The sequence below is a fragment of the Marinobacter sp. genome (genome assembly GCF_035268745.1).
Classification (GTDB): domain Bacteria; phylum Pseudomonadota; class Gammaproteobacteria; order Pseudomonadales; family Oleiphilaceae; genus Marinobacter.
The window spans coordinates 1-48,695 of sequence record NZ_DATFKH010000029.1; the positions used below are offsets into that span (position 1 = coordinate 1).

41 protein-coding genes are annotated in these 48,695 nt (G+C 58.8%); 19 read left to right on the top strand and 22 right to left on the bottom strand.

Going from position 1 to position 48,695, the window contains the following annotated elements:
- Positions 1 to 625: 625 nt before the first annotated feature.
- Positions 626 to 1,342: a tRNA (guanosine(46)-N7)-methyltransferase TrmB gene (gene trmB / locus VJ956_RS01715; protein ID WP_324080957.1), complete on the bottom strand. Its 717-nt coding sequence runs from the start codon at positions 1,340 to 1,342 to the stop codon at positions 626 to 628.
- A 197-nt stretch (positions 1,343 to 1,539) separates the two neighbouring features.
- The gene (locus VJ956_RS01720) at positions 1,540 to 3,063 is read right to left on the bottom strand and encodes a YifB family Mg chelatase-like AAA ATPase (RefSeq protein WP_324080959.1); all 1,524 of its coding nucleotides are present in this window, start codon (positions 3,061 to 3,063) and stop codon (positions 1,540 to 1,542) included.
- 168 nt (positions 3,064 to 3,231) lie between these two features.
- Here VJ956_RS01720 and VJ956_RS01725 point away from each other — a divergent pair, with 168 nt between their 5' ends.
- Positions 3,232 to 4,524 carry a glycerophosphodiester phosphodiesterase family protein gene (locus VJ956_RS01725; RefSeq protein WP_324080961.1) on the top strand — a complete coding sequence of 431 codons (1,293 nt, stop codon included), beginning with the start codon at positions 3,232 to 3,234 and terminating at the stop codon, positions 4,522 to 4,524.
- Here VJ956_RS01725 and VJ956_RS01730 read toward each other — a convergent pair.
- Positions 4,521 to 4,793: an accessory factor UbiK family protein gene (locus VJ956_RS01730; RefSeq protein ID WP_324080963.1), complete on the bottom strand. Its 273-nt coding sequence runs from the start codon at positions 4,791 to 4,793 to the stop codon at positions 4,521 to 4,523. The genes VJ956_RS01725 and VJ956_RS01730 overlap by 4 nt on opposite strands.
- Positions 4,794 to 5,158: 365 nt before the next feature.
- On the opposite strand from VJ956_RS01730, the gene glnK reads away from it, so the two are divergent.
- Together glnK and VJ956_RS01740 are read left to right on the top strand one after the other, a co-directional pair.
- Complete coding sequence (glnK, locus tag VJ956_RS01735; protein ID WP_324080965.1) at positions 5,159 to 5,497, top strand: P-II family nitrogen regulator; 339 nt, start codon at positions 5,159 to 5,161, stop codon at positions 5,495 to 5,497.
- Between the two features lie 78 nt (positions 5,498 to 5,575).
- Positions 5,576 to 6,856: an ammonium transporter gene (locus VJ956_RS01740; RefSeq protein WP_324080967.1), complete on the top strand. Its 1,281-nt coding sequence runs from the start codon at positions 5,576 to 5,578 to the stop codon at positions 6,854 to 6,856.
- Positions 6,857 to 7,063: 207 nt separating this feature from the next.
- Here the strand turns inward: VJ956_RS01740 and speE are convergent, their stop codons facing one another.
- Complete coding sequence (speE, locus tag VJ956_RS01745) at positions 7,064 to 7,945, bottom strand: polyamine aminopropyltransferase (protein ID WP_324080969.1); 882 nt, start codon at positions 7,943 to 7,945, stop codon at positions 7,064 to 7,066.
- A 213-nt stretch (positions 7,946 to 8,158) separates the two neighbouring features.
- Here speE and speA point away from each other — a divergent pair, with 213 nt between their 5' ends.
- The 3 genes from speA (at position 8,159) to VJ956_RS01760 (ending at position 11,468) form a co-directional block, all read left to right on the top strand.
- Positions 8,159 to 10,069, top strand: a complete 1,911-nt coding sequence (gene speA, locus VJ956_RS01750) for a biosynthetic arginine decarboxylase (RefSeq protein ID WP_324080971.1) — start codon at positions 8,159 to 8,161, stop codon at positions 10,067 to 10,069.
- Between the two features lie 149 nt (positions 10,070 to 10,218).
- The gene (locus tag VJ956_RS01755) at positions 10,219 to 10,818 is read left to right on the top strand and encodes a sigma-70 family RNA polymerase sigma factor (protein WP_324080972.1); all 600 of its coding nucleotides are present in this window, start codon (positions 10,219 to 10,221) and stop codon (positions 10,816 to 10,818) included.
- Positions 10,815 to 11,468: a ChrR family anti-sigma-E factor gene (locus VJ956_RS01760; RefSeq protein WP_324080974.1), complete on the top strand. Its 654-nt coding sequence runs from the start codon at positions 10,815 to 10,817 to the stop codon at positions 11,466 to 11,468. Before VJ956_RS01755 ends, VJ956_RS01760 begins: the two co-directional genes overlap by 4 nt.
- Positions 11,469 to 11,553: 85 nt before the next feature.
- On the opposite strand, the gene VJ956_RS01765 is transcribed toward VJ956_RS01760, so the two are convergent.
- Positions 11,554 to 12,297, bottom strand: a complete 744-nt coding sequence (locus VJ956_RS01765; RefSeq protein WP_324080976.1) for an SDR family NAD(P)-dependent oxidoreductase — start codon at positions 12,295 to 12,297, stop codon at positions 11,554 to 11,556.
- Positions 12,298 to 12,447: 150 nt separating this feature from the next.
- Here VJ956_RS01765 and VJ956_RS01770 point away from each other — a divergent pair, with 150 nt between their 5' ends.
- From VJ956_RS01770 to VJ956_RS01780, 3 genes are all read left to right on the top strand, one after another.
- Positions 12,448 to 14,223 carry an acyl-CoA dehydrogenase C-terminal domain-containing protein gene (locus VJ956_RS01770; protein WP_324080978.1) on the top strand — a complete coding sequence of 592 codons (1,776 nt, stop codon included), beginning with the start codon at positions 12,448 to 12,450 and terminating at the stop codon, positions 14,221 to 14,223.
- Between the two features lie 141 nt (positions 14,224 to 14,364).
- Entirely contained in the window at positions 14,365 to 15,162 is a 798-nt protein-coding gene (gene tcdA / locus VJ956_RS01775; protein ID WP_324080981.1) for a tRNA cyclic N6-threonylcarbamoyladenosine(37) synthase TcdA, read from the top strand.
- 27 nt (positions 15,163 to 15,189) lie between these two features.
- Complete coding sequence (locus tag VJ956_RS01780; protein ID WP_324080983.1) at positions 15,190 to 17,103, top strand: sodium:proton antiporter; 1,914 nt, start codon at positions 15,190 to 15,192, stop codon at positions 17,101 to 17,103.
- Positions 17,104 to 17,111: 8 nt separating this feature from the next.
- Here the strand turns inward: VJ956_RS01780 and VJ956_RS01785 are convergent, their stop codons facing one another.
- Genes VJ956_RS01785 through VJ956_RS01800 form a run of 4 tightly spaced genes read right to left on the bottom strand, consistent with a single transcriptional unit; the run spans position 17,112 to position 20,505 of the window.
- The gene (locus tag VJ956_RS01785) at positions 17,112 to 18,101 is read right to left on the bottom strand and encodes an NADP-dependent oxidoreductase (protein ID WP_324080985.1); all 990 of its coding nucleotides are present in this window, start codon (positions 18,099 to 18,101) and stop codon (positions 17,112 to 17,114) included.
- Positions 18,102 to 18,132: 31 nt separating this feature from the next.
- Entirely contained in the window at positions 18,133 to 18,606 is a 474-nt protein-coding gene (locus VJ956_RS01790; protein WP_324080987.1) for an acyl-CoA thioesterase, read from the bottom strand.
- On the bottom strand, positions 18,599 to 19,690 hold the full coding sequence (locus VJ956_RS01795) for an SMP-30/gluconolactonase/LRE family protein (protein WP_324080990.1): 1,092 nt from the start codon (positions 19,688 to 19,690) through the stop codon (positions 18,599 to 18,601). Before VJ956_RS01795 ends, VJ956_RS01790 begins: the two co-directional genes overlap by 8 nt.
- Positions 19,691 to 19,710: 20 nt before the next feature.
- The gene (locus VJ956_RS01800) at positions 19,711 to 20,505 is read right to left on the bottom strand and encodes an alpha/beta fold hydrolase (protein WP_324080992.1); all 795 of its coding nucleotides are present in this window, start codon (positions 20,503 to 20,505) and stop codon (positions 19,711 to 19,713) included.
- Between the two features lie 338 nt (positions 20,506 to 20,843).
- On the opposite strand from VJ956_RS01800, the gene VJ956_RS01805 reads away from it, so the two are divergent.
- Positions 20,844 to 21,875 (top strand): AraC family transcriptional regulator, encoded by a 1,032-nt coding sequence (locus tag VJ956_RS01805; protein ID WP_414674359.1) that lies wholly within the window; start codon positions 20,844 to 20,846, stop codon positions 21,873 to 21,875.
- Positions 21,872 to 23,308, top strand: coding sequence for a cardiolipin synthase (cls, locus tag VJ956_RS01810; RefSeq protein ID WP_324080996.1), 1,437 nt, complete (start codon positions 21,872 to 21,874; stop codon positions 23,306 to 23,308). Before VJ956_RS01805 ends, cls begins: the two co-directional genes overlap by 4 nt.
- A 29-nt stretch (positions 23,309 to 23,337) precedes the next feature.
- Here cls and VJ956_RS01815 read toward each other — a convergent pair whose 3' ends face one another.
- Positions 23,338 to 25,533 (bottom strand): patatin-like phospholipase family protein, encoded by a 2,196-nt coding sequence (locus tag VJ956_RS01815; protein WP_324080998.1) that lies wholly within the window; start codon positions 25,531 to 25,533, stop codon positions 23,338 to 23,340.
- Between the two features lie 22 nt (positions 25,534 to 25,555).
- Positions 25,556 to 26,134: a hypothetical protein gene (locus VJ956_RS01820; RefSeq protein ID WP_324081000.1), complete on the bottom strand. Its 579-nt coding sequence runs from the start codon at positions 26,132 to 26,134 to the stop codon at positions 25,556 to 25,558.
- Positions 26,135 to 26,370: 236 nt separating this feature from the next.
- Here VJ956_RS01820 and VJ956_RS01825 point away from each other — a divergent pair, with 236 nt between their 5' ends.
- Complete coding sequence (locus VJ956_RS01825) at positions 26,371 to 26,733, top strand: hypothetical protein (protein WP_324081002.1); 363 nt, start codon at positions 26,371 to 26,373, stop codon at positions 26,731 to 26,733.
- A gap of 6 nt (positions 26,734 to 26,739) precedes the next feature.
- Here VJ956_RS01825 and VJ956_RS01830 read toward each other — a convergent pair whose 3' ends face one another.
- Complete coding sequence (locus tag VJ956_RS01830; RefSeq protein WP_324081003.1) at positions 26,740 to 29,544, bottom strand: ATP-binding protein; 2,805 nt, start codon at positions 29,542 to 29,544, stop codon at positions 26,740 to 26,742.
- A gap of 97 nt (positions 29,545 to 29,641) precedes the next feature.
- Here VJ956_RS01830 and VJ956_RS01835 point away from each other — a divergent pair, with 97 nt between their 5' ends.
- The gene (locus VJ956_RS01835) at positions 29,642 to 29,875 is read left to right on the top strand and encodes a DUF2789 domain-containing protein (protein ID WP_324081005.1); all 234 of its coding nucleotides are present in this window, start codon (positions 29,642 to 29,644) and stop codon (positions 29,873 to 29,875) included.
- Here VJ956_RS01835 and VJ956_RS01840 read toward each other — a convergent pair.
- The 8 genes from VJ956_RS01840 to argH all read right to left on the bottom strand — a co-directional run bounded on the left by VJ956_RS01840 (position 29,872) and on the right by argH (position 40,184).
- Complete coding sequence (locus tag VJ956_RS01840; RefSeq protein ID WP_324081007.1) at positions 29,872 to 31,560, bottom strand: diguanylate cyclase domain-containing protein; 1,689 nt, start codon at positions 31,558 to 31,560, stop codon at positions 29,872 to 29,874. The genes VJ956_RS01835 and VJ956_RS01840 overlap by 4 nt on opposite strands.
- Positions 31,561 to 31,575: 15 nt before the next feature.
- On the bottom strand, positions 31,576 to 32,568 hold the full coding sequence (xerC, locus tag VJ956_RS01845; protein WP_324081009.1) for a tyrosine recombinase XerC: 993 nt from the start codon (positions 32,566 to 32,568) through the stop codon (positions 31,576 to 31,578).
- A 2-nt stretch (positions 32,569 to 32,570) separates the two neighbouring features.
- Positions 32,571 to 33,338, bottom strand: a complete 768-nt coding sequence (locus VJ956_RS01850; RefSeq protein ID WP_324081011.1) for a DUF484 family protein — start codon at positions 33,336 to 33,338, stop codon at positions 32,571 to 32,573.
- Between the two features lie 28 nt (positions 33,339 to 33,366).
- The gene (gene dapF, locus VJ956_RS01855; RefSeq protein ID WP_324081013.1) at positions 33,367 to 34,323 is read right to left on the bottom strand and encodes a diaminopimelate epimerase; all 957 of its coding nucleotides are present in this window, start codon (positions 34,321 to 34,323) and stop codon (positions 33,367 to 33,369) included.
- A 14-nt stretch (positions 34,324 to 34,337) separates the two neighbouring features.
- Positions 34,338 to 35,588, bottom strand: a complete 1,251-nt coding sequence (gene lysA / locus VJ956_RS01860; protein WP_324081015.1) for a diaminopimelate decarboxylase — start codon at positions 35,586 to 35,588, stop codon at positions 34,338 to 34,340.
- 32 nt (positions 35,589 to 35,620) lie between these two features.
- Positions 35,621 to 35,782, bottom strand: a complete 162-nt coding sequence (gene lptM, locus VJ956_RS01865) for an LPS translocon maturation chaperone LptM (protein ID WP_324081017.1) — start codon at positions 35,780 to 35,782, stop codon at positions 35,621 to 35,623.
- Positions 35,783 to 35,914: 132 nt separating this feature from the next.
- On the bottom strand, positions 35,915 to 38,776 hold the full coding sequence (locus VJ956_RS01870) for a class I adenylate cyclase (protein ID WP_324081019.1): 2,862 nt from the start codon (positions 38,774 to 38,776) through the stop codon (positions 35,915 to 35,917).
- A gap of 16 nt (positions 38,777 to 38,792) precedes the next feature.
- A complete protein-coding gene (argH, locus tag VJ956_RS01875) occupies positions 38,793 to 40,184 on the bottom strand; it encodes an argininosuccinate lyase (protein WP_324081021.1) in 1,392 nt (463 codons plus the stop codon).
- Positions 40,185 to 40,231: 47 nt separating this feature from the next.
- Here argH and VJ956_RS01880 point away from each other — a divergent pair, with 47 nt between their 5' ends.
- The 6 genes from VJ956_RS01880 to VJ956_RS01905 all read left to right on the top strand — a co-directional run bounded on the left by VJ956_RS01880 (position 40,232) and on the right by VJ956_RS01905 (position 46,246).
- Positions 40,232 to 41,299: a sensor histidine kinase gene (locus VJ956_RS01880; protein ID WP_324081023.1), complete on the top strand. Its 1,068-nt coding sequence runs from the start codon at positions 40,232 to 40,234 to the stop codon at positions 41,297 to 41,299.
- Between the two features lie 8 nt (positions 41,300 to 41,307).
- Positions 41,308 to 42,066, top strand: coding sequence for a LytTR family DNA-binding domain-containing protein (locus VJ956_RS01885; protein ID WP_324081025.1), 759 nt, complete (start codon positions 41,308 to 41,310; stop codon positions 42,064 to 42,066).
- A gap of 81 nt (positions 42,067 to 42,147) precedes the next feature.
- Positions 42,148 to 43,089 carry a hydroxymethylbilane synthase gene (gene hemC / locus VJ956_RS01890; RefSeq protein ID WP_324081027.1) on the top strand — a complete coding sequence of 314 codons (942 nt, stop codon included), beginning with the start codon at positions 42,148 to 42,150 and terminating at the stop codon, positions 43,087 to 43,089.
- On the top strand, positions 43,070 to 43,891 hold the full coding sequence (locus VJ956_RS01895) for a uroporphyrinogen-III synthase (RefSeq protein ID WP_324081029.1): 822 nt from the start codon (positions 43,070 to 43,072) through the stop codon (positions 43,889 to 43,891). Before hemC ends, VJ956_RS01895 begins: the two co-directional genes overlap by 20 nt.
- Positions 43,878 to 45,011, top strand: a complete 1,134-nt coding sequence (locus VJ956_RS01900) for a uroporphyrinogen-III C-methyltransferase (RefSeq protein ID WP_324081031.1) — start codon at positions 43,878 to 43,880, stop codon at positions 45,009 to 45,011. The genes VJ956_RS01895 and VJ956_RS01900 overlap by 14 nt, the downstream gene beginning before the upstream one ends.
- Positions 45,008 to 46,246, top strand: a complete 1,239-nt coding sequence (locus tag VJ956_RS01905; RefSeq protein ID WP_324081033.1) for a heme biosynthesis HemY N-terminal domain-containing protein — start codon at positions 45,008 to 45,010, stop codon at positions 46,244 to 46,246. The genes VJ956_RS01900 and VJ956_RS01905 overlap by 4 nt, the downstream gene beginning before the upstream one ends.
- A gap of 5 nt (positions 46,247 to 46,251) precedes the next feature.
- On the opposite strand, the gene VJ956_RS01910 is transcribed toward VJ956_RS01905, so the two are convergent.
- Both VJ956_RS01910 and ubiD read right to left on the bottom strand, forming a co-directional pair.
- Positions 46,252 to 47,091, bottom strand: a complete 840-nt coding sequence (locus VJ956_RS01910) for an FAD-binding oxidoreductase (protein ID WP_414674358.1) — start codon at positions 47,089 to 47,091, stop codon at positions 46,252 to 46,254.
- 116 nt (positions 47,092 to 47,207) lie between these two features.
- Positions 47,208 to 48,695: 4-hydroxy-3-polyprenylbenzoate decarboxylase (ubiD, locus tag VJ956_RS01915; RefSeq protein ID WP_324081035.1), on the bottom strand; the 1,488-nt coding region annotated here is incomplete at its 5' end.

The window sequence follows — 48,695 nt, forward strand, 5'->3', positions numbered from 1 at the left end:
GAGAATCCGGAGGTGGTCGGGAACTTTATTGACGTGGAAATTCGGGAGGCCTTGCCTAATTCCTTGCGTGGTGTTCCTGTAAGTCTGGAGCTTTACTAAACCTCGGCCCAATTTGTCTTGGTTTTGGAGCATGGCGAGTGGTGGGTATACCGTTCCAAAAAACGCTACAAGCACATCCATGTGCGCTTGGGCTCCGCCATCCATGGCTCCGCACATTTTTGGAACGGTATACCCACCACTCTCCGTCGACCTGTTTCGGGCCTGCCGGAATGCCGCCTAAACGTAGGTTGGATCAAGCAAAGGGCAATCCAACAAAGCCAGAAGCATCCAACCGGCCTGACTACCGTCGGATTATGACTTCGTCTAATCCACCTACTTGTATTTGCACAGGCGGGCCTGCAAATAGTTAGACCAGGGCGATGGCCGGTAGGGCTTGCCAAAAACGTTGAGCGCCAGGGATGGCGCGATCGAGCCCTACAGGGGTGAAGCCGAGCGCTTATGAAGCGAAGCTTCATGCGACAGCTGAACGACAGCAATCTGTGATTGCTGGCTGGACCCCGCAGGGGTATCCATGGCGTGTACTGAATAGACGTGTCCGCCTAATTTCATCCAGCTTGGTATCTGACTAGTTGGTTCGGTAGAACAGCAGATCCCAGACCCCGTGGCCGAGGTTTTCCCCCCGTTTTTCGAATTTGGTCATGGGCCGCTCATCGGGGCGCGGCGCAAAAGCACCCGGCTCTACTGCGTTTTCGAAGCCTTCGGATTCACCCATGATTTCCATCATGTGCTCGGCGTAATTCTCCCAGTCCGTGGCCAGATGAAGAACCCCGCCCACCCGCAGTTTGTGGCGCAGTCGCTGAACGAAGTCGTGCTGAACCAGACGGCGTTTGTGGTGTTTTTTCTTGGGCCAGGGATCCGGGAAATACACCATCACCCGATCAAGTGCTGCATCGGGCAGGCAGAAATCCACCACATCATTGGCATCAATCGCATACACCCTGATGTTCTCCAGGCCGCGGTCCTCGACCTCTTTCAATAGCGCCCCCACCCCTGGCAGATGCACTTCCACTCCGATGAAGTCCTGTTCCGGCGATGCTTCCGCCATCTCCGCCAGTGACTGGCCCATACCAAAGCCGATTTCAAGATTCAGCATATTGTCGCGGCCGAATATTTCGCGGGGGTCAATCATGCCCTGCTCGCGGGTCAACCCGTATTTGGACCAGTTGCGATCATAGGCTTTTTTCTGACCCTCGGTCATCCGGCCCTGACGCAGCACAAAACTGCGCACTCCCTTGCGGGTGACAACCGGCGCATCGCCGGGATCGTTATTCTGTTCGCTCATCGGATATCCTCAACCGCCGTAATTAATAATGAGTAGGAAAGCAGGCGGACACGTCTATTCAGGACCGTATGCAGCAGGGATGCTGCATCCGAGCCTACATGGATGTATCTACGGCGTGTCTTGAATAGACGTGTCCGCCTGCTTTCATTCAGCTTAGTAAAGCTTGCTGAATTCATTTTACAGTAAGTTTATCAGATCTATACGGATGCCTGAGCATTGCGGGACTGCTGGCGATCCAGTTTGCGATAGCCCAACGCCTCCACCAGGTGGGTCTGGGTTACCGATTCCGCACCCTCGAGATCTGCCAGCGTCCGGGCAACCCTGAGAATCCGGTGCAGGGCACGGGCTGACAGGCCAAGCCGCTCCATGGCCCCGGTCAGCAGAGCCTGACTGGCCGGATCCAGGCTGCAATGACGGTCGAGTTCGGGGCCACTGAGCATGGCATTCACCACACCCCGGCTATGCTGTCGGTCACGGGCGCGACCCACCCGCCGGCGAACCGACTCACTGTTTTCACTGTTACTGGCGGACGTCATCAGCAGCTGCGGACTTTGTACCGGCACTTCGACATGCAGATCGAACCGGTCCAGCAGCGGGCCAGAAACCTTTGCGCGATAACGGAGCACCTGCGGTGGTGTGCACTGACATTCGATCGAGGGATGACCAAGATATCCGCAGGGGCATGGATTCATCGCCGCAATCACCTGAAACCTCGCCGGGAAAGTCACCTGCCGTGACGCCCGACTGATCGCGATTTCGCCGCTTTCCATGGGCTCCCGCAACACTTCAAGCACCTGGCGACCAAATTCCGGCAGTTCATCCAGAAACAGGACACCCCGATGAGCGAGGGAAATTTCACCCGGCCTGGGGCTGCCCCCGCCACCCACCATCGCCACCGCTGAGGCGGTATGATGGGGTGCGCGATAGGGCGGACAATGCCAGTAACCGTCGGGCATGGCCAGGCCGGCAACCGAATAGATGCTGGCGACATCGAGCATGGCCTCGTTGGTCAGGGGCGGAAGAATGCCGGGCAGGCGACTGGCAAGCATACTTTTGCCAGTGCCCGGTGGGCCAAACATCAACAGGTTATGCCCGCCGGCGGCAGCCACCTCCAGCGCCCGCCTTGGCACTTTCTGGCCCCGGACGTCAGCCAGGTCCGGGGCTTTGGCGGGTCCGCCATCAAATTCCAGGGTTGCTACCGGGCGAAGCCGTGCCCGTTCAGAAAGATGTTCACAAATAGCCAGCAAATGGTTGGCAGCAAACACATCGCCCTCGCTGGCCAGCGCAGCCTCATCGGCGTTGGCCAGCGGAATCAGCAACTGGCGTTGATCGCTGCGGGCAGCCAGAACGGCCGGGAGTACGCCCTTCAACGGGCGCAATGCGCCATCCAGGGATAATTCCCCAAGGCATTCCACTTTTTCAAGACTTTCAGGAGGAATCTGACCGGATGCGGCCAGAATGCCCAGAGCGATGGGCAGATCGAAACGCCCTCCCTCCTTTGGCAGGTCTGCCGGAGCAAGATTGATGGTTATTCGCTTGGCCGGGAATTCAAAACCGGAATTGAGCAGGGCACTACGCACCCGCTCCCGGCTTTCGCGTACCCCGGTTTCAGGCAGGCCGACGATTGCCAGCGCCGGCAGGCCGCCGGAAAGATGGACTTCCACCGTCACTGACGGCGCAGACACGCCAACACAGGCGCGGGTATGAACGATGGCTAACATGACAACCTTCCATGGTTTCAAAAAAAACTCAAGAGACTCTATTATGTATGGCTTAACTCGATGTGCAACCACTCGAGAAAACCCGGAGCTATTCCGTACCTCATCCTGCGTTACCCATGTGGTCAGATACCGGATGAGTAGTATCATTCATTTTACAAGGAGCCGGTGATGACGTTACAGCCAGTCCCGGGCATGCTGCTGTGCGCACTCACATTGATCTCTGCCGCCCTGGCTCAGGCCTCTCCCGGCAACGGCTCTGAAGAGCAGTGGGACACCCCCTCCCGTGACCGGTATCAGCAGGACCGGCAGGCGGCCTCGGTCCAGATCGGACCACGCCCTTTCTGGCTGGTGGCCGACATGGATGAGGGCGCACTGAAAGAACAGTTGCAATCATGCCAGACCGCCAGCTTCCGGACTTCGGACTTTTCCATCGGGCACCGCGGGGCGCCCCTGCAGTTTCCGGAACACACCCGCGAATCCTATGTGGCTGCAGCCCGAATGGGTGCCGGCATAGTCGAGTGCGATGTCACCTTCACCAAAGACCGTAAGCTGGTATGCCGGCATGCCCAGAATGACCTTCACACCACGACCAACATCGTTGCCATTCCCGAGCTGAACGCCAAATGCACCCAGCCGTTTGTGCCTGCCGACCCCGCCACCGGAACCCCGGCACAGGCACAATGCCGGACCAGCGATATCAGCCTGGCTGAATTCAAAAGCCTCAGCGGCAAAATGGATGCCTTCGAGCCGATGGCGACAACACCGGAAGAATACCTGGGTGGCACCGCTGCCTGGCGCACGGACCTCTACTCCAGCCGCGGCACACTGATGACCCATCGCGAGTATATCGAGCTGTTGAAGCCTCTCGGCGTGAAATTCAGCCCTGAACTGAAATCTCCGGTGGTAGCAATGCCATTCGAGGGTGACTATAGCCGCCAGGATTATGCGGCCCAGATGATCCGGGACTATATCAATGCAGGCGTCAAGCCGGAAAAGGTATGGCCCCAGTCCTTCAACCTGGACGATGTGCTGTTCTGGGTAAAGGAAATGCCCCGGTTTGGCCGTCAGGCCGTGTTGCTTGACCAGGCACAACCGACAGTGGGTAACTCTTCACTGGCCTACATGAAAGGTCTGAAAGCCCGGGGCGTGAACATTGTGGCACCGGCGCTCTGGAAATTGCTGGCGCTGGATGGTCAGGGCGAAATCGTTCCTTCTGCCTACGCCGACAACGCCCGCCTGGCGGGGCTCGGTCTGATTGCCTGGACAGTGGAACGCAGTGGCCCGCTGGCGGATGGCGGTGGCTGGTATTTCCAGACCATTACCGATGCCATCAACAGGGATGGCGATGTGCTCAGGGTGATTGATGTACTGGCACAGGATGTCGGGGTTATCGGAATCTTTTCGGACTGGCCTGCAACTACAACTTTCTATGCCAACTGCATGGGAATCACGATTCCCTAGCTCTCCTTGATAGACGTTGCAGAAGCCGCCTGTTTTTCCAGGGCGTCAACCCGCTTTTCAAGGGCTTCAACCTTCTCACGGGTTTTCATCAGCACCGCCTGCTGGGCGTCAAATTCCTCCCGCGTCACAAGTTCCAGGCGTGACATAACCGTCATCACGGTGGCCCGCGCCTGCGCCTCAAAATCATCACGGGCAGCCCGTGCCATATCGGGTACGAAATGGCCGAGCTGTCCCTGCAACTGGGCAAAGAAATCCTGGGGACCTTTCACATTGCACCTCACAATCATTTCCGCTTGAATGGTCAAAAGTGTATCACACCATGACCCCTGCCATACTGAGCCCGGTACACCCTATAATGGAGACTGAAGAGCATGGAAACACACATTGAGCCTGCGCACCATTTTGGTTCATTGGCCCATGCGCGGCACCATTATAGTGCGTCCAAACGATCCATTTTGGACCGGTCGATTGATATCTCTCTGAATTTTAGAGTTTTTTTTGCGTTGGCACACACGATGCTAAAAGCCTTGTACGCAATCCGCACAATTGGTGTGCGAGGTGGCAGCATCCCGAACTCAATCAACGGGACCCTGAGAATCCTGACTTTTGAGACGGCTTTACCAAGGAGAAACCCATGAAACTTGTGACAGCGATCATCAAGCCTTTCAAACTGGATGATGTCCGTGAGGCACTATCCGAGATTGGCGTTCAAGGAGTAACGGTCACTGAAGTCAAAGGCTTCGGTCGCCAGAAAGGCCATACAGAGCTCTACCGGGGCGCAGAATACGTCGTGGATTTCCTGCCAAAGGTCAAGATTGAGGTCGCCATCGGCGATAGCCTTCTGGACCAGGTTATCGAGTCCATCACCAAGGCCGCCAACACCGGCAAGATCGGTGACGGCAAGATCTTTGTGACTGAACTGGAACAGGCCGTCCGTATCCGGACCGGCGAGACCGGCGAAGAAGCCGTCTGAACCGGTAACACGATCAGACTCAGCCAACGCAAAAATTTTTTAATGCCAAAAGATTAGCCTCGTGCGGAGGGCTTACCAATGGAAAGTAATCTCAATCATATTTTTGAATTGCAATACGCAATGGATACGTTCTACTTCCTTATCTGCGGTGCCCTGGTCATGTGGATGGCGGCGGGTTTCGCAATGCTGGAAGCCGGACTTGTCCGCGCCAAGAACACCACTGAAATCCTGACCAAGAACGTCGCGCTGTTTGCCATCGCCTGTACCATGTACCTGGTCTGCGGTTACGACATCATGTACGGCGGCGGCCTGTTCCTGAGCGGCATCACGACCGTTTCCGGCATGGACGACGCAGCTGTTGCGGCCGTTCTGACGGCCTCCAATGATGCCGGTTTCGCTGACATGGGCGAGTACGCCGGTGCTTCTGACTTCTTCTTCCAGGTCGTGTTCGTGGCAACGGCCATGTCGATTGTCTCTGGTGCGGTTGCCGAACGCATGAAGCTCTGGGCTTTCCTGATCTTCGCGGTTGTGATGACCGGCTTCATCTATCCGATGGAAGGCGCCTGGACCTGGAACGGCGACTCTGTATTTGGGCTCTATGAGTTGAACTACAGTGACTACGCCGGTTCCGGCATCGTTCACATGGCAGGCGCTGCAGCGGCCCTGGCCGGTGTCATCCTGCTGGGTGCCCGTAAAGGCAAGTACGGTGCGAATGGCCAGATCAAGGCCTTCCCGGGCGCCAACCTGCCGCTGGCAACCCTCGGCATGTTCATCCTGTGGATGGGCTGGTTCGGCTTCAACGGCGGCTCTACCCTCAAGCTGGGTGGCATCGGTGTTGCCAACGAAGTGGCCAACGTGTTCCTGAACACCAACGCTGCCGCTTCCGGCGGCCTGATTGCGGCCCTGCTCGTTGCCCGCATCATGTTCGGCAAAGCCGACCTGACTATGGCCCTGAACGGTGCTCTGGCCGGCCTGGTTGCGATCACGGCTGATCCGGCAAGCCCGTCACCGCTACTGGCTACCATTGTCGGCGCCCTCGGCGGCGTGATCGTTGTGTTCTCGATCGTGTTCCTGGACAAGATCCGCATTGACGATCCGGTCGGCGCTATCTCGGTCCACGGCGTGGTGGGTATCTGGGGTATCTTCGCGGTACTGCTGTCCAACGACGGTGCGACCTTCATGGGTCAACTGGTCGGTACCCTGACCATCTTCGTCTGGGTGTTCGGCACCAGCCTGATTGTCTGGGGCATCATCAAGGCGATCATGGGTCTGCGTGTCAGCGACGAGATCGAGTACGAGGGTGTGGACGTTGCCGAGTGCGGCATGGAAGCCTACCCGGAGTTTCTCAGCGCCAAGTAATATGGGTTGAGATTCTGGACAAGAAGAGGGGCGCCTGCAGGCGCCCTTTTTTTGATCTGGAGTTTGTCGGCGAAGGAAAGGACGCTTTCCGGGATACGCTGTAAATACATCCCTGTACGCTCGACAAAAACATCCATGTTTTTGACGATCCCGGAAAGCGTCCTTCCCTTCGCCTTCGCTATCTCCCTGCATCCTATCCCGGATTACCTACCGCTCGCTGGACATCACCTCATCTTCCAGTACATCCACCATGAACTGCGGCATGGCAAGCGCTCCCCGGTGGATATCGGCATTGTAGTAGCGGGTTACAAACGGGCGCTGGTCGGCGTCTTCCTCCCGAAAGTAGATCACCGGCTTTTCCTTGCCAGCCATGGTGCAGCTCCACCAGCCGGTGGGGTAAACCGGTTGCGGAAATGGCAGGGTGCGGACGTGGTCGAAGCCCGCTTTTTTCATATCCTCGTGAATGTCCTTGATGATGGTGTTGGTGTGCAGCAGCGGGGATTCGCTTTGCTGCACGATAATGCCGCCATCCCGCAGTGCCAGCATGCAGTCGCGGTAAAAATCCAGGGCGAACAGACCCTCGGCCGGGCCCACCGGGTCGGTGCTGTCGATGATGATCAGGTCCAGGCTGTCCGGCACCACATCGCGCATCCACTGAATGCCGTCACCGAAGAAGAAATTGGCGCGGGGGTCGCTGTTGGATTCGCACAGTTCGGGGAAGTAAGCTTCCGACACGCGGGTGACACGCTCGTCTATTTCCACCTGCCAGGCGTCCTCTACGCCAGGGTGCTTGAGGACTTCTTTCAGTGTGCCGCAGTCACCACCACCGACAATGACAACTTTCTTCGGGTCGCGATGGGTAAACAGCGCCGGATGGGTCATCATTTCATGGTAAAGAAAGTTGTCACGACCGGTCAGCATCACACAACCGTCAATGACCATCAGGTTGCCGAAGGTTTCAGTCGCCCATACTTCCAGTTTCTGGAACCGGGTCTGCTCTTCGTGCAGTTTTTTCGTCACTTTCAGCGAAAATGCGGTGCCGTGGTCCTGAAATATCTCGGTAAACCAGCCGTCGTTCAGTTCTGCCATGATGTTTCTCCAAGGGCGATGAGCGCGCCTGGGCGATGCTCGTTTTGAATGATGGTTTGATCAACTGGTTATTGTAGGTGCCTGCTGCCGGTAGCTAAAGCTCCGGGCTGGCTAAATCTGCTGACCTGGCTTTCGGCAGCGTCGAGGAATCCCTACAATGAGCGCCAGTTTCCGGCGAATAACCGCCCGGGTCAAAGCACAGGTCGAGGCACTATGAGCGAATCCGGCAATGGCACAGCTTATGAGGTGTATAACATCGCCCACTGGAGCGACGGCTACATCGGCGTTTCCGCCACCGGCGACGTTCAGATTCGCCCGGACCGGGGCCACAGCCGCGAAAGCATCAGCCTGCCGGAGCTGGCGCAGTCATTGACCAGCCGGGGTATTCAGTTGCCGGTGCTGGTGCGCTTCACCGACATTCTTCACGACCGGGTCAATGCGCTTTGCGATGCCTTCAACGAGGTATCTGCACAACAGAACTATCGGGGGCGGTACACGGCGGTATACCCGATCAAGGTCAACCAGCAGCGCCGGGTCGTTGAAGAATTGCTGAACGCAGAACCGGCGGCGACCAATAAACAGATAGGCCTGGAGGCAGGCAGCAAACCCGAACTGATGGTCGTGCTGGCATTATCCCGCCAGCAGGGGTCGGTTATCGTCTGTAATGGTTATAAGGACCGCGAATACATCCGGCTGGCCCTGATTGGCCAGAAGCTGGGACATCAGGTGTATATTGTGGTTGAAAAGCAGTCGGAACTGCCGCTGATTCTCGAAGAAGCCAGGGACCTGGGTATTACCCCGCTGATTGGCGTGCGCGCAAGGCTGGCGACCATCGGCAAGGGCAACTGGCAGAACACCGGGGGCGAGAAATCCAAGTTCGGGCTGTCCGCCAGCCAGGTTCTGGCTGTGGTCAATACCCTGAAGGAAGCCGGCGCACTGGATTGCCTTCAGTTGCTGCACTTCCATCTGGGCTCACAGATCGCCAATATCCGTGACATTCAGACCGGCCTGCGTGAGTGCGCGCGCTTTTACAGCGAACTGCGTCATCTGGGCGCGCCTGTCCGCACCGTGGATATCGGCGGTGGCCTGGGAGTGGACTATGAGGGCACACGCTCCCGGAGCAGTTGCTCCATGAACTACAGCGTTCGGGAGTACGCCTATAATGTGGTTCATATCCTGCAATCCGAGTGTGACCGATCAGCTATTCCCCATCCTGATCTGATCAGCGAATCCGGGCGAGCACTCACCGCCCACCATGCCGTGCTGATTGCCAATGTAATTGACCGCGAGGTACCGGACCGACAGCAAACCAGACCGCTCAAGGCCAGTGCCCCCGAGCCGCTGCATGCTCTGCAGCGGGATCTGGACAATCTTCAGGAGCAAAGTTCTGGCCGGTCTCTGGCGGAAATCTATCACGACACCGTTCATGCCATGTCAGACGTACACGCCCAGTTCGCCCACGGCGTACTGTCGCTGACCGACCGGGCCCAGGCAGAAACACTTTACAAAGCCTGTTGCCGTGCGCTTCAGGAACAGCTGAACCCGGCCAACCGGGCACACCGGGAAATCATCGACGAGCTGGACGAGAAACTGGCCGAGAAGCTGTTTGTCAATTTCTCGCTGTTCCAGTCATTGCCGGACGTGTGGGGCATAAACCAGATCTTTCCGATCATGCCGATAAACGGCCTGCACCGACCGCTGAACCGGCGCGCGGTGATTCAGGACATCACCTGTGATTCCGACGGCCGTATTGACCGCTATGTCGACGGCCAGGGCATCGAAACCACCCTGCCGCTGCCCGCCGATGTGCCCGGTGAGCCCCTGCTGATGGGTTTTTTCATGACCGGCGCATATCAGGAAATACTCGGGGACATGCACAACCTGTTTGGCGATACCCATTCCGTGGATGTGCGCGGCAACAAAGGCGGTGGCTACATCATAAGCGATCCGATCAACGGCGACACAGTGGCCAAGGTGCTCCAGTACGTGAACTTTGAGCCCAACGCGCTGATGCAGGCCTATGAAAGCAAATTTGCAACCAGCGAATTCGATCAGGCTAGCCGGGAGAAGCTGCTGGCAGAGCTGACAAGCGGATTAAGCGGCTACACCTACCTGGAAGAATAACCACCTTTCAGGCCTTTCTCCATTTTTTGAATCTGAGCGATCCGACCGGACCATGCCATCGTAATAATAAGCGTCTGACAAATTCGGGACGAGCGCATAGAATGATAAACAAAACAGTTTCCAGTTATGCAACAGTCAAGGAGCGTCCGGTGTCCACACTGGATCAAAAGCCAGCACGGGCCGAGGGCAGAAAAGATCCCTGGAGCCAACTGCTGGAAAAAGTTGGTAAAAACCAGGATCGTGAAGCGTATCACGCGCTGTTTCAGCACTTTGGCCCGCAGATAAAGTATTACGCGATGGCCAACGGCATGGCAAACCACGCTGAAGAACTGGTTCAGGAAGTCTTCGTCTCGATATGGCGCCGGTCCTGTCTTTATGACTGGAAGAAGGCGGCCGCATCGACCTGGATATTTACCATTGCCCGGAATCAGCGTATCGATATGTTGCGCAAGATGCAGCGCACCAGTGCCGAGATGCCAGTAGAAACAGAAGATTTGTGGCAGATTCCCGGCGAGCATGAAAATGAACCGGTCACATCACTACACCGCCTGATGTCAGAGCGCCGGGTCCGCGACTCGCTCAGGCACCTGCCGGAAGAGCAGGTTACCGTCATCGCCAAGGTTTACATGGAAAGTAAGTCCCACCAGATGGTGGCGGATGAATTGAATATCCCGCTTGGCACCGTCAAGAGCCGGGTTCGTCTGGCGCTGAACAAGTTGAAAGTGATTCTGCAGGACCAAAACGTATGAAACCGCATCACCCCGATACAACGACTCTGATGGAGTTCAGTGCTGGCAACCTGAGCGACCCGCACGCCCTGTGTATCAGGCTGCATCTTGATAAATGCGCTGAGTGTTGCAGCCGGGTTGAAACCCTCGACAGCCTGGGTGCCGTGCTTATGGAGAGCCAGCCCAAATCTGAACTGTCTGCTGATATGTTTGATTCGATTCTGTCGCGCATAGACAGCGACGAAATCATCGAAGGCGGTTCTGTCGGTGCGGCAGCAAAAGGCAGCGAACGGATCAGCCCGCTTGCAAAGCTTCTGGGCGACGATCTGAACAGCCTGCCCTGGAAGCGCCAGTTAGGTGATGTGAGTGTTCTGGATATAACGGATCGTTTCCCCGGACAGCAGGAACAGGTTGTGTTGCAGAAATTGGCAGCTGGCGGCAAGGCGCCATCCCACACCCACCGTGGTGAGGAGACAACGATTGTTCTGCAGGGCGCGTTTGCCGATCAGAAAGGCGTCTTTAACCAGTGGGATTTTGTGGTCCTGAACCAGGAAGATGATCACAAACCCGTGGCAGTGGGTTGCGAAGACTGCATAACGCTCTCGGTGCTTAGCGCTCCGGTCAAATTGACAGGCATGTTCGGTCGCATGCTCAATCCCTTTATTCGCTGAGCGGTACTGCCCCCAACCCTCATTGCCTGTCAGTCAGGCTGGCTTTCCGGCCGGGAATTTCCCGGCCTTTTTTTTGAATGCACTGTTACCAGGGAATCTGCGAGCCATCCCAGCTCAGAAACTGGCCGTTGCTATCTTCGGTCAGTCCTTCGAGCACGGTTGCGATGTTTTCCGCCGTTTCTGCTGGCTGATGCACTTTTAACTGCGCCAGGGATCGTGAGAAAGGTTCGCTCAGCGGTGACAGGGTGGTACCCGGATGGACAGCAACACAGGCCAGGGGCCGGCATTTCCGGGGTAATTCAACAGACAGATTCCGCACCAGCATGTTCAGCGCCGCCTTTGAACTGCGATAGGCGTACCAGCCTCCGAAGCCGTTATCCTCGATCGAACCCACTTTTGCGGAAACAGCCGCCACGATCTTGAAACGCCGATGCCGGAGCCAGGGTGCTATTGCCCGCATCAATATCGCGAAACCCGTCGCGTTGACGGCGAAAGCATGGGCAAGCGCTTCCGCATTCAGGTCCTCGAGTCGCTTCTCGGGCTGAATTCCCGCGCCATGCAGGAAACCCGCTGCATAAATCACCAGGTCCAGCCCCTTCTCCGCTGCCAGTACCCGTGCAATTTCAGACCCTGTCTCGCCGGGGTCAGTTGAGGAGGCCGCATCCCATGGGACCAGAGACACCCGGTCAGCCACAGCCGGATCAAAGCTGACAGCCGCCGGATCGCGGCAGAGTCCGATTATCTGCAGTTGCTGGTCCCGGCCCAGATAGTGCTCTGCCAAAGCATGGCCGATGGCGCCCGATATTCCGGCAATCAGAATGTGCTTCATGTTCTGTTCTCCTGCTTCAGGGTCTGTGTGCAATACGAAAAACTTCCCAGTCGGACTTTTTTCCGGTGAACCAGCAAATTCAAACGATCGTATGAATGAAGTAAATTCCGGGTCTGTTTTACCCGACCGATGGTTTGAGGAGAAATTTTTATGCAGTACCGGGCTCCGGCTAATGATCTCAGCTTTCTGCTGTTCGACGTGCTGGGCGTCGACAAGCTCCACGAACTGGAACAGTACACCGATGCGACACCCGACCTGATCACCGCGGTGATTGAAGAAGCCGGAAAACTAGCCTCAGAAGTCATCCAGCCTACCAACAAGGTGGGTGACCGCCAGGGTTGCCATTACAACCCCGAAAACCACGAGGTAACAACACCTGACGGGTTCAAAGAGGCCTACGCCAGATTTGTGGAAGGAGGCTGGACCGCGCTCGACGCACCGGTCCAGTTTGGCGGTCAGGGCCTGCCCCATACCCTGAAGTTCGTGGTGGATGAAATGATGTGCTCCACCAACCTGTCGCTGGGCATGTATCCCGGCCTGACCCACGGGGCTATCACCACTCTGCACGCCCACGGCTCGGACCAACTTAAAGAGATCTACCTGGAAAAACTGATCTCCGGCGAATGGACCGGCACCATGTGCCTGACCGAGCCCCAGTGCGGCACGGATCTGGGCATGATCCGCACCAGAGCCACGCCGAACGACGATGGCTCCTACGCAATTGAAGGTACCAAGATCTGGATCACCGGTGGCGAGCACGACCTGGTCGACAACATTGTGCATCTGGTTCTGGCCAAACTGCCGGGCGCTCCGGACACCACCAAAGGCATCTCGCTGTTTGTGGTACCCAAGGTGCTGCCCGCCAGCGGCGAGCGCAACCAGGCTTTCTGTGGCGGCCTTGAGCACAAGATGGGCATCAAGGGCTCCGCGACCTGCGTGATGAATTTCGAAGGGGCCAGGGGCTGGCTGGTGGGCGAACCCAATGACGGCATGCGCGCCATGTTCACCATGATGAATGAAGCCCGTCTGATGGTGGGCATGCAGGGCCTGGGTGTGGCGGAGATGGCCTACCAGGAAAGCCTCGGCTTCGCCCGGGAACGCCTGCAGAGCCGTTCCCTGAGCGGCCCCAGGAACCCTGACGGCCCGGCCGACCCGATCATCGTTCATCCGGACGTTCGCCGCATGCTGATGCGCCAGAAAGTACTGAACGAGGGCATGCGTGCCCTGGCTCTGTTCACCGGTCAGCAGCTTGACCTGGCCGTGGCCCACCCGGACGCAGCCGTGCGCGAATCCTCGGACGATCTGGTGCAGTTGCTGACACCCGTGGTCAAGGCGTTCCTGACCGACGAAGGCTACAACAATGCCAACATCGGCCTGCAGGTCCTGGGAGGCTCCGGCTTCACCACCGACTGGCCGCTGGAACAGCTGGTTCGCGACGGTCGTATCGCCCGGATCTATGAAGGTACCAACGGTATTCAGGCCATGGATCTGGTTGGTCGCAAGCTGGGACTGAAAGGCGGTCAACTGGTTAGCACCCTTTTCGGCGAACTGACCGGCTTTCTGCAAGACAACCCGGATGCGCCGCACTGCGAACAGCTCAGGGGCGCAGTGGCAACGCTGGAGTCCGCCACCACCTGGATTGCCCGCAATGCCCCCAACGATCCGGAGCAGGCCGGCGCCGCAGCGTCGCCCTATCTGCGGCTGATGGCGCTGACGGTTATCGCCTACCTCTGGTCCCGCATGGCGGGCGTGGCTCAGTCGCGGCTCGACGGGGGCGAGGGCAACAGGCCACTGCTGGAGGCCAAAGTGATTTCCGCACGCTTCTATTTCGAGAAGATCCTGCCGGAAATCGGGCAGCTGCAGCATGATATCGAAACCGGCAAGGATTCGATGATGGATCCTGGCGACGACCACTGGGCGGCATAGCTTTCCGGATCAGGCACCTGCCTTCAGGCCGCGGCTTTACGCGGCCTTTTTTGTGGCTGGCTTTTTGTATAGCCGGAAAGCCGGGGTACAATCCTTCCCCGCCGGGACCTTCACCAGGCCCGCAAACATCGGAGGGGCACAGTGACCGACAATGATTACCAGTTCCGCTTTGGCGGCATTGAACGCCTGTATGGCCGCACAGCGCTGGAGGCCTTTCGCGGCGCGCACATTGCCATTATCGGCCTGGGCGGCGTCGGTTCCTGGGCAGCGGAGGCCCTGGCCCGCACCGGTATTGGCACCATCACGCTGATTGATATGGACGACGTGTGTGTGTCCAACACCAACCGTCAGCTTCACGCGCTGAATGACCAGTATGGCCAGACCAAGACTGACGCCATGGCGGCAAGGTTGCGTGCCATCAACCCGCAGGCGGATATCCGCGTGCATTTCGGCTTTGTGACGCCGAACAACGTGACGGAACTGGTCAGTGGTGAACTGTCCGGGGTGATCGATGCCATTGACAGTGTCAGGGCCAAGGCGGCACTGGTAGCCCATTGCAAACGCCAGAAGATTCCGCTGGTCTGCGCCGGTGGCGCCGGTGGCCAGATGGACCCGACCCGGATCAAGGTCAGCGATCTCAGCCGCACCACCCAGGACCCGCTGCTGGCCAAGGTACGCAACCTCCTGCGGCGGGAGTATGGCTTTTCCCGCAACCCGGGTCGGCGCTTCGGTATTGAGGCCGTGTACTCCCTGGAACAGCTGACGTATCCTGCCGGAGACGGTGAAGTCTGTTTGCAGAAGCCGGCCACCGATGGCCCGGTCAGGCTGGATTGTGCCACCGGGTTCGGAGCAGCCAGCCCGGTTACCGCCAGCTTCGGCTTTTTTGCCGCCTCCAGACTTATTGGTCGCCTCGCCCGCAAAGCCAGCACCACACCCTGATCCTAACCAGAGGAAACTGACCTCATCATGACCGTCAGTACAGTCTTTCTGCTAGCGTGCATCGGTATTATTTCGCTCTTCTGCCAGTGGCTGGCCTGGCGGGTCCGGATGCCTGCCATCCTGTTTCTGCTGGCAGGCGGTATCGCAGCCGGCCCCCTGACCGGGCTGCTCGACCCTGAAGCGGTGTTTGGTGATCTGCTGTTCCCGCTGATTTCACTGTCGGTCGCCATCATTCTTTTTGAGGGCAGCCTGACCCTGCATTTCAGCGATATCGCCGGTCACGGCAAGATGGTGCGCAACCTGATTCCGGTCGGCTCGGTCGTGACCTGCATTATCGGTACGCTTTCGGCCCGTTGGGTTCTGGACGTGTCCTGGGAGGTGGCTCTGCTGTTCGGGGCCATCTCTATTGTCACCGGCCCCACCGTTATTGCGCCCCTGCTGCGCTCGGTTCGGCCAAAACCGAAACTCGCCAATATCCTGCGCTGGGAAGGCATCATTATTGACCCGGTGGGCGCCCTGCTGGCGGTTCTGGTTTTTGAGGGTATTGTGTCCTGGGGCCAGGGCAACGTGTTCGGCCATTCCCTGTGGATCTTTGCCAAAACCCTGACTGTCGGCTTTGTCATCGGCGCCGTTGCCGGGTGGCTCAACGGTATTGCGCTGCGCAGACACCTGGTTCCGCAATATCTGCACAATGCAGGCACCCTCACTTTCATGCTGGGGGTCTACGCGCTGTCCAATGAGCTGGCCCATGAATCCGGGCTGCTGACCGTCACGGTCATGGGTATGTGGATGGCAAACATGAAACAGGTACCTATCGATAACATTCTGGAATTCAAGGAATCCCTCAGTGTACTGCTGATTTCCGCGCTGTTTATCATTCTGGCGGCCCGCGTCGAGTTCGGGGCCATCGCCGAGCTTGGCTGGGGTCTGGTGTTTGTGCTGGCGCTACTGATGCTGGTCGCAAGGCCCGCCAGCATCTTTCTGTCGGCCATTGGCACCTCGCTGAACTGGCGAGACAAGCTGTTTCTGAGCTGGATCGCCCCCCGGGGCATTGTGGCGGCCGCCGTATCTGCGCTGTTTGCGTTCCAGCTGCAGAAAATGGGCTATGCCAGCGCAGGCGCCCTGGTGCCGCTGATTTTCATGTTGATCATCGCTACCGTGACCATCCAGAGCCTGACCGCAAGGCCTCTGGCCCGGCTATTGCAGGTGGCAGAACCTTCCGCCTATGGCTTCCTGATTCTCGGCGCCAACCCTATTGCCCGGAAAATCGGGATCGCCCTGAAAAACCTGAAAGTGCCGGTCACCCTGACAGATACAAACTATGAGAACGTCAAACTGGCAAGAATGGAAAATCTGCAGGTGTATTTTGGCAATCCGGTATCGGAACATGCCTCGACCCATCTGGATTTGACCGGCATTGGCAATCTTCTGGTAATTTCGCCCTACAAACATATGAATTCACTGGCCACCTACCATTTCCTGGACTGGTTTGGCGCCGCCAACGTGTTCACTCTGTCCGATGGCGATCAGGAACAGACCGCGCGGCTGCGCTCGGCCGAAAAAATCCACATGACCCGTGGCCTTTTCAACGGCATCAGCTATGCCAAGCTGGCCAGCCTGGCGGCGAAAAATTACACCATCAAAACCACCCAGCTGAGCGACGAGTTCACCTTCAGCGATTTCCAGGCAAAGTACCAACAGCAGGCCCATGTCCTGTTTGTGCTGGATAGCCGGGACCGGATTTCACCGGTGAAAGACCTGGAGGATCTCAAGCTGGGCGAGGACTGGACGCTCATCAGCCTGGTACCGCCGCGGCTGAACAGGGAAAAGGCAAGGAAAGAGGAGGCTGAGGCTGCCCCATTGCAGGCCAACCCGTCAGAACCTGTGCCCACGGCGTCAGAACCCGGGGAGCCCGGGCCCGGAAAACCGGCCAGAGCCTGACAGGATTGTCAGCGGGTACGACAATCCAGCACCAGTTTGCCCCGAACGTGCCCGCCTTCGAGGGTCTGGTGTGCCTCTTGCACCTGATCAAGGGGGAAGGTCTGGTCGATGTGGATCCGCACATCACCATCCTCGATGAGCTCGGCAATTTCCTCCAGATGAAATACATCCGGCCGCACCGTCATGCCATGCGCCCTCAGGCCCATGGTTTCGGCCCGGGTAATAATCTCATCCGCTGTTACCGTCGGAATGGTAACCAGCACACCGCGCTCACTCAGAGTGTGCAATGAACGTTTACCAACATCGCCGCCGATAAGATCCAGAACCACATCCAGCCCGAAACACTCTTCCTCGACCCGCATGGTGTGATAATCGATCACTTCGTGAACTCCCAGCCCGGCCAGAAAATCCCGGTTGGAACCAGAGGCCGTCGCAATCACATGAGCGCCGCGCTCCAGCGCGAACTGTACCGCAAGATGGCCGACACCACCGGCACCGGCGTGAATCAACACCTTCTGTCCGGATTCCAGTTCGGCTACTTCAAACAGCGCCTGCCAGGCCGTCAACCCTGCCAGCGGCAAGGCTCCGGCAGCAACCAGGTCAAGCTCTTCCGGTACAATGGCAAGGTCGTCGGCGGGCGCAACGACATACTCCGAGTACCCGCCACCTCCCGCCGGAAAACCCACCATGCCCATCACCCGGTCACCAGCGGCAAGCGTTGTCACGTTTTTCCCGACGGCCACAACCTCACCTGACACATCATAGCCCGGAGTCCAGGGCAGATCATTTTCAATCTGGCGAGCGGCAAACCCCAGGCCTTTGCGGGTTTTCCAGTCAATGGGATTGAGCCCGGCACCGGCAACCCGCACGAGAACATCGTCTGCGGCGGGCTCAGGGATCTCCGCGTGTTCCAACCGCAGCACCTCGGCTTCACCAAACCGGTCGTAGGCGACGCGGCGCATGGTCGTTCCCGTTCTCCAATCCGTGCTGTTCTGCATAATGTTCTCCGGTTTCAGATTCGTGGGGTAATTACCGTTCATCAAGGCCGCGGCCACCCGCAACCAGGACACTGCCGAGAATACGCCTGAATTCTGCGGGCATGCGGGACGGACGCTGGGTTTCAAGATCAACGCAGGCATGGGTGGACAGCGCCCGCACCAGGGTTTTGCCATCCGATTTACGGATTAACTGGAACTGGCGTGCCGACCGGAAACGACCATCAAAGCCGGTCAGCCAGGTTCCCAGTTCAAGAATGTCACCGGCATTGGCCGCGGCCAGGTAATCAATCTCTGTGCGGGTAATGGCCATGGCTTTGCCGGTCTCTTCGTGCAATGCCCAGGTCATGCCCAGGCTTTCAATGTGGGCCCAGCTTACTTCCTCCAGCCAGCGCAGGTATACCACGTTATTGGCATGTCCCAGCCGGTCAGTCTGCTCCGGCGCAACCCTGATCTCCTGGCTGAAAGGCGCTGGCAGATCCCAGTTCAAGGTGGACTGATCAGTCATTTTCCGGCTCCTTCAGCCCCGGAACCGAGGCAAGAGCCATGCGTCCGATCCGGTCATTGTGCAGAGAGCCAAAATACAGCAGACCGCCATGGGGATTGGCCGAGGTGATTTCCCCAAGGTGGCTGCCATCGGGGTCATGGAGACTGGTCAGCACTTCGCCGCGATCATTGAAGGCTATAACCAGTCCATAGTCTTCGGGCCCGGGCTTCAGGGCATCCGGCACCTTCGCCACAATGTCTTTCAGCCAGGGCCGGGGGTGGATGAAATCAACCTTGAAATTCCGCACTGTAAAAAAAGCTACCCAGTAACGTCCGGCGTCGTCGGCAGCAAGGTTATCAGGGAATCCGGGCAGATTTTCGGCGAACACTTCGGCGGCTCCGGATTCGGGGCCACTGATCCAGTATCGGATGATCCGGTATTTCCAGGTTTCGGTCATCAGCAGATAGTCGCCCTCAGGTGATACCGCCACCCCGTTGGCGAAATACAGGTCGCGCATCAGCACCTCGGTTTTGCCGGTAGCCGGATCGTGGCGCAGCAGACGGCCATGGGGCCGCATTTCCAGCAGATCCAGAAGGTAGTCATGCTGATGAAAACGGGAACTCGCGTCGGTGAAATAGATGCGTCCATCCGGGGCAATGTCCACGTCGTCAGTAAACCCGAACGGCAGGCCTTCGGCTTCCCGGGCAAGCACGGTCAGGGTTCGGTCAGGAGCGATGGATAGCAGACCTTTCCCGGCATCTGCGACAATCAGGTTGCCGCCCTGGTCAAATACCATCCCCAGCGGCCGACCATCGGTCTGCAGCCAGTTTTCGACCCGGCCGTCGGGCCAGACCCGGACGATCCAGCCGTCCTGAGTGCCGGTATAGAGCACGCCGTCTGAATCCACTGTGGTGTCTTCAGGGCCGTAAACCTCACCCTGGGCCAGCAGATCTGCCGATTTCAATCGCTCATTGGGGGCCAGCCTGCCAGTCATGGCAACAGGCTCCGGTGGTTTCCATGCGGCACTGTCGATCGTTGGCTCTGCCAGTAAAAAACCGCCGATGCCCACGAACATCACCAACAATAAACCTGAAAGCCACCTCATTGCACTTCTCTTTTTATTTATCAGTGTCCAGTCAGAAAGCGGCGGCAGAGCGCGATAAAGTCTTCCGGCTTTTCGGCATGCAACCAGTGGCCGGCGCCTTCGATAATCTCCAGCTCGGCGTTGGGAAACAACTGGTCGATAGTATCCCGGTGCTTGGTCTGAATATAGGGTGAGTCAGCACCTTTGACGAACAGCACCGGCCCCCGGTAAGGCTCTTCGCCTTCCGGTGCGGCAGACAGATGTGCGTAGCAGCGGTCTATTACCGGTAGATTGAGCCGCCAGCGATAACGGGCTCCGGAATCATCTTTCTCATCAGCCGGGACCGGCATCAGGTTTTTCAACAGAAACTGCCGCACACCTGCTTCCTCAACGTAATCGGACAACACCCGGTCAGCCTCCTGGCGGGATTTGATTGCCGCCGTATCAAGCGCTTTCAGGCCGTCCAGAACCGAATCCTGACGGGGACGATAGGTCACCGGCGAAATATCCGCAACGATAATCGCGCTGATACGTTCAGGCGCTGTGAGTGCAAGCTGCATGGCAACCTTCCCGCCCATCGAATGCCCCAGGATCGCCGCCGTATCAAGACCCTGTGCGTCCATGTAGGCCAGAACGTCCGCCGCCATTGCCGGATAGGTCATGGTGTCGGTATGAGGGGATTTGCCGTGGTTGCGCTGATCCAGGGAGTGAATCTGCCAGTTGTCCTGGAGCCCCCGGGCGACCACGCCAAGATTGTCCAGGGAACCAAATACCCCGTGCAGCAGGATCAGCGGCTCACCCTCTCCCTTGATCTGATGATTAAGCTCAACGCTCATAACTCTTTTCTCCCATAAACCGTCTCCCCGGCCGGGACAAATACGGGGACACGAAAAGGCCGGGCGAACCCGGCCGATAAAATGTCAGGTAAAATAATGACCCACAATAATAAGTGCTGTTCAGAGACTCCGCCAGTGCAACAATGTCGGTCCGTTATGGTCTACAAATCCCGACTCCCCTGCAACACTCCCTCACGGATGAAGCCGGATTGCTTGCTTCGCGGTTTTTAATGCTACCTTTAGGGAGCCTGAAAGATTGTGACAGCCAGAGTGAAAACTTCCTCATCAACAGAAAGGTCATTGTGAGCGCCGAGCAAACCAATACCAGCACATCGCCAATGATCGCCGCCTCCAGCACCCTGGCGCTGGTGCATTATCTCCGGTGCCAGGGTGTTCTGAATCCCGGGGCCGTCGAGCGGATCACCGGCTACTCGGCAGAGGCGCTCTCCGCCCCGGATCTCAGAATTCCCGCCGACCAGCATTACCATCTGTGGGAGTACGCCGAGACGGTCACCGGTGATCCGGCCGTGGGTCTTCATGTTGGTCAAACCGTTGCCCCTGACCGCATGGGTCTGGTGGGCCACGTGTTCTTCAACTGTGACACTCTGGGCGAGGCGGTCACCCAGTACACCAGATTGCATCGACTGATCAACGAGTCAGTCAGGCTGAGTTTCGAGCAGGACGGTGACCTGGCCATTCTGACCTGGCAGGCTGATACCCCGGGGCATTATTGTCGTCAGGACATGGACCGCACCATCGCGTCGGTGCTGAGTCGTACCCGGCACTTTATTCATCCTGACATAACCGCAGCATGGGTCGAAATTGGCCATGCCAGACCTGATTACGCGCAGGAATATCGGGACCTGTTCGGCGGGCCGGTATGGTTCGGATGCGAGCAGACCCGGATTGCCTTTGAGCGCCGTCATTTGAACCATCCCATCCCCCACCGCAACCCCGTGGTGTATTCCTCCGTTCTGAATCAGGTCAATGCTCTGCTGACCCGGCTTCAGAGTCGCCGCACCTTCGGCCGCAAAATCCGCCGCCTGATATCCCGGCAGATGTCCACAGAACGCATCGACGCCGACACTCTGGCAAAACAGTGCCACATGAGCCGCCAGACCCTTTACCGGCGACTGAAAAAAGAAGGTCTGGGTTTTCATGATCTGGTGGAAGAGGTGCGCAAAGACAAGGCAATGCGCTATGTCGCTTCTGACCATTACGCGCTGGGAGAAATCGCGTTTCTGCTCGGGTTCTCGGAACTGAGCGCCTTCAGCAGAGCTTTCAAACGCTGGACCGGAATTGCCCCCGCCCAGTACCGGGCCCGACAGCTGGTCGGATATGCCAGCGCAAAGCAGGACGCGGCACCATGAGCCCGCCGGACCCGTCCTGGATCGTCTATGGGCTCATCGCCCTCTACGCGCTCGCAGCTGCCTGCATTTACCGGATACTGCTCACTTACCGCACGCCACAGGGCGCAATCGCCTGGATACTTGCCCTGATCGGTCTGCCCTACATTGCCGTGCCGTTGTTCCTGCTGTTCGGAAGAAACCGGTTTGGCGGCTATCTGAAGACCAGGCGGCCGGGCATGGCGACCCTCAATAATGCGCTCTGCCAGTTCGAGCAGCAAGGCACCGTCATTGATCAGCCCGGGCAGGCAAAGGACAGCAGCGATCTCCGGGTGCTGTGCCGACTCGGCCGCCAACCCTTTACCCGCGGCAACCTGTGCGATCTGCTGAAAGATGGTGAAGCGACCTTTGAGGCTCTGTTCGAAGCCATGGAAAACGCCCGGCACTATATCCTGCTGGAGTTCTACATCGTGCGTTCGGACAAGGTGGGCGGGCGTATCAAATCGATCCTTGAGCGCAAGCTGGCACAGGGAGTCGAGGTCTGGTTTCTTTACGACGACCTCGGCAGCGTCTGGCTGCCGCGCAAATACCTGAAGGACCTGGCGGCAGCGGGCGCCCACGTTGCCTCTTTCGGTGACGGCAACCTTCGGCGAATGAGGCTACAGGCCAATTTCCGCAACCATCGCAAGCTGCTGGTCTGCGATGGCGAGGTGGGTTTTGTCGGCGGCATCAACCTCGGCGATGAATACCTGGCCACCGCCGGCAGCCGGGAACCCTGGCGCGACACTCACTGCCGGATCCGCGGCCCTGCAGCTCAGGGACTGCAACTGGCCTGGTTGCAGGACTGGAACTGGGCCAGCACCGAGACTCCGGAACTTGACTGGGAGCCACCGGCATCCTCCCACGGCGATGAGGAGGTACTGATTCTGCCCATGGGGCCTGCCGACATCTACGAAACCGGTGCGCTGTTTTTTCTCAACTGCATCAACAACGCCCGCTCGCGAATCTGGATCGCCTCGCCCTACTTTGTGCCGGACTTCCAGATTCTGAATGCCCTGCAACTGGCCGCACTCCGGGGCGTGGATGTTCGCATCATCATCCCCGAAAAGTCCGACAGCCGGATCATCGGGCTGGCGGCATACTCCTATCTGGTTCAGGCCTCGGCTGCGGGGATCTCAATATACCGCTACCAACCCGGCTTCATGCACCAGAAAACGGTGCTGGTGGATAGCCGTTACGCGGCGGTCGGCACCGCCAACCTGGACAATCGCTCAATGCGGCTGAATTTCGAGATCATGGCCATCAATACCTCAATGACGTTTGTGGACCGGATTGCGCAGATGCTGAACAACGACCTGGAGAACTGCCGCCTGATGACCGAAAGCGACTATCGGGACAGGTCCATTCCGTTTCGTCTGACCTGCCGCGCCATTCGCCTGATGGGTCCGCTGCTGTAGTGCCCAGGCGCGCCCGGTCCTGAAATCTGTCAGTCAAACAACTGGGTGAAGGAAAAGCCGACATTGAGATAGGCGCTCCAGTTATCCTTGTTGTTATAGGCCACAGACAGCTGGATCGGGCCAATGATGGTTTCCAGACCGGCAAACAGACTTCCGGAATAAAGCAGATTCTGCCAGCGGGCATCCCCCAGTGACGACCAGGCGTTGCCCGCTTCAGCCCCGACACCGGCAAACCAGGGCGCAAAAGGGCCGCCAAAGGCCTGGCGGGCAAACACACTGACCAGAGCAGCATCCTCACCGGCAACTTCACCCTGGCTGAAGGCCGACAGGCGCTGAAATCCCCCGAGAACCACCGAATTTTCAATACCCGCCACGCCACCGATCACGGCGTTGGCAAAGGCCAGTCCGGTTACGGTGGTTTTATTCCAGGTCTCTGCCCCCACCGCCATCACGCGGATCGAGTCAAAATCCCGGTCCGAACCCAGGTCCGGGCGTTCCAGACGTCCCCGGATTCCCGCAAAAACACCGGCCTCGGGCAGAAACGCATCGTCGAGCGAGTCATGCTCGAAGACCAGGCTCAGATTGCCTCTGTCAATGTACTCCTGGGGCACAATCTGAGCACCCAACTGTTCTTCCACCGTGGCGTATCCCCGCCGGTAGGTCAGGCGCACCTGCTTGTTGATACCCGGCTCGGTGCCTAACGAAAGGTCAATCTCGCTGGTGGACAGATCGATACCCGAGATCCGGACCCCTTCACCATCAAAGGCACTGAACGTTTCCCGCCGATACTCCGCTCCTATCGTCAGAAACCGCTGGTAGCCATAGTCCAGCGGCTGATACCACTCAGTGCGCAGCCAGGGTTTGGTTCCCAGCTGCAGGCCGGTATTCCATTCCGCGCCCAGGGTATTCAGCTCGGTCATGCGCAGCGACACGGCCAGGTTGAAATCGGTCCTGTTCTCGAAGTTGTCCTCATAGTTCAGCCCGAAAGCAAGATAGTTCGGGCCCCAGCTTTTCCGTCGGGCCCGGACCAGCAGCCCGGCACCATCTTCAGGAAGCGGTTCCAGAGAGTAGGACACGGTTTCGTAGTATCCCAGACCATAGATGCGCTTCAGATCCTGCTCAAGCCCGGCGCTGTCCAGCGGCTCGCCCAACTGCTGTCCGATCCGGGAGCGAATGAAATCAGAGGCCAGAGCATTGTCCGCAGCTACCCGAATGCGGCTGATAACAGAAGGCCCCGCCGAACGTTGTTCGAGCCTCTGGCGGTAGGCTTTCCAGTCGTCTTCGCTGACCGCAAGATCTTTGAGCCTGACCGCATGCCGGCGGGTTTCAGTAGCGCCCAGCTCAAAAAAGGGCGCGGCCTGATAGAAATCAGCCGACGACAGCTCGCCCAGATCCGGACGGATCAGCAGGTCCCGATCCCCCAGCAGATCCAGTTGGCGTTCGGTATTGCGGCGGGTAAGCAGTGTTGTGAGCTGTCCGATAACCGTGAGTGCATCCCGAATGTCTTCCTTGTCCATCAGGGGCTCGGTGATGTCCACCGCTATCACTATGTCGGCACCCATCTGCCGGGCTACAGACACTGGCAGATTGTTGGCAATACCGCCATCAATCAACAGCTTCCCGTCTTTGGACACGGGTGCATAAACACCGGGGACGCTCATGCTGGCGCGAATGGCCTCAGACAGATGGCCATGGCCGATGACCACAGTGTTGCCGGTTTCCAGATCGGTGGCCACTGCTCGAAAGGGAATCGGAAGCTGATCGAAGTCCTCCACCAGCGCCGCATCGCGGGTCAGTTCATTGAGGATAAACCCGAGGTTCTGGCCGGCGACAATGCCGCCACCCATCAGCAGACCCTGGGCACTGATACCGATACCGGGGGTGGCCGGAAAGCGCCAGTCCTCCTGCTTGCGGCGCACCGGTTTGTAAACCCGACCGGGGTCATCCCGAAAACTGGACAACCAGTCCAGATTGATAAAGCGGTTTTCGATGGACTCAACGCTCATGCCTGAAGCATAAAGCGCACCCACCGCCGAACCGGCACTGGTGCCGACGATAATATCCACCGGCACCCTGATCTCTTCCAGCACTCGCAGCACACCGACATGGGCAAGCCCTTTGGCACCGCCACCACTGAGGACCAGCGCCACCCGGGGTCGTTCCGCCGCTACTGCCAGCCCGGTTACCAGTATTGTCAGCAAGGCAAGAATCCGGAAACGGCGCATCAGCATCCTTATCTGCCGGCGTTCAGTCTTTATGGTCTGACTGGTCCTGTTCCACCAGTGACAGCCCGGAAGTATCCGGCTGGACAGGAGTCGGCGTATTGCGGGGTTCCACAAGTTCAGTGCCCGGCGGGGCGAGGGTCCATTCGTCCAGATGCTCGAACATGGGAGTTTTGACTTCTTTGTGTTGTTCGAGGGTGATGCCCACCGGGTCCAGCGTCAGGTCGGATCCGGCAAGAATGCTGTCCACCCTTTCCCCGGCCAGATTCGGCCTGTCGCCTGGTTCAACTTTTACCGAACCGCCGGATTCCGGAGCTGAAGGCGGCTTTGACACCGGAGGTCTGTTCTGGGGCTCAGGCTCTGTTTTCGGTTCAACAGTCCCTTCCATGAGTTCCACGTAGGCGACCATGCCATGCTTGTGCAGCACACCACGGTATTTTTCCGCCTGAGCCTGTTCCAGCCGGTTGCGGATCACCACGGGCTGACCACTGAACATTCTGGTAACCTGCTCGGCGCTGGCCTTGAACAGGGTTCTGGCGCTGTTTCGGGCCGTTTCCGGATCAGTACCGGGAGTGCACTCGCCTTTAAAAACCAACTGGAACATGATCCTGCCTCCGACCTTGCCTTGATAGTCCCATCATAGTTGAATCGAAGGGCCTGCGGGAACCTTGTCAAATCACGGGGAACACGGAGCAAAATGTTAAAATTTGAAAAACATGGCGATTTTTTGAACAGATTTGCTGGTAGTCCGGGTTAATCATTAGTAACCTTTGCTTACACGGTGTTACCAGAATCATTTATCTGACTGAAACTCGGTCGCTCACCACGGGCATGACAGCCATGAAACCTATTCGCCTGATCATCGCTTCTGCGCTTTTACTGCTGGTCAGCACCGGGACGGCCACTGCCAGCAATCTCGACCTGCTGCTGAGCGGACTGTTCCCGGCCCACCAGGCAACCTACATCGGTTACGAAAGTGTCGAGCGCGAGGCGATCCCGGTATCGTCCGCGATTGAGCGCAAATACCTGATCGTTGATTTCCGCCTGAACGACGAGCCGGACACCGAACAAATGCAGGCCAGCGTCCACAAGGTCTGTATGGCCATGCTGAAAAACCGGGACCTGATCCGCGATCTGACAGAACAGGGCTATGACATGGTGTCAGTGGCCTTCGACCGCCGGTCCCAGTTCGACTGCCTGTAAACCACCTTACTCTGACCTGCCCAGCAAGCGGGGAAATGCCGCCAGCGAACTGTTCACCGCGTCCAGCTTGAACGCTTCCACGTCCGCCAGCAGGTCCTCCCCATAACGGGTAACCGACGGTGAACGAAGACGCCGCCCCCATTCGGTCACCCGACGGGCGAAATCCTTCATCTGTTCCGGGTCACCGCTGTCCCGGACTGACTGCCATTCGTCGCCAAAATCCTTGTCCAGTTGTTCCCGCAGCCAGCTCCGCTCATGCATGCTCAGGGTCTGAGCCAGTAAACGGTCGGACTCCCGGGGCTGGCCGTCGTCTTCGGCCTTGTCACTGGTCACTTCCACGTCCGGCAGGCGGACGGTGAAACTGGAACCGACACCCGGTTCGCTTTCGACCTCAAGCTCGCCCCCCATCATTTCCACCAGCTTGCGGCTGATTGCCAGGCCCAGGCCGGTGCCACCATAGCGGCGATTGCTCTGGCCGTCCTGCTGCTCGAAGGCGTCGAATATCTGGTCCTGCTGATCTTCAGGAATGCCAATGCCGGTGTCATGTACGATCACCACAAGTTGTGACCGGAACCCTCGCGCCCCGGCGTCGCCAGTATCATTGCCTGACCCCGTACCAGCGCCTGGCAGAGGGGTCGCCGTTGCCCGCACCGTCACACCACCCTCGTGGGTGAATTTGATGGCATTGCCCACCAGATTGAACAGCACCTGACGCAGACGGGTTTCATCCAGCCTCATGGCAGCAGGCATTCGCGAATCCACACTGACTTCCAGGGATATACCCTGCTCCGTCGCCCGCAGATCGAAGATATGCCGCACATCGCTGAGCAGCCGGCGCATGGACACTGCGGAATAGTCCAGGCGCATCTTGCCGGCTTCGATCCGGGACAGGTCCAGAATGTCATTAATCAGCATCAGCAGGCTGCGGCTGCCGGCGCGAATGGCGTTCAGGTAGTTGCGCTGCTGCGGATCCCTGACGCTATTGCTCAGCAGATCACTGTAACCGATCACCGCATTCATGGGGGTGCGGATCTCATGGGACATGTTGGCAAGAAACTCGCTTTTGGCACGACTGGCAGCTTCCGCCTGCCGGGCCAGCCGTTCTGCATCCTGTTTGGCGGAGCGCAGTTCATCTTCGCTGCGGCGCAGTGCCGTCTCCGACCGGATGCGCTCATCCACTTCCCGGGACAGCTTGCGGTTCCAGTACAGAAAAATCAGCACAACCAGTAACGCAATCAGCAGTATGCGCCTGACCACGGTATAGTCGGTCTCCTGTTCTATATCGAGGTGGATCCAGCGATTGTAGATGGCCTCGGTCTCATTGGAGTCCAGACTGCTCAGGGCTTTATTGAGGATGCCCAGTAACTCCGGCTGATCCTTTCTGACCGCGAAACGCAGTTCATACTGGTAAGGGGTGATACTGGTAATGCGAAGATTTGACAGGCCCAGGCGGGCGACGGTGTAACTGACCGCCGGGATATGGGTGACCATGACATCAAGGTCGCCATTCGACAGCGCCAGAAGGCCCTGCTCTACGGAGCTGACCGGATAGAGGTCAAGATCCGGATGGTTGATCAACAGGTAATCATGACCCGCCTGGCGTTTTACTACGCCCACCCTTTCGTCCCGCAATTGCCGCAATTCACCGATAAATCGCCCGTCGTCACGAATGACCAGTGCCACAGGCACGGTCAGGTAGGCGCGGCTGAAGAGGAAGTCTTGTTCCAGTCGCGGCGTCCGGGTGACCGCTGGCAGTATATCCACCGCTCCCTCACTGAGCTGGTTTTCCGGCACCTGGCCGGTTTCCAGCAGCCGGTGACTGAAACGGTAGGACAACTGCTCTTCCAGGCGGGCAACCAGGTCCGGTACCAATCCTTTGGGCTCGCTATCCTCGGAAAACTCGAACGGTGGCCAGTCCGGACGGAGAGCCATCTGCAGATTGGGATTGCGACTGAGAAACTCCGCTTCCTGCTCCGACAGCCGGAGGCTGCTGTCCTCCGTCTCCGGCAAGCTGGACTGGAGCCAGAGCTGGCGCAGAGCCTGATGCTCGCTGCGGGTAATGGCCAGAACGGCCTGATTCAAAACCCGGAACAAGCTTTCCTCATCGGGTGCCACTTCAAGGACCACATCCACTGAATACTGGTCCATCAGACGCGCCAACCGTATCCCGCTTACCATCGCAGAACGCAGATAATCAGATACCACGGAAACCGGCCCGAGGAAGGCATCGGCCTGTCCCGACAGCACCATGCTGACCGCTTCCCCCAGGGTATCAACCGGCACCGGCGTGAAGCTCTGCACCGCGTCCAGCAGTCTGTTCTGATTGACATCCCGGGCCACCACCGCGACCCGGGTACTTTCAAGATCCGCCAGCTCAAGTATTCCGGTATCACCGGAGGCAACAAACAGGCCATAGGTAAGTGACATCAACGATGCGGAAACCAGTGGCTCCCCGTCCTTTGAACTGCGGGAAAGACGGGTACTCAGCCTGGCATCAATCACCCCCTCCGCCAGCCACTGGTCCAGTTGGGCTTCATCGCCGGTAACAACTTCAATAGCCACACCAAGTTTGGTGGAAACGGTGTTCAGGTAATCGATAAAAACGCCGGCCAACTCGCCTTCACCGGTATCGAAGGCTAGCGGAACCTGATCACTGGGCACACCCACCTGAAGCGGTTTGCGGGCCTCAAGCCAGCGAAGGTCATCACTGGCAAGCACCGGGGCCGGCGGGGGCTGGGGTGGCTCTGCCTTTGCCGGGGCGGTGGCCACCAGGCACGCGAGACACAACAGAAAACGCAACGCCGCCTTCACTGGATATCCTCATGAGTTAGACTAGAGTTCGTGATATCGCTTGAAAAACAATACCGACAAAATTCACTGATTGCATTCAAGGAGTAGCCTGACTGTTATGGATACCGAAAAGCACACAATGACAGCACTGTTTGAACAGCTCGGCCTGCCAGCGGATGACGCCAGCATTGACAGTTTCATCGCAAAACATTCACCACTGCCAGCGGAAGTGGCGCTGCAGGATGCCCCTTTCTGGGGAGAAAGCCAGTCCACTTTCCTGGAAGAGGGCCTGGAGGAAGACTCTGACTGGGCCGAGATAATCGACGAACTGGACGCCCGGATGCGCCACTAACCCTGATGATCGCTGGCACAGATCTGGTCGCGGCCCGAATTTTTCGCCTGGTATAGGGCCCTGTCTGCCCGGTCGAACACCGAGTCGCTCTGATCATCCGGCTCGAATCCGGCAACACCCGCTGAAAAAGTGACGAAGACCGGCTCGCCGCGAAAATGAAACGGCAGTTTCCTGATGTGACTCCGCAGATCATCCAGTACTTCTTTTGCAACTTCTGGCGAAGTCTCGGGCAACAGTACCACAAACTCCTCGCCACCAAACCGGGCGATGAAATCGGTCTGGCGCAGCCGGTCCTGCAATGCCTTCGCCACCAGTTGCAGAACCCGGTCACCGGCTTTGTGGCCGTAGGAATCGTTAAACCGCTTGAAAAAATCGATATCCAGCAGCGCAAGGCTCAATGGATTGCCATAACGGTGCCAGCGCTGCAGCTCCAGGTCCAGCCGCTCCCGCAAGGCTTCCCGGTTCGGTAGCTGGGTAAGTACATCGGTCGTGGCGCGGCTACGCTGCTCGCGGAGTTCGGCTTTTACCAGCTCTTCCTGCGCCTCCATGGCCGCCATTTTGTGCTGCATGGTTTCCAGCTGCTCGGACAGGAATTTTTCCCGTTCCGACTCCTTCGCTCTGAACCGGGCCACGGCCTCGCGGAGAGATTTGAGATGCCCGGAGACAGAGGCCTTGAGCCCCTGAAAATCCTCACTGTCATCAACCCTTTGCCCGAAGGCTTCCAGCTCCCGCTGAATTTCAAGCTCCAGCTCCGCGGAGGCACCAAGACGCCCTGCCTGGGCGTGTTCCTGTTCAGCGAAATATTTCCTGAGGGTATCCAGACGTTCATCCAGCTTGCGCAGGAAAGCCTCGAATTCGCGCTGGCTGCGGCTGACAGCGGCAATCACCAGGTCAGCAACGCCGCTCAGACCTTCTTTCAGCTCATCCCAGTCGTCACTGGCCAGCAGGGTTTTCTGAAGCCGCCGCGCCCTGGCCTCGGACTCCGGTTCCAGCGACACCTGTTCCAGCACCTGCTCCAGCAACTGACTCACCCGGCGGGCGATTCTAAGCCGCTGATCGACTTCTTCCCCGCCCGGGGTTTCCAGTTCCACCGGCAGATCGCCGCCAGTGTCATCCGGTGCGGGAGGCACTGAGTCATCCTGAGGCCCATCATCAGCAGGCTTGCCAAAAAGTTTGCCGAACAATCCCGTTTGTGAAGGCTGGCGGGCTCCCGGGCCAGAGCCCCCTTCAAGACCTGCATGCAGGATACTGGCAAACTCGACCAGCCATTCAGTGCATAGCTGCCGCAGGGAATCAGTCTTCCTGAGCCGTTTTTTCAGATCACGCAACCGGTGTTTGAAAGGTTGAAACGCCTCGTAATCATGGAGCTCTGCCAGCAACTTCCCAAGCGTGTCCCGGAGTTGACTGTCAGATTCTGACTTGAGATCGTCCAGTGTCGATACCTTGCCACCAATACTATCCTGCAGATCCTCCCATACCCGGGCATCAAAGCGGCCCTTGCGGATTTCCTCCCGCACCCTCACCAGCAGCTTATCCAGGTCAGGGCTCTGTCCCTCTGCGGCCAGGCTTGTGCGCACCAGCATACGCTGGAGCAGATTTTTCTCTGCTTCCCAGTGCATCTCCTGCATTTCGGAGGTTTCAAGTTCCTTCAAGTATTTGTCCTTCCAGGACGGCTCCGGCGACATCTGGTTCTCCTGATGTTACAAGTCCACTGAGGTGGATTTGTCCCCTGACTTACACTCCCGGCGGGCACGGGGATGGCTCTGGTCGTAAACTCTGGCCAGATGTTGAAAATCAAGATGAGTATAGACCTGGGTGGTGCTGATGTCCGCATGACCGAGCAATTCCTGCACCGCCCGCAGATCACCGCTGGACTCCAGCATGTGGCTGGCAAAAGAGTGACGCAAAAGATGTGGGTAAAATTTCTGGTCGGCGCCGTTCTTCACTCCCCAGCGGCGAAGGCGGGACTGGATGCTGCGGTTACTGAGGCGCTCGCCCCGGCGGCTGACGTAAAGCGCCGGTTCATTCTCATCCGCCAGCGCAGAGCGGACATCCAGCCATCGGCTCAGTGCGCCCAGAGCCCGTCGCCCCACCGGCAGAATCCGCTCCTTGCCGCCCTTGCCCAGTACCCGGACTTCTCCGCCCCGGCAATCAATCGATTCCAGATTCAGAGCAGCCAGTTCCGCCAGCCGCAGCCCCGAGGAATACATCAGTTCGAACATGCTCAGGTCCCGCGTTTCCAGGGGGTCCTCGGGATTTGCATCAAGCAGATGGCTAAGCTGATCAACGTCGGCGACGCGCGGCAGGCGGCGGCCGGCTTTTGGCGCCCGCACGTCCAGCCCCGGATTGTCATTGGCGAGGTGTTCCCGCAACAGATAATCATAGAACCGCCGGATCGCTGACAGATGACGGGCAATGCTGCGACCGCCAAGGCCGGAGCGGCTGAGCACGGCCACATAGCGGCGCAGGTCGTGGGAGCCCAGTTCCCGCCAGGAGCTGCGGGCCTGGGGCCCGGCCACCCAGGCGCCGAAACGCCGGAGATCGTCTTCGTAATTGCTGCAGGTATGAGGGGAGTGGCGTTTTTCAGCGGCAAGGTAGCGAATAAAGCTCTGGAGCGGCTGTTCAAGCGCGGTAGCCAGACCCTTTGCATGGCCGGGCTGTGGCTTACCAGACTCAGTGCCGGGCTCCGTCATGGTCAGCGGGATTCCGCAACCGGACCGTCAACGGATCCCGTAACCGTATGGCGCTGAAGGATCGGCGGCAGCAAACGGCTGAGTGTGTCGCTGATGTAGCCGAGGAACAGTGAGCCCATGCTCTGATCAAAATAACCGGCTTCACAACTGCCGACCGCAAACACCCCAACCAGCTCGTCACCCGCCTCTGTCACCCCGGAGGCTCGTAACGGCATCAGTGCCACGGAGGCAATAGGTTCGCTCCGGTCGGGAAACAGGAAGCTGCGTTCACTTTCACGGAACTGGCCACAGACCGCGCGGTCGCCGTCAAGCAGACCGCCCAGGCGCTCTCTGGCCTGATCCGGCGAAACCACGTGAAGCGCACCATGGTCACTGCCGGGCAATGGCTTGTCAGTAAACAGAATGACCGAAGCGGCATCCAGACCAAAATCTCCGCGGATGCTGTCATCCACGGCTGCCGCCATATCGTTGAGGTTGCGGGCCTCTATCACCTGCATCAACAGGCGCTTGCTCTTTTCGAACAGGCGATCGTTGTGGCGGGCAATGGATACCAGTTCTACCAGTTCCTGGCGCAGGGTATCGCGCTGCTCACGGAACAGGTGAACCTGGCGCTCTACCAGCGAGATAGCTCTGCCACTGTCGTGGGGCAGGGTGAGGCTGCGCAGCAGCTCATCCTGATCAACGAAGAAATCAGGGTTGTCGCGAAGGTAATCGGCAACCATTTCCCTGCTGAGTTCACCGGCCTTCTGGCGGGCCGCTTGATCTGTCATGCTTGTCTCCTGACGGTCAGGCTGATGATCAGTGCCTTGAGCTGGCCGGGTGGTGGCCGCGTTGTTGCCTGCCCGGTGCAGGCCTGTTATCACCCTGAGCGCTATTTCTGCGGCGCCCTGGCGCTGAATCCACGGGTAGCCTAAGCTGGCCCTCAAACACGCTGTTGGCGAACCCTTCCATCATAACAGGCGTGCCCTCGCCCCGCCATTCGATGACCAGATGACCGCCCCGCAGCTCGACATCCACCCGGGCATCAAGCAGCCCCCGCAGGTGCCCGGCAACCACGGCGGCACAGGCTCCGCTGCCACAGGCCAGGGTTTCACCGGCCCCGCGCTCGAATACCCGCAGCCGCACATGACCACGATCCAGAATCTGCAGAAATCCGATGTTTGCCCGTGCCGGAAACCGCGGATGATTTTCCAGCTTTGGTCCCAACTCGGTCACCGGCGCCGTATCGACGTCATCCACCAGCAGAACGCCGTGGGGGTTGCCCATGGATATCGCACTTAGCTCAGCGGTTTCAGAGCCCACTGCCACAGTGTAGACCTCCTGACGCCGGTCTGCGGCAAAAGGAATCGCTGGCGGATTCAGCTCGGGAACGCCCATATCAACGGTAATCAGGCCGCCTTTCCCGACCCGTAGTTCAATCACGCCCTTGGCGGTCTGTACGCGGATGACTTTCTTGTTGGTCAGGCGCTGGTCACGGACAAAACGGGCAAAGCAACGAGCGCCATTACCGCATTGCTCCACCTCGGAGCCATCGCTGTTGAAAATGCGATAGCGGAAATCCACGTCCGGCAGCCCGGGCGGCTCCACAACAAGCAGTTGGTCAAAGCCGATGCCAAAATTGCGGTTTGCCAGTTCACGGATCACGTCGGCAGACAGCCGGAAGGGCTGACTGATGGCGTCAACCACCATGAAATCATTGCCCAGCCCGTGCATCTTGGTGAAGTTCAGCAGGGAGCCACGTCTTACCTGATTCATATCCGGCTCTCCACTCAATGGGGCAGGCAGCTTTCAGGTTCAAGCTGCTCCTCGATAGTTTCACGCCGGCGCACCAGGTGCACCTGACTGCCGTCCACCATCAGTTCCGGCGGGCGGTTACGGGTGTTGTAGTTGGAGCTCATCACGAAACCATAGGCGCCTGCAGAGCGAACAGCCAACAGGTCACCGGCCCGCAATCGCAAGGGCCGATCCTTGCCCAGAAAATCACCGGTTTCACAGACCGGTCCCACCAGGTCCCACGATTTCTCGTCGACGTCATTACGTGGATGGACAGGAATGATGGACTGCCAGGCACCGTAAAGCGCCGGGCGGATCAGGTCGTTCATGGCCGCGTCGATAATGGCAAAGTTCCGGTGTTCCGTGCATTTAAGGAACTCCACCCGGGTCAGCAGGATGCCGGCATTGGCGGCAATGGAGCGCCCGGGTTCCATAATCAGCTCCAGGTTACGCTGGCCCAGGCGCTCAGACAGCACCCTCACGTAATCGGACGGCTGCGGCGGATATTCCTGATCATAGGTAACGCCAAGACCGCCGCCCATGTCCAGATGGCGGATCATGATCTGCTTTTCCGCCAGCGCATCAATCAGCACCAGTACCCGGTCAAGGGCATCCAGAAACGGGGCCACGGTGGTGAGCTGGGAACCGATGTGGCAATCCACACCCTGAATATCCAGATTCGGCAATGTCGCTGCACGCTGATATACGGCGGGCGCTTCCGCGATATCGATGCCGAACTTGTTGTCCTTGAGACCGGTGGAAATATAGGGATGAGTGCCCGCATCCACGTCCGGATTCACCCGCAGTGAGACCGGCGCTTTGACACCCAGCTCGCCGGCCACCTCATTCAGGCGATCCAGCTCGGTATCGGATTCCACATTGAAACAGCGAACCCCCGCTGTCAGCGCCCGCTGCAACTCCCAGCGCTGCTTGCCGACACCGGAGAACACCACCTTTGCGGGGTCACCGCCGGCCCGGATAACCCGCTCGAGTTCACCGGCGGAAACAATATCGAAACCGGCACCGAGGCGCGCCAGCACGTTAAGCACGGCCAGATTACTGTTGGCCTTCACCGCATAGCACACCAGATGTGGCCGTCCTGCCAGGGCGTCATCATAGGCCCGGTAGTGGCGCTCCAGTGTGGCCCGGGAATAGACGTAGGCGGGCGTTCCGAACCGGTCTGCGATATCAGCGACGGGCAGATCTTCGGCATGGAGTTCGCCATCGCGGTAGTTGAAATAATCCATCGATCTCTCTGGTTGCTTGCGCTCGCTGTCTGTTAACGCTCGTCGTCAGGCTTTGATGTCTGAGCGGCGCTGACAGCCTCTGTTTCGGTATTGCTCTGAGCGGGGGCGTCCCGGTAAAGCGAACCTTTCTGACCACAACCAGCGGCAAGGCCGGCCAGAACCAGAAGCAACACTAAAATCCGTTCCGGTTTCATGTCTGCAGCCCCTCGTGAGTCTCTTCGCGGGCAGTATACCTGAACGGGGCCCTGTCCGACGAGATGCCTGTGTTCGGTCTGGCTGATTCATTAACCTGCGGCAGGACGGGAAACCCGGGAGTCTCTGACGGTTCAGTCCGCCAGGAAACGGTTCAGGGATTCTTCCAGCGCGATCCGGTAATACAGGTACTGAATGGTCTGGATATCCTGCTGGTAAATCTGCGGATCCAGGTCATGAGGCAGGTGAACGTCGGTAAGATAAACCGGATAGACAGCCTGCCCCCGGCGCAGGGAACGAATGTAATGGGCCACCGCCGGAATCAGCTGGTCGCCGTATTCCTGGACAGTGAATTCCCGGTCGGCACAGAAAATATCAAACCGCACCCGCACGTCACCCTCCTTGACGCCCACGGCCTGGACCTCGAGTCCCGGCAGGGTTATCCCCTGGCGATCGGTATCAGGCCGGCGCTCCACTTGCCACTCACCATCCATCAAAGTTAATTCATAACATTTTATGCCGGTGGGCCAGGCCAGATTATCAAGCTGTCTCAGCTGTTTGCGTTCCAGCAGGTTTTCCAGGAAGCGCAGCAGCGGTACCAGCAGGTTACGCCGGGAGCTGTAGCTTTGCTGCCATGCCAGCACGCCCCCCAGCTCGTCCACCACCCAGAGCTGTGCAACGTCGCCGGCGACACCGTAAAACACCTGCACACTGCCGGGCTCGGAAGCATGACACACCACCTTGAGCCGCGGATTATCGGCCATGGCATACTGATCGAACACCACCGGCAGATAGCTTTCCTGGGGCCGGGCAAGACACTCAAGAAGGGCTGTATGACTCTCCAGAGCAATGAATCCGGGCTCCGTGCCATTAAAACTGAGCACAAAATAGCGCCGGTCCATCTCGATGATGTACCGCAAAGGATGGGGACCGTCACCGCCGACAAAGAACGAACGCATCACCTCACTGAACAGCTCCTGCACCCTCCGGGCAATCGCAACTCCGTGGCCGGCGCTATGGCATTGCACCCTGATCTCCGGCAACTGATCGGGGGCAGCGGCTGCAGATGCCAGAATATTCTTCAGACACTGGATCAGCGTGTCACCGGCGGCGTAATGCTGCAGGCTGACTTCATGCCAGCTGTTGTAGGTGACCTGATCAATCGTCATCACCAGGTTCTCACGGCCACCGCTGAACCCCAGGGAGTCGTGCCGGGCACTGAGCTTGTGCAGTCCCCGCTCGGTCAGGTGAGATTGTGGGTCCACCCCGACATTGACAAACAGGAGGTGGCGTAAAGGCCGTGCACCCCGGGACAGAGCGTCGCTGGATACCGGGTCCACCGGCATTGGCAAGGATCCCGCCAGCGCAGTGAGCATGTCCTGAAGCTCTGCCATCGAGGCGTTGCTGGGACCCCCACGGACATTCAGGCGGGTACTGCGCGTCAACAACCCGTTGCAGAAGCACCACACCATCAATTCGGTGAGGCTCCCGGACCGGCGGATCACCGGCTGCCACAAAGCATCCGAGGGTTCCTCGAGATCCCGGTACAGCATCCAGCCCTGTAACGCGGAATTGTCCCCCTGTTCTGCCTGGTGGTGGAACGACAGATTCTCTTCGGCCAGAGAGGGTGCCAGCCCGGGGTTGATCAGTTCAATCTTGCCTGCCTTGCGCTGAAATGCGGCATAGAGTTTTCGCCCCAACAGATTCATGTCCCTGTGGCTGATTGCCGCCGTGGTGCCCTGCTCACGTGCCAGTCGGGACAGCAGCCGGTAGCTGTGAGTCAGCTCGGCCACCACCTGCCGGCGCAGGATCATCACATCCTCTGCACGCCATCGGGCGCGATTGTCCAGGTTGCTCAGCTCGGACTTCGACCACTGCCATCGTGTCACCAGGGAATCCAGCAGCTTTGCCCGCCAGCCCGCGCCGGCCGGATTAATCCGGGTCAGTGGCAGGCCGGACTTCAGGTACAGGCTCTGGCGAACCAGATTCAACCGGTCACCGGCGTCATTGTCAGTAAGCCACTGCTCCAGCCTTTCATACAACAGCAGATAAGGATCCAGCCGGTCAGCATCGGTGATGCCGGCAAAAACCGCCTGCTTGAATACTTTTGACAGCAACGGGCGATCCTCTGCCAGCGCATAGCATTCGATCAGCAGCAGCTTGAGGATCGTTTTCCAGGGTGCGTCGATGCCCTTGTAGAGCTGCCAGACACCGGCGCCGAGAAACTCTTCCCGGGGTATCGAGGGCACCGCTCCGAAATCAATATACTCTTCGGAGCGGACAAACCGGCATTCAATGAGTTGCCGGGTGCGATCGGCGTAACGATGTTCATCCTCCGGCGGTACCAGCCACCATAGCGGATAACGACCTCCCAGGTAGATGCCGGTGCGGTAAAATTCATCCAGCAGCAGATAGTGCTGGGCACTGCCGCAATTTTCCCCGGTAACTTCCGCTCGTTGACGCCTCTCGCGAAAGTCATCCGCGGAAAACACGAAGACATGGAGCTCGACCCCGAGGCTATGGGCCCACTCTCCCAGCCGGTTTGCCTTGCGCTCCAGACAGGCAATGCCGTGATCGCCCAGATCCGGGCGATGACACAGCCAGATATCCAGGTCGGCGGCAACCGAATGACCAAGAGTGCCCGGGCTGCCCATCAGAAACAGACCGTCCAGATCTGGCTGGCGACGGCCTTCATCCTTCAGGGAGAACGTTCTCGCCAACCGGCGCGCCGCATTCAGAACATCATCGGCAGGCCGATACTGACTGAGCCCGTAAGGACACTGAGCATCGGTATAGCCTGGCAGTGACGGGTGATTGAGATGAAACACCAGCGGCAGGATTTCCAGTACCACCTGCTGCCGGTAGGTCAGGGAAGAGCGCGCGCGCTCCCAGCGCTGACGATTGATAACCAGAAACCGGCCCCGCAACCTGCGAAGCGTCTTGCGATCGATGCCGTCATCAAAATTCAGGTCTATCGGCAGATTCTGGGCGGTCACTTTGGCTCCGGGTGCGCTAGCGTGTCTTGCGGGCGCGGGCAACAGCGGCGAGAACCTGCTCCGGCGCCGTGCCACCGAGGTGATTGCGCGCCTGAACCGAGCCGTCAAGCGTCAACACATCGAAAACATCCTCACCGATCACATTGGAGAACCCTGCCAGCTCTTCAGTGGTCATATCCGACAGATCCCGATTCTCGGCCACGCCAAATGCCACCGCTTTACCGACGATTTCGTGCGCATCCCGGAAGGCCACGCCTTTTTTCACCAGATAATCCGCCAGATCCGTGGCCGTCGAGAAGCCACGCTTCGCGGCTACTCGCATGTTGTCGGCCTTGGCTTCAATGGCCGGAATCATATCGGCATAGGCTTTCAGACAGCCCTTGACCGTATCGACGGTGTCGAACAGCGGCTCCTTGTCTTCCTGATTGTCCTTGTTGTAGGCCAGTGGCTGGCTTTTCATCAGGGTCAGCAGGCTGATCAGGTGCCCGTTCACCCGGCCGGTCTTGCCGCGCACCAGTTCCGGCACATCCGGATTTTTCTTCTGCGGCATGATCGATGAGCCGGTGCAGAAACGGTCCGGCAGATCGATGAAATCGAACTGCGCCGAGGTCCAGAGCACCAGTTCCTCACTGAAGCGGGAAAGGTGGGTCATCAACAGGGCCGCGAAACTGCAGAATTCGATGGCGAAATCACGGTCGCTGACCGAGTCCAGTGAATTATCGCTGGGCCGGTCGAAGCCAAGCAGCCTTGCAGTGATGGTGCGATCAATCGGATAGGTAGTTCCGGCCAGCGCCGCCGCACCCAGCGGCATCACGTTGACCCGCCGGCGACAATCCTGGAGCCGGTCAGCGTCCCGGACCAGCATCTCGTACCACGCCAGCAGGTGATGCCCGAAGGTCACCGGCTGGGCAGTCTGCAGATGGGTAAAACCGGGCATGATGGTAGCCGCTTCCCGCTCTGCCAGATCCAGCAGGCCACTCTGTAAACGCTTCAGTTCCGCGGCAATAGCGTCGATCTCGTCGCGCAGATACAGGCGGATATCGGTGGCCACCTGGTCATTCCGACTGCGGCCGGTGTGAAGCTTCTTGCCAGTGATACCGATGCGCTCTGTCAGGCTCGCTTCGATGTTCATATGGACATCCTCGAGGCTGACGGACCATTCGAAGCGCCCGGCCTCGATGTCCGCTTTCACTCCCTCAAGACCCTCGATAATGCTGTCCCGTTCATCGGCGGTCAGCACTGCCACCTCCGCCAGCATGGTAGCGTGGGCGATGGAGCCGGTAATGTCGTGATGGTAAAGCCGCTTGTCGAAGCCCACAGAGGCGGTAAAGCGCTCGACAAAGGCATCAGTGGGTTCGGTGAAGCGGCCGCCCCACGGTTTTTCGGCGCTCTTGTTCTGTTCCGTCATGCTATCTTTCCTGCTGACAGCCCGGCATCATTCTGCGGGTGTGATAAATGAAACAAGGCGGGATTATAGCATTGCGCGGGGATGATTTTTACATACCGGACCTGTGCCGGGTGCGGGCAGTATTCATGCTGGTGGTTACCGGCGAGCTGCTGGCACTGGTACTGGCAGTGGTGCAGGCGGACGAACGCTGGATCGACTGGAACTATTTCGGACTGCTCTCTCTGTTTGTGCAATGGACCCTGCTGACCAGCGCTGCCGCCATCTGCCTGCTGAGACGCTGGCTTGGCCGCCGGAGTGTGGCAATGGCCACGATCATCGTAGTTGCCATTGTGATGCTGGACGTATTGGCGTTCAGTCTGTTCGCCGACAGCGTTATCAAACCGTCTCAGGCCGAGCCGCCATGGCAGGGGGTGGCCAAGAACCTGCTGCTGGCGCTGCTGATCACCCTTATGGTTCTGCGCTATTTCTACCTGCAGTTCCAGTGGCAGCAACAGCAGGAAGCCGAGATGCAGGCACGACTCACGGCCCTTCAGGCGCGGATTCACCCGCATTTCCTGTTCAACAGCATGAACACCATCGCCAGCCTGATCAGCGTTAACCCGGAACGGGCCGAAGACGCCGTGCTGGATCTGTCCGAACTCTTCCGTGCCAGCCTGAGGGCCGAGGACCGGTTGATCCCGCTGTCATCGGAACTGGACCTCTGCCGCCGCTATCTGGCCATAGAACAGTTACGACTGGGGGAGCGCCTGGCTCTTGACTGGCAGATCGGTGAGAGGCTGGAACAGCAGGCGATTCCCCCACTGACGCTGCAGCCGCTTATCGAAAATGCCATCTATCATGGCATCCAGCCGCGGCCGGAGGGAGGCACTGTGCGAATTGAAGCCTATCGCAAAGGCTCATCCGTTTACCTGATGGTTCAGAACCCCCGCCCTGCCATAGACCAGCGCACCCACGCCGGCAACCGTATGGCACTGGCCAATATCCAGTCGCGACTGCAGGCACTGTTCGGCGAACCGGCCGTGCTCAAGCACAGCCAGCAGAATGAAATCTATACTGTCACCATGCGCCTGCCCTGGCAGAAGGTGGGCGAGCGCCGAAACCCCGCCAGGAGGTAGACCTGCTTATGCCGGAGACAGACAACCTGAGCGTATTGATTGCCGACGACGAGCCGCTGGCACGGGAGCGAATAGGACGCCTGATAGAGGCGCTGCCCGGCTACCATGTCTGCGGCGAGGCGGCGGACGGCCATGAAGTCCTCACCCGGATCGCGGAACTGGGCCCGGACCTGCTGCTGCTGGATATCCGCATGCCGGGCATGGACGGTATGGAAGCCGCCGAACGCATTGCCCGCCTGGACGCGCCGCCCGCGCTCATTTTCTGCACCGCCTATGATCATTACGCCATGCAGGCATTCGACGTCCACGCCATCGCTTACCTGCTCAAGCCGGTTCGCCGCGAGGCCCTGGCTGATGCGCTGAACCGGGCAGGCCGGATCAACCGGGTGCAATTGCAGAATCTGGGCGAAAGAGATAAATCCGGTGACGAACAGCTTGCCGTCCGCACCCATCGCGGTACCGAACTGATCGACCTCAATGCCATCATCCACTGCCAGGCTGACCACAAATACGTCACTCTCCATCACACCGGTGGCGAGACCGTAACCGATTACACCCTGAAAGAACTGGAACACGCCTATCCCCGGCATTTTCTGAGGATTCATCGTCAGAGCCTGGTCGGCACGCGCTTCATACGCGGGCTGATCCGTCACCGCGATGGCCAGCATGCGGTCGGATTGACCAGCGACCTGGGGCAATTGCCGGTCAGCCGCAGACACACTCCCCAGGTGCGCCAGTGGCTGGAAGAGCACGCCGCCGGGCCCTGACACCATCGATTTCCGGCTCCACAAACGGGCCGACAAAGAGTACCCTTGACAGACATTTTTCAACAAGCGGCAACAGGCAACATGGCAAACCGAACCCTACGTATAGCAACCCGCAGCAGTGCTCTGGCCCTCTGGCAGGCAGAATTCATCAAAGCCGAGCTGGAACGCCTTAACGACGGGATTACCGTTGAACTGGTCAAGATCAAAACCCAGGGCGACAAGATTCTGGACGTTCCACTTGCAAAGATCGGCGGCAAGGCCCTGTTCGTGAAAGAACTGGAAGAAGCCATGCTGGATGGTCGGGCCGACCTGGCCGTTCACTCCATGAAAGATGTGCCCATGGAATTTCCCCCTGGCCTGGGGCTGGTGGCTATCTGTGAGCGGGAAGATCCGACCGACGCTTTCGTCAGCAACGATTTCGACAACGTTGACGCACTGCCCCACGGCGCCGTTGTGGGCACCGCCAGCCTGCGACGGGAAGCGCAGCTTCGGGCCTACCGGCCGGACCTGGAAATTCGCACCCTGCGCGGCAACGTCAATACCCGCCTGGCCAAACTGGATGCCGGTGACTATCACGCCATTGTGCTGGCCAGCTCCGGGCTCAAGCGGCTGGGCTTCCACGACCGCATTCGCTACAGCCTGCCGGATTCAATCTCGCTGCCTGCCGTTGGTCAGGGCGCGCTTGGCATTGAATGCCGGCTGGACGATGACGAGCTGATTACCATGCTCGCAACTCTGGACCACATCGACAGCTCGGACCGGGTAAAGGCTGAGCGAGCCCTGAATCGCCGGCTGGAAGGCGGCTGCCAGGTTCCGATTGCTGCCTATGCGTTGCTCGAAGACGACGACATGCTCTGGTTGCGCGGCCTGGTCGGCGCAGTTGACGGTACCCAGGTATTCCGGGTCGAAGGTCGCGCACACCGCAAGGACGGGGAAGAACTGGGCCGTGAACTGGCAGAGGACCTGCTTGCCATGGGCGCGGACAAAGTACTGGCCGAGATCTATGGTCATACCCCCAGCTGATTCATTGCAGCACCGACGGGTTCTGATCTGTCGGCCCAGGCCCGAGGCAGAGCGGCTGGCAGACGCGTTCAGAAGCGCCGGGGCGAAGGTCCGGGTATTGCCCATGCTGCAACGGGAAGCAATCACCAACGACCCGTCCATTCGCACCCGCATTCTCGAAATTGACCAGTTCAACCACGTTATCGCCGTCAGTCCCTATGCCGCGGGCCTGTTGATCGACTGGCTGGATACCTGGTGGCCGCAAACGCCCAGCGGAATTCTCTGGTATGGGGTTGGCGCAGGTACCGCCGCTGTCCTGGCCGGCTATGGCCTGGATGCCCGCCAGCCAACCGCAGGCCATAACAGTGAAGCACTGCTGGATTTACCCGAGCTGGCGCAGCTGGAACACCAGAAAGTGCTCATCGCGAGAGGCGAGCAGGGCCGTGACCTGCTGCCTGAAATGCTGAAGGCCAGAGGCGCAGGCGTAACGCTGCTGCCGCTCTACCGACGCTTTGCTCCGGAACATGACGGCGCAACCTTACAGCACAGTCTCACGGCCTTTGACCCCGAGGTTGTGGTCACCCTGTCGGGAGAAACATTGAACAATCTCATTTGCCTGAGTAACAATACCGACCATAATCTAGGAAACAGTTTGATAGTGGTCCCGGTTGAGCGGATTGCCGATCAGGCCCACAAGGCCGGTCTGCAACAGACGTGCGTACCCGAAAGCCTTGCCGACCATGACATTGTGGCGGCCGTTGCCCACCGACTGGCCAGCGCTGACGCAAGCCCGGAAATACCAAGTAAGGATGCCCGTGACTGAATCAAAAGCCCGACTGCCCGCCACAATCAGTAACCAATCAACCCGCCAGCGGCTGTGGCCGCTATGGCTACTGGCTGTTGTGGCCCTGCTGGCCGTTATTATTCTGGGTCTCTGGAGTTGGCAGCAGTGGCACAACACCCAGGCCATGCAGCAGTCGATCAACAATCTTCAACAACAAACCGGGCAACTCGAGCGCCAGTATGGCCAAAGCGGAAACCAGTACAGCCAGCGCCTGCAGGCGCTGGAAAACAAGCTTGCCAGCCAGCGCGAACTGATTGCCACCCAGCAGCGCCAGATTGATCATAACGCCCGCGAGCTGCTGGAGGCCGGTAACCGTACCCGCACCGACTGGCTGCTGGCCGAAGCCGAATATCTGCTGCGTATTGCCAATCAGCGCCTGATCATCGAGAAAGACATCCGCGGAGCTCTCGCAGCCCTGCGCTCGGCCGATGAAGTGCTCCATGAGACCGACGACATCGGCGTGTATCCGGTGCGTGAGCAGCTGGCCCGGGAAATCATGAAGCTCAAGGGCCTGACCGATGTGGACCGTACCGGTCTGTATCTGACCCTGGAAGCGGCTATCGAAAGCATCCAGCAACTGACCGAAAGCGCCCTCGCCAGTGACCGCCTGGCAAGCACGCTGGCGCAGTCCGGGGACGATTCCTCAACAGCCACAGCGGCTGACAGCAGATGGTGGATGGATGCCTGGAATCACGCCAGGGAAACCCTTGGCCGGGTTGTTGTGGTCCGGCATATGGATGAACCGGTAAAGCCCATGCTTTCACCGGAGCAGAGCGTCTATCTCCGGCTCAACCTCCAGTTGATGCTGGAGGAGGCCGAGCTGGCGGTTTTGCGGGGTCATCAGGAGATGTACTCCAGCTCACTGGCCAGGGCCAGCCAGGCCATCAACACCTGGTATGACAGTACCAACCCGAAAATCATTGCCCTGTCTGACACGCTCGAAGAACTGGCCAGCCGCAATATTGATCCGGAACTGCCTGATATCAGCGAGTCACTACAGCTATTGAAAAGCCGTCTTGCGGGGCGCCTGAATAACGACGGCAGCCAGTCTGACAGTTCCAGCGGCCCGGATACCACCGCACAGGAAGACGACTCATGATCCGCCTTCTGCTGATCATTCTTGTCGGGCTGGCACTGGGCACCGGCCTGGCTCTGGGCCTGCAATACGATCTTGGCTACATCCGCATCAGCCTGGGCAATATCCTGGTCGAAACCAATTTCTGGGTAGGCCTGGCCCTGCTGATTCTTGCGTTTATGGGTCTTACCGCCGTCATCAACCTGGTGCGCCGTTTGCGCAGCGGATCCGGAGCGGTTGCCGCATGGCTGACGCGGGGCAGTGAAAAAAAGGCCCGGCGCCGCACTACTCAGGGCCTGCTGGCGTTTGCTGAAGGCAACTGGCCACGGGCCCGTAAACTGCTGATTTCCTCCGCCGAGCATGCCGAAACGCCGCTGCTCAACTATCTGGCCGCCGCCCAGGCATCCTTCGAGACCGGCGACCACGACCAGGTGGATAACCTGCTGCGGCAGGCCTATGAGAGCACACCCGGTTCTGACATGGCTGTCGGCATTACCCAGGCTCAGCTTCAGCTGGCCGGCAACCGTGAGGAACAGGCGCTGGCAACACTGCTGCGGCTGCGCAAACAGGCTCCGCACCATCCGTTTGTGCTCAAACTGCTGAAAAACGCCTATGTCAAACTTGAGGACTGGCGCGAGCTTTCACGGCTGCTGCCGGAGATCCGCAAGCGTAACCTGATCGGCGCCGACGAACAGGGCAATCTTGAACGCCTGGTCTGGCAAAACCTGCTGCGGCAGGCGGCAGCCGACTGTCGCCGACAGGTGGACACCCACTCATCCAGTCTTGAGCCACTGACCCGACTCTGGGATGAACTGCCGGGCTTTCTGCGCCGGGACGAGCATACGATTCGTGAATATGCCCGCCTGTTGGCCGAACTGGGTGACGAGGAACAGGCCGAGACCCTGCTTCGCAAGGTGCTGCGCAATCACTGGAGTGATGAGCTGATCAATCTTTATGGCCGGGTCAAAGGCGCCAAGCCGGACGAACAGCTGCTTTTCGCTGAGCAGTGGCTGAAGGACCGACCCAACAATGCCGAATTGCTGCTGGCACTGGGGCGGCTGAGCCTGCGCAATGAGCTCTGGGGCAAGGCCAGAGAATATTTCGTAACCAGCCTTAAACTGCGCCGCAGTCGTGAAACCATGGCTGAACTCAGCCGCCTCAACGCCCATATGGGCGAAGGCGAGAACAGCGTAAAGCTGTTAATGCAGGGACTGGTGAAGGACAGCGGGCTGCCAGATCTGCCGATGCCCAAAGCCTGAGAGATTCAGGCTGGGCCCCGGGGCGCGTACTCGAGAACATCCGAGAAAAATGCCCCCGGCGGCAAACCGGCCTCGACCAGCGCATCCAGAAGGGTGTAGACCATGGTGGGCGACCCGCTGGCGTGAACCTCCACGTTATTCCAGTCCATTCCTGACGCCATCACTGTTCGTACCAGCTGTTCGTGGTGACCGGACCAGTCGTTGTCATCATCATCCCCCACCACAGGGATAAACGTGAACGGGGGCCAATCCTCCTGCCACTGCCGGGCCAGGGACCTGAGGTACATATCCTCATGCCGGCGAACACCCCAGTAAAACCTGACCGGCTGGTCGTAATCCGTTTCCTGAAGATAATTCACCAGACTTTTCACCTGGGCAAAACCGGTACCGGCGGCGATCAGCAAAAGCGGCTTTTCCGGTGCCGCAGCGAGACAGGCCCGACCATGAGGCAGTTCAACAGTCACGTCTTCGCCGGACGTCAGCGCATCAATGACCTTCTGGGCCGAAACCCATTCCGGTGTTGCCTGAATGTGCAGCTCGATCAATTCCGCGGACGGACTGCTGGCGATAGAGAAATAACAGGGATCGGAACCCGGCAGCAGTACCGCGAGATACTGACCGGCATGGAAAGACAGCTCCCGCCGGCGGGGCAGTTGCAGCTCCACCCGGTATACATCGTGGCTGATGGAACGAACGTCGACTACCTTTGCCTGGAATTTGCGGGGCTGGTTGTTTCCGGATGCCATAACGGCCTCTGTCTCCAGTTGCAGGTCACTGAGCCCGACCGTGCGGCACATCATCAGGCGCGCGGTCACGGGTATGGTTTGTTGATTGCGGTTATTCAAGCGGCATCGCCACTTGCCAGGCGTGCCTCACAAAGCTCGCAGATGCCGTTGCGACAGACTGCGGTAAAGCCGAATTGGCCGGGGCAATGTAGATACGAAACCCAGCGCTGGCCATATCACTCGGGGCGCCGGCCGGAAAGATCAAGGCCCAGCGTATCCCAGAGTTCATCGACCCGCTGTTTCACGTCGTCGGACATGGCAATCGCTGTGCCCCATTCGCGGTCGGTTTCGCCGGGCCACTTGCTGGTGGCGTCCATCCCCATTTTTGAACCAAGGCCTGAAACCGGTGAGGCAAAATCCAGATAGTCGATAGGCGTGTTTTCCACCAGCGTGGTGTCCCGGCTTGGGTCCATACGGGTGGTCATGGCCCAGATCACGTCTTCCCAGTTGCGGGCGTCGACGTCATCGTCGGTCACAATCACGAACTTGGTGTACATGAACTGGCGCAGAAAGGACCATACACCCATCATCACGCGCTTGGCATGGCCCGGGTACTGTTTCTTCATGGTGACCACTGCCATGCGGTAGGAACAGCCCTCCGGGGGCAGGTAGAAATCGACAATTTCCGGAAACTGCTTCTGCAGAATGGGAATGAACACTTCGTTCAGAGCCACCCCGAGAATCGCCGGCTCATCCGGCGGCCGGCCGGTATAGGTACTGTGGTAGACCGGGTCCCGGCGATGGCTGAGCCGTTCAACTGTAAACACCGGAAAATGATCAACTTCATTGTAATAACCGGTATGGTCACCGAAAGGTCCCTCCGGGGCCATGTCGTCCGGATAGATAAAACCTTCCAGCACAATCTCGGCACTGGCGGGCACCTGCAGATCACTCAGCTCGCATTGAACCAGTTCGGTACGACTGCCCCGGAGCAGGCCTGCAAAAGCGTATTCAGACAGGGTATCCGGCACCGGCGTAACCGCCCCGAGAATTGTAGCAGGGTCGGCACCCAGTGCCACTGCCACCGGATAGGGCTGGCCCGGATTCTGTTTCTGGAATTCCTGAAAATCGAGCGCGCCGCCGCGATGGCTGAGCCAGCGCATGATCAATCGGTTGCGACCAATCAGTTGCTGGCGATAAATTCCCAGGTTCTGCCGCTCTTTGTGCGGACCACGGGTGATCACCAGCGGCCAGGTCACCAGCGGCCCGGCGTCCCCCGGCCAGCAGTGCTGAACCGGAATCCGGTGCAGGTCCACCTGATCCTTTTCGTAAACCACCTCCTGGCATGGTGCTGACCGAAGCACCTTCGGGCTCATTTTCATGACCTTCCGAAAGATCGGAAATTTTTCGATGGCGTCCTTGAACCCTTTCGGCGGATCCGGCTCCTTCAGAAACGCCAGCAGCCTGCCGATATCCCGCAGCGCAGTGACGTTGTCATGCCCCATTCCCATCGCCACCCGTTTCGGCGTACCGAAAAGGTTGGCAAGCACGGGCATGTCATAACCCTTGGGATTTTCAAACAGCAACGCCGGCCCACCGGCCCGCAGGGTGCGGTCGCAGATTTCGGTCATTTCCAGGTGGGGATCAACTTCCACTGAAATACGCTTCAGCTCTCCCAGCTTTTCAAGCTGGTCCATGAAGTCTCTCAGGTCGTTGTATTTCAT

Coding starts and splice junctions, on each gene's coding strand:
- VJ956_RS01780 (WP_324080983.1), top strand. CDS start 15,190: ATGACCGTCAGTACAGTCTTTCTGCTAGCGTGCATCGGTATTATTTCG.
- VJ956_RS01760 (WP_324080974.1), top strand. CDS start 10,815: ATGAAACCGCATCACCCCGATACAACGACTCTGATGGAGTTCAGTGCT.
- xerC (WP_324081009.1), bottom strand. CDS start 32,568: ATGACGGAGCCCGGCACTGAGTCTGGTAAGCCACAGCCCGGCCATGCA.
- VJ956_RS01900 (WP_324081031.1), top strand. CDS start 43,878: ATGCCCGTGACTGAATCAAAAGCCCGACTGCCCGCCACAATCAGTAAC.
- dapF (WP_324081013.1), bottom strand. CDS start 34,323: ATGAATCAGGTAAGACGTGGCTCCCTGCTGAACTTCACCAAGATGCAC.
- lptM (WP_324081017.1), bottom strand. CDS start 35,782: ATGAAACCGGAACGGATTTTAGTGTTGCTTCTGGTTCTGGCCGGCCTT.
- VJ956_RS01840 (WP_324081007.1), bottom strand. CDS start 31,560: ATGTCGCCGGAGCCGTCCTGGAAGGACAAATACTTGAAGGAACTTGAA.
- cls (WP_324080996.1), top strand. CDS start 21,872: ATGAGCCCGCCGGACCCGTCCTGGATCGTCTATGGGCTCATCGCCCTC.
- lysA (WP_324081015.1), bottom strand. CDS start 35,588: ATGGATTATTTCAACTACCGCGATGGCGAACTCCATGCCGAAGATCTG.
- VJ956_RS01805 (WP_414674359.1), top strand. CDS start 20,844: ATGATCGCCGCCTCCAGCACCCTGGCGCTGGTGCATTATCTCCGGTGC.
- VJ956_RS01825 (WP_324081002.1), top strand. CDS start 26,371: ATGAAACCTATTCGCCTGATCATCGCTTCTGCGCTTTTACTGCTGGTC.
- VJ956_RS01770 (WP_324080978.1), top strand. CDS start 12,448: ATGCAGTACCGGGCTCCGGCTAATGATCTCAGCTTTCTGCTGTTCGAC.
- VJ956_RS01740 (WP_324080967.1), top strand. CDS start 5,576: ATGGAAAGTAATCTCAATCATATTTTTGAATTGCAATACGCAATGGAT.
- argH (WP_324081021.1), bottom strand. CDS start 40,184: ATGACGGAACAGAACAAGAGCGCCGAAAAACCGTGGGGCGGCCGCTTC.
- VJ956_RS01850 (WP_324081011.1), bottom strand. CDS start 33,338: ATGACAGATCAAGCGGCCCGCCAGAAGGCCGGTGAACTCAGCAGGGAA.
- hemC (WP_324081027.1), top strand. CDS start 42,148: ATGGCAAACCGAACCCTACGTATAGCAACCCGCAGCAGTGCTCTGGCC.
- VJ956_RS01800 (WP_324080992.1), bottom strand. CDS start 20,505: ATGAGCGTTGAGCTTAATCATCAGATCAAGGGAGAGGGTGAGCCGCTG.
- VJ956_RS01790 (WP_324080987.1), bottom strand. CDS start 18,606: ATGACTGATCAGTCCACCTTGAACTGGGATCTGCCAGCGCCTTTCAGC.
- VJ956_RS01820 (WP_324081000.1), bottom strand. CDS start 26,134: ATGTTCCAGTTGGTTTTTAAAGGCGAGTGCACTCCCGGTACTGATCCG.
- VJ956_RS01785 (WP_324080985.1), bottom strand. CDS start 18,101: ATGCAGAACAGCACGGATTGGAGAACGGGAACGACCATGCGCCGCGTC.
- VJ956_RS01795 (WP_324080990.1), bottom strand. CDS start 19,690: ATGAGGTGGCTTTCAGGTTTATTGTTGGTGATGTTCGTGGGCATCGGC.
- VJ956_RS01895 (WP_324081029.1), top strand. CDS start 43,070: ATGGTCATACCCCCAGCTGATTCATTGCAGCACCGACGGGTTCTGATC.
- speE (WP_324080969.1), bottom strand. CDS start 7,945: ATGGCAGAACTGAACGACGGCTGGTTTACCGAGATATTTCAGGACCAC.
- VJ956_RS01835 (WP_324081005.1), top strand. CDS start 29,642: ATGGATACCGAAAAGCACACAATGACAGCACTGTTTGAACAGCTCGGC.
- VJ956_RS01720 (WP_324080959.1), bottom strand. CDS start 3,063: ATGTTAGCCATCGTTCATACCCGCGCCTGTGTTGGCGTGTCTGCGCCG.
- VJ956_RS01725 (WP_324080961.1), top strand. CDS start 3,232: ATGACGTTACAGCCAGTCCCGGGCATGCTGCTGTGCGCACTCACATTG.
- trmB (WP_324080957.1), bottom strand. CDS start 1,342: ATGAGCGAACAGAATAACGATCCCGGCGATGCGCCGGTTGTCACCCGC.
- glnK (WP_324080965.1), top strand. CDS start 5,159: ATGAAACTTGTGACAGCGATCATCAAGCCTTTCAAACTGGATGATGTC.
- VJ956_RS01905 (WP_324081033.1), top strand. CDS start 45,008: ATGATCCGCCTTCTGCTGATCATTCTTGTCGGGCTGGCACTGGGCACC.
- VJ956_RS01815 (WP_324080998.1), bottom strand. CDS start 25,533: ATGCGCCGTTTCCGGATTCTTGCCTTGCTGACAATACTGGTAACCGGG.
- speA (WP_324080971.1), top strand. CDS start 8,159: ATGAGCGAATCCGGCAATGGCACAGCTTATGAGGTGTATAACATCGCC.
- VJ956_RS01765 (WP_324080976.1), bottom strand. CDS start 12,297: ATGAAGCACATTCTGATTGCCGGAATATCGGGCGCCATCGGCCATGCT.
- VJ956_RS01885 (WP_324081025.1), top strand. CDS start 41,308: ATGCCGGAGACAGACAACCTGAGCGTATTGATTGCCGACGACGAGCCG.
- VJ956_RS01880 (WP_324081023.1), top strand. CDS start 40,232: ATGAAACAAGGCGGGATTATAGCATTGCGCGGGGATGATTTTTACATA.